64 protein-coding genes and 1 pseudogene (1 of these 65 cut by a window edge) are annotated in these 55,417 nt (G+C 60.0%); 56 read left to right on the top strand and 9 right to left on the bottom strand.

The window, feature by feature from the left end; all coding sequences use genetic code 11:
* From DLM86_RS12320 to speD, 6 genes are all read left to right on the top strand, one after another.
* Positions 1-125, top strand: partial view of a stalk domain-containing protein gene (locus DLM86_RS12320; protein ID WP_110840321.1) — the end only. The gene continues 820 nt to the left of window position 1, outside the view; only the last 125 of its 945 coding nucleotides appear in the window; its start codon lies off the left edge, out of view; the stop codon is at positions 123-125.
* 17 nt (positions 126-142) lie between these two features.
* Positions 143-745, top strand: coding sequence for a hypothetical protein (locus tag DLM86_RS12315; RefSeq protein ID WP_110840320.1), 603 nt, complete (start codon positions 143-145; stop codon positions 743-745).
* 79 nt (positions 746-824) lie between these two features.
* Complete coding sequence (locus DLM86_RS12310) at positions 825-1,448, top strand: stalk domain-containing protein (protein WP_158289448.1); 624 nt, start codon at positions 825-827, stop codon at positions 1,446-1,448.
* 187 nt (positions 1,449-1,635) lie between these two features.
* Entirely contained in the window at positions 1,636-2,343 is a 708-nt protein-coding gene (locus DLM86_RS12305; RefSeq protein WP_110840318.1) for a DNA alkylation repair protein, read from the top strand.
* Positions 2,344-2,378: 35 nt separating this feature from the next.
* Positions 2,379-3,059 (top strand): 3'-5' exonuclease, encoded by a 681-nt coding sequence (locus DLM86_RS12300; protein WP_158289447.1) that lies wholly within the window; start codon positions 2,379-2,381, stop codon positions 3,057-3,059.
* A 191-nt stretch (positions 3,060-3,250) separates the two neighbouring features.
* Positions 3,251-4,117, top strand: a complete 867-nt coding sequence (speD, locus tag DLM86_RS12295) for an adenosylmethionine decarboxylase (protein ID WP_110840316.1) — start codon at positions 3,251-3,253, stop codon at positions 4,115-4,117.
* Here the strand turns inward: speD and DLM86_RS12290 are convergent.
* Positions 4,063-4,971 carry a LysR family transcriptional regulator gene (locus DLM86_RS12290; RefSeq protein ID WP_110840315.1) on the bottom strand — a complete coding sequence of 303 codons (909 nt, stop codon included), beginning with the start codon at positions 4,969-4,971 and terminating at the stop codon, positions 4,063-4,065. The two genes, speD and DLM86_RS12290, sit on opposite strands and share 55 nt — an antisense overlap.
* Positions 4,972-5,162: 191 nt before the next feature.
* On the opposite strand from DLM86_RS12290, the gene DLM86_RS12285 reads away from it, so the two are divergent.
* Positions 5,163-6,071, top strand: coding sequence for an NADP-dependent oxidoreductase (locus tag DLM86_RS12285; protein WP_110840314.1), 909 nt, complete (start codon positions 5,163-5,165; stop codon positions 6,069-6,071).
* Positions 6,072-6,141: 70 nt separating this feature from the next.
* Here DLM86_RS12285 and DLM86_RS12280 read toward each other — a convergent pair whose 3' ends face one another.
* Positions 6,142-6,564, bottom strand: a complete 423-nt coding sequence (locus DLM86_RS12280; protein ID WP_110840313.1) for a DUF6220 domain-containing protein — start codon at positions 6,562-6,564, stop codon at positions 6,142-6,144.
* A 139-nt stretch (positions 6,565-6,703) separates the two neighbouring features.
* Here DLM86_RS12280 and DLM86_RS12275 point away from each other — a divergent pair, with 139 nt between their 5' ends.
* From DLM86_RS12275 to DLM86_RS12250, 6 genes are all read left to right on the top strand, one after another.
* Entirely contained in the window at positions 6,704-7,282 is a 579-nt protein-coding gene (locus tag DLM86_RS12275; RefSeq protein ID WP_110840312.1) for a GNAT family N-acetyltransferase, read from the top strand.
* Between the two features lie 18 nt (positions 7,283-7,300).
* On the top strand, positions 7,301-8,239 hold the full coding sequence (locus DLM86_RS12270; protein ID WP_110840311.1) for a 5'-nucleotidase: 939 nt from the start codon (positions 7,301-7,303) through the stop codon (positions 8,237-8,239).
* Between the two features lie 210 nt (positions 8,240-8,449).
* Positions 8,450-8,992 carry a GNAT family N-acetyltransferase gene (locus DLM86_RS12265; protein WP_342773080.1) on the top strand — a complete coding sequence of 181 codons (543 nt, stop codon included), beginning with the start codon at positions 8,450-8,452 and terminating at the stop codon, positions 8,990-8,992.
* Between the two features lie 104 nt (positions 8,993-9,096).
* Positions 9,097-9,687, top strand: coding sequence for a CDP-diacylglycerol--glycerol-3-phosphate 3-phosphatidyltransferase (pgsA, locus tag DLM86_RS12260; RefSeq protein ID WP_245954561.1), 591 nt, complete (start codon positions 9,097-9,099; stop codon positions 9,685-9,687).
* Positions 9,688-9,732: 45 nt separating this feature from the next.
* Entirely contained in the window at positions 9,733-10,488 is a 756-nt protein-coding gene (locus DLM86_RS12255; RefSeq protein ID WP_110840689.1) for a class I SAM-dependent methyltransferase, read from the top strand.
* Positions 10,489-10,562: 74 nt separating this feature from the next.
* Complete coding sequence (locus DLM86_RS12250) at positions 10,563-10,976, top strand: GNAT family N-acetyltransferase (protein ID WP_245954559.1); 414 nt, start codon at positions 10,563-10,565, stop codon at positions 10,974-10,976.
* A gap of 56 nt (positions 10,977-11,032) precedes the next feature.
* Here the strand turns inward: DLM86_RS12250 and DLM86_RS12245 are convergent, their stop codons facing one another.
* Entirely contained in the window at positions 11,033-11,497 is a 465-nt protein-coding gene (locus DLM86_RS12245) for a GNAT family N-acetyltransferase (RefSeq protein ID WP_110840310.1), read from the bottom strand.
* A gap of 97 nt (positions 11,498-11,594) precedes the next feature.
* On the opposite strand from DLM86_RS12245, the gene DLM86_RS12240 reads away from it, so the two are divergent.
* From DLM86_RS12240 to DLM86_RS12225, 4 genes are all read left to right on the top strand, one after another.
* Complete coding sequence (locus tag DLM86_RS12240; protein WP_110840687.1) at positions 11,595-12,077, top strand: GNAT family N-acetyltransferase; 483 nt, start codon at positions 11,595-11,597, stop codon at positions 12,075-12,077.
* A 95-nt stretch (positions 12,078-12,172) separates the two neighbouring features.
* On the top strand, positions 12,173-12,853 hold the full coding sequence (locus tag DLM86_RS12235) for a DUF4269 domain-containing protein (protein WP_110840309.1): 681 nt from the start codon (positions 12,173-12,175) through the stop codon (positions 12,851-12,853).
* A 14-nt stretch (positions 12,854-12,867) separates the two neighbouring features.
* A complete protein-coding gene (locus DLM86_RS12230; protein ID WP_110840308.1) occupies positions 12,868-13,536 on the top strand; it encodes an HAD family hydrolase in 669 nt (222 codons plus the stop codon).
* A 53-nt stretch (positions 13,537-13,589) separates the two neighbouring features.
* Positions 13,590-14,249 carry an HAD family hydrolase gene (locus tag DLM86_RS12225; RefSeq protein WP_110840686.1) on the top strand — a complete coding sequence of 220 codons (660 nt, stop codon included), beginning with the start codon at positions 13,590-13,592 and terminating at the stop codon, positions 14,247-14,249.
* A gap of 61 nt (positions 14,250-14,310) precedes the next feature.
* Here DLM86_RS12225 and DLM86_RS12220 read toward each other — a convergent pair whose 3' ends face one another.
* Entirely contained in the window at positions 14,311-14,565 is a 255-nt protein-coding gene (locus DLM86_RS12220) for a hypothetical protein (RefSeq protein WP_245954557.1), read from the bottom strand.
* A gap of 270 nt (positions 14,566-14,835) precedes the next feature.
* Here DLM86_RS12220 and DLM86_RS12215 point away from each other — a divergent pair, with 270 nt between their 5' ends.
* From DLM86_RS12215 to coaD, 6 genes are all read left to right on the top strand, one after another.
* Positions 14,836-15,858 (top strand): SGNH/GDSL hydrolase family protein, encoded by a 1,023-nt coding sequence (locus tag DLM86_RS12215; RefSeq protein ID WP_110840307.1) that lies wholly within the window; start codon positions 14,836-14,838, stop codon positions 15,856-15,858.
* Positions 15,859-16,036: 178 nt separating this feature from the next.
* Complete coding sequence (locus DLM86_RS32990; protein ID WP_281272128.1) at positions 16,037-16,162, top strand: hypothetical protein; 126 nt, start codon at positions 16,037-16,039, stop codon at positions 16,160-16,162.
* A gap of 232 nt (positions 16,163-16,394) precedes the next feature.
* Positions 16,395-16,841, top strand: coding sequence for a GNAT family N-acetyltransferase (locus DLM86_RS12205; protein WP_110840306.1), 447 nt, complete (start codon positions 16,395-16,397; stop codon positions 16,839-16,841).
* A 242-nt stretch (positions 16,842-17,083) separates the two neighbouring features.
* A complete protein-coding gene (locus tag DLM86_RS12200) occupies positions 17,084-17,923 on the top strand; it encodes a DUF2935 domain-containing protein (protein ID WP_110840305.1) in 840 nt (279 codons plus the stop codon).
* A 354-nt stretch (positions 17,924-18,277) separates the two neighbouring features.
* Positions 18,278-18,826, top strand: a complete 549-nt coding sequence (gene rsmD, locus DLM86_RS12195; protein WP_110840304.1) for a 16S rRNA (guanine(966)-N(2))-methyltransferase RsmD — start codon at positions 18,278-18,280, stop codon at positions 18,824-18,826.
* Between the two features lie 69 nt (positions 18,827-18,895).
* Entirely contained in the window at positions 18,896-19,408 is a 513-nt protein-coding gene (gene coaD / locus DLM86_RS12190) for a pantetheine-phosphate adenylyltransferase (protein ID WP_110840303.1), read from the top strand.
* A gap of 3 nt (positions 19,409-19,411) precedes the next feature.
* Here coaD and DLM86_RS12185 read toward each other — a convergent pair whose 3' ends face one another.
* Positions 19,412-20,719, bottom strand: coding sequence for a sporulation protein (locus DLM86_RS12185; protein ID WP_110840302.1), 1,308 nt, complete (start codon positions 20,717-20,719; stop codon positions 19,412-19,414).
* 117 nt (positions 20,720-20,836) lie between these two features.
* On the opposite strand from DLM86_RS12185, the gene DLM86_RS12180 reads away from it, so the two are divergent.
* Entirely contained in the window at positions 20,837-21,985 is a 1,149-nt protein-coding gene (locus DLM86_RS12180) for a SepM family pheromone-processing serine protease (RefSeq protein WP_245954555.1), read from the top strand.
* 61 nt (positions 21,986-22,046) lie between these two features.
* Here the strand turns inward: DLM86_RS12180 and DLM86_RS12175 are convergent, their stop codons facing one another.
* A complete protein-coding gene (locus tag DLM86_RS12175) occupies positions 22,047-23,372 on the bottom strand; it encodes a tRNA(Met) cytidine acetate ligase (RefSeq protein ID WP_110840301.1) in 1,326 nt (441 codons plus the stop codon).
* Between the two features lie 335 nt (positions 23,373-23,707).
* Between DLM86_RS12175 and DLM86_RS12170 the strand changes: the two genes are divergently transcribed.
* The 10 genes from DLM86_RS12170 (at position 23,708) to rnc (ending at position 31,469) form a co-directional block, all read left to right on the top strand.
* The gene (locus DLM86_RS12170; RefSeq protein ID WP_146250201.1) at positions 23,708-24,223 is read left to right on the top strand and encodes a YceD family protein; all 516 of its coding nucleotides are present in this window, start codon (positions 23,708-23,710) and stop codon (positions 24,221-24,223) included.
* Between the two features lie 24 nt (positions 24,224-24,247).
* Entirely contained in the window at positions 24,248-24,421 is a 174-nt protein-coding gene (gene rpmF / locus DLM86_RS12165) for a 50S ribosomal protein L32 (protein ID WP_110840299.1), read from the top strand.
* 261 nt (positions 24,422-24,682) lie between these two features.
* Positions 24,683-25,279 (top strand): transcription factor FapR, encoded by a 597-nt coding sequence (gene fapR / locus DLM86_RS12160; protein ID WP_110840684.1) that lies wholly within the window; start codon positions 24,683-24,685, stop codon positions 25,277-25,279.
* Positions 25,263-26,264, top strand: coding sequence for a phosphate acyltransferase PlsX (gene plsX / locus DLM86_RS12155; protein ID WP_110840298.1), 1,002 nt, complete (start codon positions 25,263-25,265; stop codon positions 26,262-26,264). Before fapR ends, plsX begins: the two co-directional genes overlap by 17 nt.
* 1 nt (position 26,265) lies before the next feature.
* A complete protein-coding gene (locus DLM86_RS12150; protein WP_110840297.1) occupies positions 26,266-27,252 on the top strand; it encodes a beta-ketoacyl-ACP synthase III in 987 nt (328 codons plus the stop codon).
* Between the two features lie 30 nt (positions 27,253-27,282).
* The gene (fabD, locus tag DLM86_RS12145; RefSeq protein WP_110840296.1) at positions 27,283-28,239 is read left to right on the top strand and encodes an ACP S-malonyltransferase; all 957 of its coding nucleotides are present in this window, start codon (positions 27,283-27,285) and stop codon (positions 28,237-28,239) included.
* Positions 28,240-28,251: 12 nt separating this feature from the next.
* Positions 28,252-28,995, top strand: coding sequence for a 3-oxoacyl-[acyl-carrier-protein] reductase (gene fabG / locus DLM86_RS12140; RefSeq protein WP_110840295.1), 744 nt, complete (start codon positions 28,252-28,254; stop codon positions 28,993-28,995).
* A 103-nt stretch (positions 28,996-29,098) separates the two neighbouring features.
* The gene (acpP, locus tag DLM86_RS12135; protein WP_110840294.1) at positions 29,099-29,332 is read left to right on the top strand and encodes an acyl carrier protein; all 234 of its coding nucleotides are present in this window, start codon (positions 29,099-29,101) and stop codon (positions 29,330-29,332) included.
* 133 nt (positions 29,333-29,465) lie between these two features.
* Positions 29,466-30,704 (top strand): beta-ketoacyl-ACP synthase II, encoded by a 1,239-nt coding sequence (gene fabF, locus DLM86_RS12130; RefSeq protein WP_110840293.1) that lies wholly within the window; start codon positions 29,466-29,468, stop codon positions 30,702-30,704.
* Between the two features lie 66 nt (positions 30,705-30,770).
* Positions 30,771-31,469: a ribonuclease III gene (gene rnc / locus DLM86_RS12125; RefSeq protein ID WP_110840292.1), complete on the top strand. Its 699-nt coding sequence runs from the start codon at positions 30,771-30,773 to the stop codon at positions 31,467-31,469.
* Positions 31,470-31,655: 186 nt separating this feature from the next.
* Here the strand turns inward: rnc and mscL are convergent, their stop codons facing one another.
* Positions 31,656-32,051 carry a large conductance mechanosensitive channel protein MscL gene (mscL, locus tag DLM86_RS12120; RefSeq protein ID WP_110840291.1) on the bottom strand — a complete coding sequence of 132 codons (396 nt, stop codon included), beginning with the start codon at positions 32,049-32,051 and terminating at the stop codon, positions 31,656-31,658.
* A gap of 263 nt (positions 32,052-32,314) precedes the next feature.
* Here mscL and smc point away from each other — a divergent pair, with 263 nt between their 5' ends.
* On the top strand, positions 32,315-35,887 hold the full coding sequence (gene smc / locus DLM86_RS12115) for a chromosome segregation protein SMC (protein ID WP_110840290.1): 3,573 nt from the start codon (positions 32,315-32,317) through the stop codon (positions 35,885-35,887).
* Positions 35,888-35,922: 35 nt separating this feature from the next.
* A complete protein-coding gene (gene ftsY / locus DLM86_RS12110; RefSeq protein ID WP_110840289.1) occupies positions 35,923-36,921 on the top strand; it encodes a signal recognition particle-docking protein FtsY in 999 nt (332 codons plus the stop codon).
* A 291-nt stretch (positions 36,922-37,212) separates the two neighbouring features.
* Here ftsY and DLM86_RS12105 read toward each other — a convergent pair whose 3' ends face one another.
* Positions 37,213-38,589 carry a DHHW family protein gene (locus tag DLM86_RS12105; protein ID WP_110840288.1) on the bottom strand — a complete coding sequence of 459 codons (1,377 nt, stop codon included), beginning with the start codon at positions 38,587-38,589 and terminating at the stop codon, positions 37,213-37,215.
* Between the two features lie 15 nt (positions 38,590-38,604).
* Positions 38,605-40,017, bottom strand: coding sequence for an MBOAT family O-acyltransferase (locus DLM86_RS12100; protein ID WP_110840683.1), 1,413 nt, complete (start codon positions 40,015-40,017; stop codon positions 38,605-38,607).
* A gap of 184 nt (positions 40,018-40,201) precedes the next feature.
* Here DLM86_RS12100 and DLM86_RS12095 point away from each other — a divergent pair, with 184 nt between their 5' ends.
* The 20 genes and pseudogenes from DLM86_RS12095 to DLM86_RS12000 all read left to right on the top strand — a co-directional run.
* Entirely contained in the window at positions 40,202-40,636 is a 435-nt protein-coding gene (locus tag DLM86_RS12095) for an NfeD family protein (RefSeq protein ID WP_110840287.1), read from the top strand.
* Positions 40,637-41,572: an SPFH domain-containing protein gene (locus DLM86_RS12090; protein WP_110840286.1), complete on the top strand. Its 936-nt coding sequence runs from the start codon at positions 40,637-40,639 to the stop codon at positions 41,570-41,572.
* A 114-nt stretch (positions 41,573-41,686) separates the two neighbouring features.
* On the top strand, positions 41,687-42,553 hold the full coding sequence (locus DLM86_RS12085) for an SDR family oxidoreductase (protein WP_110840682.1): 867 nt from the start codon (positions 41,687-41,689) through the stop codon (positions 42,551-42,553).
* Between the two features lie 78 nt (positions 42,554-42,631).
* Positions 42,632-43,459, top strand: coding sequence for an effector binding domain-containing protein (locus DLM86_RS32710; RefSeq protein ID WP_245954551.1), 828 nt, complete (start codon positions 42,632-42,634; stop codon positions 43,457-43,459).
* A 45-nt stretch (positions 43,460-43,504) separates the two neighbouring features.
* Entirely contained in the window at positions 43,505-44,446 is a 942-nt protein-coding gene (gene rbsK, locus DLM86_RS12075; RefSeq protein WP_110840285.1) for a ribokinase, read from the top strand.
* A 173-nt stretch (positions 44,447-44,619) separates the two neighbouring features.
* Positions 44,620-44,949 (top strand): chaperone CsaA, encoded by a 330-nt coding sequence (gene csaA / locus DLM86_RS12070; protein ID WP_110840284.1) that lies wholly within the window; start codon positions 44,620-44,622, stop codon positions 44,947-44,949.
* 95 nt (positions 44,950-45,044) lie between these two features.
* Positions 45,045-45,236, top strand: a complete 192-nt coding sequence (locus tag DLM86_RS12065; protein ID WP_110840283.1) for a DUF6954 family protein — start codon at positions 45,045-45,047, stop codon at positions 45,234-45,236.
* A 124-nt stretch (positions 45,237-45,360) separates the two neighbouring features.
* Positions 45,361-46,236 carry an NAD-dependent epimerase/dehydratase family protein gene (locus DLM86_RS12060; RefSeq protein ID WP_158289446.1) on the top strand — a complete coding sequence of 292 codons (876 nt, stop codon included), beginning with the start codon at positions 45,361-45,363 and terminating at the stop codon, positions 46,234-46,236.
* A 279-nt stretch (positions 46,237-46,515) separates the two neighbouring features.
* Positions 46,516-46,866, top strand: a complete 351-nt coding sequence (locus tag DLM86_RS12055) for a putative DNA-binding protein (protein WP_110840281.1) — start codon at positions 46,516-46,518, stop codon at positions 46,864-46,866.
* 49 nt (positions 46,867-46,915) lie between these two features.
* Positions 46,916-48,298: a signal recognition particle protein gene (gene ffh, locus DLM86_RS12050; RefSeq protein ID WP_110840680.1), complete on the top strand. Its 1,383-nt coding sequence runs from the start codon at positions 46,916-46,918 to the stop codon at positions 48,296-48,298.
* Positions 48,299-48,410: 112 nt separating this feature from the next.
* Positions 48,411-48,683 carry a 30S ribosomal protein S16 gene (gene rpsP / locus DLM86_RS12045; protein WP_110840280.1) on the top strand — a complete coding sequence of 91 codons (273 nt, stop codon included), beginning with the start codon at positions 48,411-48,413 and terminating at the stop codon, positions 48,681-48,683.
* 21 nt (positions 48,684-48,704) lie between these two features.
* Complete coding sequence (locus DLM86_RS12040; protein WP_110840279.1) at positions 48,705-48,935, top strand: KH domain-containing protein; 231 nt, start codon at positions 48,705-48,707, stop codon at positions 48,933-48,935.
* Between the two features lie 226 nt (positions 48,936-49,161).
* Entirely contained in the window at positions 49,162-49,686 is a 525-nt protein-coding gene (gene rimM / locus DLM86_RS12035) for a ribosome maturation factor RimM (protein WP_110840278.1), read from the top strand.
* Entirely contained in the window at positions 49,686-50,426 is a 741-nt protein-coding gene (trmD, locus tag DLM86_RS12030) for a tRNA (guanosine(37)-N1)-methyltransferase TrmD (RefSeq protein WP_110840277.1), read from the top strand. The genes rimM and trmD overlap by 1 nt, the downstream gene beginning before the upstream one ends.
* A gap of 258 nt (positions 50,427-50,684) precedes the next feature.
* Positions 50,685-51,026 carry a 50S ribosomal protein L19 gene (gene rplS, locus DLM86_RS12025; protein ID WP_110840276.1) on the top strand — a complete coding sequence of 114 codons (342 nt, stop codon included), beginning with the start codon at positions 50,685-50,687 and terminating at the stop codon, positions 51,024-51,026.
* 354 nt (positions 51,027-51,380) lie between these two features.
* On the top strand, positions 51,381-51,923 hold the full coding sequence (gene lepB / locus DLM86_RS12020; RefSeq protein ID WP_245954587.1) for a signal peptidase I: 543 nt from the start codon (positions 51,381-51,383) through the stop codon (positions 51,921-51,923).
* Positions 51,924-51,958: 35 nt separating this feature from the next.
* A complete protein-coding gene (gene ylqF / locus DLM86_RS12015; protein WP_110840274.1) occupies positions 51,959-52,867 on the top strand; it encodes a ribosome biogenesis GTPase YlqF in 909 nt (302 codons plus the stop codon).
* A gap of 111 nt (positions 52,868-52,978) precedes the next feature.
* Positions 52,979-53,743 carry a MerR family transcriptional regulator gene (locus DLM86_RS12010; protein ID WP_110840273.1) on the top strand — a complete coding sequence of 255 codons (765 nt, stop codon included), beginning with the start codon at positions 52,979-52,981 and terminating at the stop codon, positions 53,741-53,743.
* A gap of 166 nt (positions 53,744-53,909) precedes the next feature.
* Entirely contained in the window at positions 53,910-54,524 is a 615-nt protein-coding gene (locus DLM86_RS12005) for a ribonuclease HII (RefSeq protein ID WP_245954550.1), read from the top strand.
* Between the two features lie 95 nt (positions 54,525-54,619).
* Positions 54,620-55,417, top strand: a pseudogene (locus DLM86_RS12000) (hypothetical protein); the annotation flags it as partial.

The raw sequence follows: 55,417 nt of genomic DNA, 5'->3' as shown, positions 1-55,417 counted from the left end.
TGAATGGTAAAGTAAAACTGCCAACGGAAAAAGGAACTTATTACTATAAAATGACCGCTTTTTGGTCCGGTAAGGAAAATACGGGAGGAGATGCCGAATACGGTTTTGTCATTCATGTCGAATAAGTCGGAGAGGTGCACACATGTCTACTACCTACTATTTTGTTTGCAAAAAATGCCGTCGGAAAGGCGGCTTTTACACCCGCCAAGCGTGGGGGTGGGGAAATTTCGACATCATCGATTCGTTCAAGTTTCTCGCTTATCATACGAAACAGTGCGGAGAGGAGCAGATCGGGGTCGTCTCCGAGCATAACGAAGATTACGAGGACGATCTGTATAACGAGCGGGTGGATTTTTACAAGTCGGAAAGCTACGATTTTTTTCCGTTTTCGAACGACTGGCAGTTGATGCACGACAACCGGGACAAAACGATAGATGAGATCAACGCGCTGTGGGTGGAAGAAGCGATCGGCGGCTTGTCGCCCGACAACGGCATCCGGCTGCGGGGCGTCTTGACGGAGCTGGAATTCGAGGAGAGGAGAGGGATGTACCTGTTTAAAGCGTATATCCGTACGGAAGACGGACAGCCGTTTACGCTTCTGCACATGGACCGCCTGCTGCCGGAGAAGGGGCAATTGTATACGATCGTCGGCGAACTGGTTTCCGACGAAGTATCGAACATGGCGCCGATCGGCGAAATCCGAGGAAGGCTGGTTCAGGTAACGGATATGAAGCCGATAGCTTAATTGGCGATTCCACAACAGGGAAAAAAGCTAGACCGGTGAAAGATAGAACTTTCAACGAATGGGGAGAGGTGAGCCTTTCATGAAAAAGTTTGCGGCCGGGCTGCTGTGCGGCGTTGCGTTATGCTTGGGAACGGCAGGGTATGCGGAGGAGGTTCGGGAATGGAGCCGATTTCCGGTGAAGCTGAAGGTGAACGATAAGCCGGCGAGCTTGGACGACAAGCCGATTTTCAACTATGACGGGTCCGCTTATGTTCCGCTGAGGCCTTTCGCCGAGCGATTGGGCGCGTCCGTCAGCTTCGACGCCGCGACCGGAACGATCACCGTCATGCATAACGAATCCAATCGACCGGTGCTGAGAGACGAGGACTATCCCAGCCTCTCCGTCGGCGTGGCCGGCATCGGGAGAAACGGGGAATATAAGATTGTCGACGCTTATCTGCTGCTCGACAGCTCGGATGACCGGATCCAATCGGAACGGCTCATGCAAACCCGGGTGCGGCTCCATTTCTACGACCGGAACGACAAGCGGCTCGGCACGTCGGAGAAGCTGATTACGCTCGGGGGTTGGGCGGATAATCCGTTTCAAGTCGTCCCGTTTCAAGGAGTCGTCGACGGCGACATCGATTCGTACGCTTATGCGAAGCTGGACGTCGTTTACTTCGGAGATCCGATCGAGGATTTCAACGGCGGGATAACGGACTGAGGTCCCCGTACTATCGTTCTTTCGCGGCGCTTTCCGAGAAAGCCTCCGGCTTTCGCCGGCGGTAACGTTTTTGCGGTGCGATATGTTGGACGGCCATCGAGGATTTGTCGTTGCCCGCCAGAAAGAGTATGATCGAAGAAACGCGAATACGTATCGGCATAACGGTTTGAAAACGGGGGCGCAGGCGATGACTTTGGACGAAATCATGAGCAGGCTCGAAGCGATGGGGAACGCGCAGACGAAAAAAACCTTTATGCGGCATGGGGCCAGCGAGCCACTATTCGGGGTCAAGGTCGGCGATTTGAAAAAGCTGGTCAAAGAGGTGAGGAAGGACCAGGAGCTGGCCCGCGCCTTGTACGAGACGGGGAATAGCGACGCGATGTATTTGGCCGGTCTGACCGTCGACCCGAAGACGGCGACGAAAGCGATGCTGCGGCAATGGGTCCGGGCGGCGAATTGGTATATGCCGGCGGAATATACGGTCGCTTGGGTGGCTGCGGAAAGCCCGTACGCCGTCGAGCTCGCCCGGGAATGGATCGAATCGCCCGAAGAAATGATCGCGGTATGCGGGTGGAGCACCTATGCCAACTACATGTCGATCACGCCCGACGAACGACTTGAGCTGGATGAAATCCGCAAGCTGCTCGGGAAGGCGAAGTCGACCCTTCACGAGGAACGGAATCGGGTTCGGTATGCGATGAACGCGTTCGTCATCGCCGCAGGCAGCTACGTTCCGGCGCTGTACGAGGAAGCGATGGAGGCTGCGGCCGCCATCGGACCGGTTCACGTCGACGTCGGGCAGACGGCATGCAAAGTGCCGCTCGCCTCCGACTATATCCGTAAGGTCGAGCAAGCCGGCAAGCTCGGCGTGAAGAAAAAGACGTGCATTTGCTGATGAGGGGCGGAGGAGATCCGAAAATGGGAGTTCCGATGACCATTACTTTTGTGTCCGAAGCCGAGTATGAGCTGCACGGCGTCCGTCTGCCGGACTGGTCGAGCCGATCGTTTTGCGTGTTCGATCTGGAAGGAACGGGCATTCATTTCGAGACGGAATGCATTACGCAAATCGGCGCCGTTTTCGTCGATGAAGGGGAGGACCGTGCGGCCGAATCGTTCGAATCGCTTGTCCGTTCACCGAAGCCGATTCCGCAGGCTATCGAACGATTGACGGGGATTTCGAACGAGGCGATGGCGGGAGCCCCCGAATTTCCGGACGCGTATGAACGGTTTCGCCGATTCGTTGGCAACGCCGTCCTTGTGACCCAGGCCGGTTACGAGTACGATGTCCCGATGTTGGAGAAGCATTGCCACCGGTACGGTCTGCCGATGTTCGACAACGTCGTGCTCGATACGAAAGCGCTGTTCACGAATATTCATCCGGACATACCGGACGTCGTCTCGACCGACTTCCTGATCCGCTATTACGGTATCGACGCAAGCGGCTTTAAGCGGCATGACGCGCTCGGCGACTGCCGGTTGATCGCCGCTATTTTTCGGCATATCGCGAAAGAATACGAAGAGCGGTCCTTTCGCGAACGGGTTATCGATGGGCTGCGTGTGAAACGATTTCGAATACCGGGCATGTACAGGGCAGAGGGTACAGGTGACTGAGAGGCATGGCACCCCGACACCTTTATGCAAGCCAACGCTGTCGAGGGATATCGAACGAAGGAGAGCATAAGCTCCGAGGCTGATCATGAACGGTCGGTTCGGAGCTTACGCTTTTTCTCGCCGTTCTCCGGTTCTTTTTCGCGACGGAGGGAACAATAGGAAAAAAATCCGAGAGCGAGGGGAAAGCGGCGATGAAATTGACGCCGGAACAAGTCGTTCAATTGCACGGCTTCAATAACTTGACGAAATCGTTAAGCTTCAATATGTACGACATCTGCTACACGAAAACGAAAGAGGAACGGGAAGCGTACCTCGAATACATTGACGAGCAGTATAACGCCGAGCGGCTAACCCATATTTTAAAGTCGGTATCCGACATAATCGGCGCGCACGTCTTGAACATCGCGAAGCAGGACTACGTGCCGCAAGGCTCCAGCGTCACCCTGCTCGTATCCGAGGGGCCTGTCGTGGAAGTGCCGACCGAATCGTTCGCCGAATCGCCGGGGCCCCTTCCGGAAGCGGTCGTCATGCAGCTGGACAAAAGCCATATTACGGTTCATACGTACCCCGAGTACCATCCGACCGAAGGGATCAGCACGTTCCGCGCGGATATCGACGTATCGACCTGCGGGGAAATATCGCCGCTCAAGGCGCTCAATTATTTGATCCATTCGTTCGATACAGACATCATGACGATCGATTATCGCGTGAGGGGCTTCACCCGGGATATTAGCGGACAGAAGCTGTTTATCGACCACGACATCAGTTCCATCCAAAACTATATACCGGAAAACGTGCGCCGCTTGTACGACATGATCGACGTGAACGTGTATCAGGAGCATATTTTTCATACGAAATGCAAGCTCCGGCAATTCGATTTGAACAACTACCTGTTCGGCTATACGAAGGACAAATTATCGCCGGAAGAAGCGGAGGCGATTACGGATCAGCTGCAGACGGAAATGCACGAAATCTTTTACGGCAAAAATATGACGCCCGCCGATCAAACCTCTCCCGAAAAGGCCGGAACGTCCGCCCGCTTCATCTCCTCGAAATAGCGGGCCAAATAATCGCGGAACCGCCGCGCCGCAGCGGACATGTAGCGCGACTCGTGCCAGGCGAGCCGGAACGTCCGCCGGCAGGCCGGATCGACGATCCGGAGCAGCCGAAGCGGCGTCTCTCCGTCGCTTCGGCAAGCCCCTACAAGCGCCACGCCCAGCCCCGCACGGACGAGCCTCCCGATCCCGGCCGGCTCGTCGACCTCGCAGACGATGTTGGGCTTGAACCCGGCTTTTCGGCAAAACTCGTCGTTCATGCTCCGAAACGGATACCCTTCTTTATACCCGATAAACGGATCCCCGGCAACGTCGCTGAGGCAGATGGTGCTCCGCTGTGCGAACCGGTGTCCGGGCGGGACGGCCAAAAACACTTCCTCGTCGAGCAAAGGCGTATCGCGTATGCCGGTCCGTTCGATCGGGATCGCCGTAAATCCGAAGTCGATGTCGCCCTGCTCGATGAGCTGCTCCATCCGTTCCATGGACGCATGGCTGATTCGGAAATGAACGCCGGGATGGAGGGCGTGAAACGCGCCGATCGGTTCCGACAATCGGTTCAACGTAGACGTCACGAGCGAAATCGTGCCGTTGTCCAACCCCGCCAAATCGGCCAGCTCCTGCCGGCCTTCCTCCAAAAGCGAAAGCGCCGCCTCCGCTTTTTTCAAAAACGCTTTGCCGAACGCGTTCAGCCGAATGTGTCTCCCCTGTCTGTCGAACAGCGGCACGCCCAAGTCGTCCTCGAGCCGGGCGATCGTCTTGCTGAGCGCAGGCTGCGCGATACGAAGCTCTTGGGCGGCTTTCGTCATATGCTCCAGCTTGGCGACGGTGCGAAAGTAGTGCAGCTGCAGCAGCTCCATTCGGCTCAACTCCATTTCATTCATATACTTTAGTATATTGATATGATGTTTAATATGTATTATCCAATATTTAAAACTCATTATAAAATATTCCCATGCAGGCAGGCAACCCTATTCGCCTTCTATAACAGAGCTTTGCGGTTATTCATGATCAAGGGGAGGTTTCCCCTCCGCAGAAGGAGGATCTATCGATGAAAGCGATCGTGTTCCATACTTTCGGACCGCCGGACGTGCTGCAATGGGAAGAGACGGACGAGCCGCAGGCGGGGCCGGGCCAAGTACGAGTCCGAGTCAAGGCGGCCGGCGTGCAGCCGTTCGATACCGCCGTGCGCAGCGGACCGTGGCCGATGTACCCGGTGAAGTTTCCGCAAAAGCTGGGGAACGAGTTTGCGGGCGTCATCGACCAAGTCGGCGACGGCGCAGCCGGATTCGCCGTCGGAAGCGAGGTGCTCGGCTGGGCGCCGATGTCTTGCTACGCCGAATACGTCGTCGTCGGGAGCGACCAGGTCGTCGCGAAGCCGAAGAGCATGCCGTGGGAAGAGGCCGGCGTCCTGTCGGCGTCCGGGCAAACCGCCCATCGGGCGCTGCAGCTGCTCGGCGTCGGCCGCGGCGATACCGTGCTCGTGCATGCGGCCGCCGGAGGCGTCGGGACGGTGGCGGTACAGCTGGCACGGGCGTGGGGGGCTACGGTCATCGGCACCGCCAGCCCGCGCAACCACGACTATCTTCGCGCGCTCGGCGCCATTCCCGTTGCATACGGGGAAGGCCTCGCGGAACGCGTACGGGCGCTCGCCCCGAACGGCGTCGATGCGGCGCTGGACGCCGTCGGAGGCGATGCGCTTCTCGTCTCCGTCGAGCTTGTAGCCGATAAAAGCCGGGTCGGCACGCTGGTCGATGCCGAGCTGGCGGAACGGCTCGGCGCCCGATGGCTGCAAAGCCAGCGTACGGCGGAACGGCTGGCCGAGCTGGTCGAGCTGTACGAGCAAGGGAAGCTGCGGATCCATATCTGGAAGTCGTTCCCGATGAGCGAAGCGGCCGAGGCGCACCGGGAGGTCGAAACCGGACACGTCCGGGGGAAGGTCGTTCTTTTAACGGAATAAAGAGGACGGGGCGCCGCGAGTCGGCGGCCGGAATGGCAAAAAGGCACAGAACGTATCCTGTGCCTTTTTCTTATGCACCCGCGTTTTCCTCGGGTATCAGGTTGTCCCCAAAGCATTTGGTCGCCCGCACGGCAACGTGAACGGACAGCAGGACGAGCGCCATGGCGATAACGGGGTGCAGCGCGCCCGCCGCGGGCACATTCGCGGTCATGTATTGGGAAAAGACGAGCGCGAACAATGCGAAGCTAAGCCGTCCCGTCCCTTTCGGCAGCCGTCCGGCCCAAGATACGATCAGCATCAGAATCGGAATCCATTCGAACAGATGAACGAAACGCGCGTGGTTGCCCCAGTGCTCCGGGTTGTTGAAAATCGCCATGCCGGCCAAAAACGTTTGCGCCACCAAGCAGCCGACCATCCCCCAAGCCAATGCCGCATAGACGAGTCTCGGCACCTGCCCGCGTCCGCCCGGCTTCTTTTTCCTTATCGTTTCCATCGTTCATTCCTCCCGTCAAGTCTCGGATCGCAGCCATTTGCAATCTATCGTTCACTATAACTCTCAAATGTTGTAAACTTGTGATCAACCGTTACGGCTTCCGTGAAAGGTGTGCCGTAAGCCAAGGAGGAGTGCAGCGATGCGAATCAGGGAGGCGACGATCGACGACGCCGAGGCGCTGGCCCGCGTCCATGTGGAAAGCTGGCGGACGACGTACGCAGGGATCGTTTCGGACGACTACTTGTCCAACCTGTCCGTCGGCCGGAGGAAAGCGATGTGGGAGCGGACGCTCGGGCAGTCGAATCCGGACGCGATCGTGTTTGTTGCGGAGGACCGGGAAGGCCATATAGTCGGCTTCGCCAGTTGCGGCCGATGCCGGACGGAAGACTCGGGCTACGACGGGGAACTGTACGCGATCTACATGTTGAAGGATTATCAAGGAATCGGGCTCGGAACGAGGCTGGTCGGCGAAGCGGCGGCCGCCTTGAAACGGAACGGGTTCCAATCGATGATGGTATGGGTATTGGAGCGGAACCGGGCTGTCGCCTTCTATCGGAAGCTCGGGGGCGAAAGGTTCCTTCGCAAAGAAGAGCGGATCGGCGAGGAGCTTTTGGCCGAAGTCGCATTCGGCTGGAAAAGGCTCGATGACGTCGCGCTTAACGGGTACAATGGAGGAGAGGGAGATTCGGACGAAGGATTCGGCAATCCCGCAACTTAAACCGAAAGGCTGACCAGCATGTCCTACGATATCGAAGAAAAGTTCGTCATCGCGGTCGCATCGAGCGCGCTGTTCGATTTGTCCGAATCCGACCGCATTTTTCGGGAAAAGGGCGAAGAAGAGTACCGCCGCTACCAGCGCGAGCACGAGAACGAGAAGCTGCATACCGGCGTTGCCTTCCCTCTCATCAAACGATTGCTCAGCTTGAACGAGGAGTCGGCCGGCGACCGTCCCGTCGAAGTCGTCTTGCTGTCGCGCAACGATCCGGATACGGGGCTTCGGGTGTTCAAATCGATCGAGACTTACGGCTTGCCGATTACGCGCGCGGTTTTCGTGGCGGGGAAAAATCCGTTCGAATATATGGGCGCCTTGAACGCTTCGCTGTTTCTCTCCGGCAATCCGACGGACGTGCAAGAGGCGATGGAGCACGGCTTCCCGGCCGGCTGCGTCTTTCCGACCGATTTCGTCGACGACGAGAGCGACGAGGAGCTGCGGCTCGCATTCGACTTCGACGGCATTATCGCCGACGATTCCGCGGAGCAAGTGTTTCAGCGGGGAGCGTTGGACTTGTTCCACCGCCACGAGCGGGGCAAGGCGGGAGAGCCGCTTCCGGCCGGTCCGCTGCTGAAGTTTTTCGTGGAGATCGGCAAGCTCCAGAAACGGGAAATCGACAAAGCGAAAACGGACCCCGGCTACAAGCCGAAGGTTCGCATCGCCATCGCCACGGCGCGCAACGCGCCCGCCCACGAACGGGTCATCTCTACGCTCCGGCAGCTGGACATTCGGGTCGACGAAGCGTTTTTCCTCGGCGGCATCGCCAAGAGCCGGGTGCTGCAAATTTTCAAGCCGCACATTTTTTTCGACGATCAGGCCGGGCATATTCAGGGCGTGGCGAGAATCGCGCCGTCCGTACACGTTCCGTTCGGGGTGATGAACCGTACGAGCCTGCGGCGATGAGTCGGCGATGAGAAAGGCGAAAAAACGGACATAACCGTTTTCGGCATAGTAAAGAGAGCCGCCTTGCGTCAAACTGAAGCCGATGCAAGGTTGACGCTGCGGCTGCACCGTCTGCAGGCCCGAGAGGCGCTCCCGGTCAAAAGCGGCCGAGCCTAATGGTCGATGCGAATCGAAAGCCGAACGTACGGCATGCGGAAGGAGCGGGTGGGTTTGATCTTAATTCGAACGGAGACGGCGAACGATCATGACGCCGTATTTCGGCTGAATAGGGAGGCGTTCGGCGGCAGGGAGACGGAGTCCCGGCTTGTCGAGCGGATTCGGGGCTCGGCCGGCTTCATCCCGGAGCTGTCGCTGGTCGCGGTACGGAACGGGCGGGTCGTCGGCCACCTCCTGCTGAGCAAGGCCGAGATCGTCGATGGGGAACGCCGGCACGAAGCCGTCGTGTTGGCTCCGATTGCCGTCTTGCCCGAAGAGCAGAGGAAGGGGATCGGACGAGCGTTGATCGGAGAAGGGTTCGAACGATGCGTCCGGCTCGGTTTCGAGGTCGTATGCTTGATCGGTCATCCGGACTACTACCCGCGTTTCGGCTTCAGGCCGGCCAAGGAAGCCGGCCTCGAACTGAAGCAATTTCGCGTCCCGGACGACGTCTTCATGGTACGCGAATTGCGCGAGGGCGCTTTGCAAGAGATCGGAGGGGAGCTCCGATATCCGGAATCGTTTTGGACCTTGTCGGACAAGGAGGAGACGGAATGAACGCTTGGAAGCGTCGGTTGAAGAAATGGTTGCATTATACAAAGATTATTACGAAATGGTAGCGGAACGAATTTGTACGCAAACGAAAGGGGGGAACGAGGCAGATGATGAACGCCGCCAACCGCATTACGATCGCGCGAATCGCCTTGCTGCCGCTCTTGGTCGTTCTGATGCAGCCTTATCCGGCATGGATGTCGGAGCGATACGAGCTCATCCGGCTAGTGGACGAATACGGAATGATAACGGCATTAATCGTCTTTCTGGTCGCAGCCGCAACGGATAAGCTGGATGGATACGTGGCGAGACGATACGATCAAGTTACAAATCTCGGGAAGCTGCTCGACCCGCTTGCCGACAAGCTATTCGTGTTAACCGTATTGATCCTGCTCGTACAAGGAGGCCATCTCGTCCCGTGGATCGCCGTCGTCCTGATCGGCAGGGAGGCGGTTATCACGTCCGTTCGTCTGCTTGCCGCGGCGAAAGGGATCGTCCTGGCGGCGGACCGGTTCGGCAAATGGAAGATGGTGCTGCAAGTGGCGGCGCTGGCCGTCGTTATGCTCGGGCAGTCCGCTCCCGCCGCGATGGACGGGGTGGAAGCGGCGGGAGGCTGGCTGATGGCCGCAGCGGTTGCGGCAACGGTATTGTCGGGCTTTCATTATATTCGCAGCAATTACGCGACGCTTCGGGCAGGTTGAGGAATTGCGGCGATTCATCGAAACGGCGCGCAAGGAGGTATGAAGGTGAAGGAGCGGGAGTATCGGTCGTTCTACGATCGAGTCGGGCTATTGAACGGCTGGAATTTCAGCCGTCTTCAGGTGAGCGTGACAGGGGAAACGTGGGATTACGCCGAAGAAGTGAAGAACCGCTGCGTCAAGACCGACATCGTGCTCGATCTCGGGACAGGTGGGGGCGAGCGGATACTGCCGCTGGCGGATGAAGTCATGCTGGTGATCGGTATCGACCGGTCGGCGGGCATGATCGCGACGGCCGAGCGAAACGCCGTCGAATCCGGCAAGCGCAACGTCCGGTTTCACCGGATGGAAGCCGAGCGGCTGACGTTTCCGGACGGCTTCTTCGACGTCGTATGCGCGAGGCATGCGCCGTTCGATGCGCGCGAGGCGGCGCGCGTGTTGAAGAAGGGCGGAAGGCTCGTCACCCAGCAAGTCGGCGAGGCGGACAAAGCGAACGTGAAGCGCGCCTTCGGTCGCGGTCAGCATGACGGGGTCGAAGACGGCAGCGGCATGCGGGAATATATCGCACGGCTCGAAGAGGCCGGGTTTACCCGGATCGACGCAAGGGAATACGATGCGGTCGAGACGTATCGCACGGTTGAGGATTTGATCTTTTTGCTGAAGCATACGCCGATCGTGCCGGACTTCGGCCGGACGGACGACGACTTCCGCAGGCTGGACGCGTTCGTCCGCGAGTTCGGCGGACCGGACGGGATTCGTACGAATGCGAAGCGTTATTTCATAGCGGCTGTAAAGGAAGCGTAACGCGCAGATTGCTGCATTCTGCGCTTTCCCGGGAAAGTAGTTTTGGATTCACCGAGACGATAGGAGGCGTGCCCGTGCACATCAGGGAAATGACCATGAACGATTACGAAGCCGCTATCGGGTTGTGGCGGGCCACCGAAGGGCTCGTGCTGAGCGAGGCCGATTCGGAACGGAGCATGGAGCTGTTTTTGCGGCGCAATCCCGGACTGAGCTTCGTGGGCGTCGAGGACGAAGCCGTAATCGGAACGGCGTTATGCGGGCATGACGGGAGACGCGGCTTTCTTTATCATGTGGCGGTTCGGGCGGAGTACCGGGGCCGCGGCGTCGCGAAACGGATGGTGGAGCGCTGCCTGGACGGCTTGCGCGAAGCCGGAATATCCAAATGTCATCTATTTGCGCTCGAGGGAAACGAGATCGGCAACCGCTACTGGGCCGGGAGCGGCTGGGAGCGCAGAAACGGCATTTTGCTTTATTCGAGGGACGTCTGACCGAGGGTTCGAGCGTAAGAGGCCGAGGGAAGCCTCCCGCCGACGGCTGCTCGCGGTTAGAGCAGCCTTTTCATTTTCCGGCCTCCGGCGATGTCGAAGCCGTTCCTTCCGTAAAACGCGAATGTGCGATCAAACGCCGGCAGAGGCGGCGTGCATACTTCAAGCCTCCCCCAGCCTCTGTCGCGCGCGACGGCGACCGCTTCGTCCAACAGGGCCGAGCCGTTGCCGGAAGAGCGGTGCTCGGGGAGCAGATACAGCTCTTGAATGATGCCGAACGGCCCGTCGGCGTACAAGGAATGGCTTTCGCACAGAGACAAGAAGCCGATCGTACGGCCGTCCGCCGTTTTCGCCAACAGGACGGTGTAGATGCCGTTCTCCAAATAACGCCTGCATTTGGATTCCGGCTCCTGCAGCCGAAAAGCGGCGCTGCCGGTTCTTTCCGATATTTCGTCCATCAGCCGGCGGACTAGCGCGGCCACCTCCGCCGAATCGTCCGGAGTCGCTAGCTTGATCGAAACCATTCGTCATCGCCCTCGCTTTTTTGAATTTCTTTACTGCATAAAAATACCACTTAACTTATTATTATTCAACTCTTTTTCAGCAGGGAGTGAACACATGATGATCGCGATTCGACCGATCGAGGCTTCGCTTCGTCCTCAAGTCGCGGAGCTGATCGCCCGGGAATGGGGCTCGCCGGTCATGGTATCGCGCGGGAACGCACATCGGGCCGACGAGCTGCCGGGTTACGTTGCCGTCGATTCGGACGACATCGTCGGCTTGGTCACGTACGCCTACTCGAACGCCGGATGCGAAATCGTTACGCTGGACAGCTGGAGGGAGTGTCAAGGAATCGGCACGCTGCTGGTCCGGGCGGTCGTGGACGAAGCAACAAGGAGCAAGCGGAAGCGAGTATGGCTCGTGACGACGAACGACAATACGCCGGCGATCCGCTTTTACCAAAAGCGTGGCTTCCGGATGTGCGCCCTTCACGTCGATGCGGTCCGCGAGGCGAGAGCGATCAAGCCGCAAATTCCGTTGATCGGGCTGAACGGGATTCCGATCGATCACGAAATCGAATTCGAACGGATCGTTTCCATATAGTCGACTCTTGACGAAAGAAAAAGACTTGTTTTGCGGAAGTTTCCGTCTATAATGGGATCAACCGCCCCACAGTTTCCGATCGAACGGAGGGAGCCATGAACGGCCACGAAAAGAACCGCCCGAAATCGGTACCATTGCCGGACGGCTGCCGCTCGTCAGACAAACGGTCCGTTGCGGACTTGCCGGCGGCGAGCCGGTTCGACGCCGACCGCCTGCGCAGCGGAACCCCGGCTCAACGGGGCGCCTACGAACGGATCGTCCGGTATCGGCTGCTCGAATCGTTGCAGCCGTTTCGCCCGATCGTCGTCGGCACGATTCCGATCGATATCGACATCGAGGGAAGCGACTTGGATATCGCTTGCGAGACGTCCGATTTCGATGCGTTCGCCCGTACGGCGGAACAATGCTTCGGCGGGCTCGACGGATTCGTCTGCAAGCGTAAGCCGGCGAAGTCCGGACGCGGGGAGAACGTCGTCGTACGGTTCGTATGCGACGGCTTGCCGGTCGAATTGTACGCGGAAGCGAAGCCGGTGCTGCAGCAAAACGGCTACGTGCATATGTCGGTGGAGCATCGGCTGCTCGAGCTGCACGGCGAGAGGCTGAAGGGCGAGATCAGGCGGCTGAAGCGGGAAGGCTTGAAAACCGAGCCCGCGTTCGCCCGGTATTTCCGATTGGACGGGGATCCGTACGAGGCGCTGCTGATGCTCTCGGATCGGACGGACGATCAATTGAGAAAGCTGTCATTCGACAATCGCGCCTTCATTCAATACGTTTAGACGGGAGCGTTTTTATGAACGTTACGACCATCTTATTCGATTTCGACGGCACGTTGGCCGATACGCTGCCGATCTGCATCCATGCGATCGGCGATTCGTTTTTGAAGTTTGACGGGAAAACCTTGACCGGCTCCGATGTGGTCGCGTTGTTCGGACCGACGGAGGCCGACATCATTCGGCGACATCTCGCCAACCGGGAGGCGGCGGAAGAGGCGGTTCGGCATTTTTACGACATTTATACAAGGGAGCACGACCGGATGGTGCGTCCCGACTCGAATATCGTTACGATGCTGGACCGGCTGAAGGAACGGGGATACCGGCTCGGGATCGTCACGGGCAAAGGACGGGACGCCCTCGACATTTCACTGGACCGTCTCGGCATGGCGCACTATTTCGACACGACCGTTTCCGGAGACGAAATGAAGCGGCCGAAGCCGGATCCGGAGGGCGTCTTGACCGCCATGAACGCGCTCGGCGCAACCGCGGACGGAACCGTTTTCGTCGGGGACAGCGAGGCGGACATGCGCGCGGGCAAAGGGGCGGGCGTGTTTACGATCGGGGCGCATTGGCTCGCGAACGTGCAGACGCATACGTTCGACACGACCCCGGATCTGTACGTGACGCATACGGAACAGCTGCTCGCCCAGTTGGATCGATGGGCCGGGCGAGGCGGCGCCGAGTGAACTATGCCGCATTCGCTCGGCGGGACGACATCTATACGGGAGGAACGAACGTCATGAAGCGAAAGCTCCGGTTCGATGCGATCATGTTCGACATGGACAACACGCTGCTCCGCTCCGCGATCGATTTTCCGCGGATCAAGCACGACGTGTTCGTCATGCTGACGAACACCGGCTTGCTGCCGGCGGAGTTTCCGGTTCGGGAGCATACGATCGCCACGCTGATCGAAACGGCGCGCCGTACGGACGGCATGTCCGCGGAGCTGGAAGCGGCGGTATGGGACATCGTCGTTCGGGGAGAACGGGAAGGAATGGCCGGAGCCGGTCTGGAGCCTTATGTACCGGAGACGTTGGAGCGGCTGCACGGCACGATGCCGCTGACGGTGTTGACGAACAATGCGCAGGACGCGGCGTTGGACGCGTTGGAGCGAACCGGGATTATCCGGTATTTCGACCATGTGGCGTGCCGCGAGCAGATGGAGGCGTTGAAGCCGTCGCCTTCGGGCGCTCGGCTTCTGTTGGCGCGTTATCCGGCCATTCCGGCCGCGAGCTGGCTCTCGGTCGGCGATTCCTGGATCGACGGCAAGGCGGCCGGAGAGGCGGGCGTTCCTTTTCTCGCTTACCGGGCGGACCCCGGGGAACTGGAACGCCGGGGCGTTGCCCCAATCGGGCATATCCGCTCGATGCGCGAGCTGTTCGGGTATTTGGAAGCTTAGCTCCTTCAGCACCGTTGGAAAGCGCCTCTGTCGTCGACAGGGGCGCTTTCGATTGGAAAGTCTATCGACGGCCTCTGGAACGCGCTCTGCTGACAGCCGCTCTTCCTCTCACGCTAATGTAGGCTTGATTGTCGCAATATTCGTCCTTCACCGTGCACGTGACGAGATGCTGGTAAACCGGCACGCAATGATGGCGATTGACGATTTCGACCGGATGAATGACTTGAACGAGCTGGGGATGGTAAAAGTCGCGGTAGACGACTCTGGGCGGATCGTACACGGTTTGCGCCGGACAATGGTTGTAGCATTTGGACATATGATGCACCTCCTTTCTTGCGGGAGATTCATCACAGTATACGGCAAAAACGTCCACCCAGTTTGTACATTCGCCTTGTAGGCGCGGAAAAAATACGATTGGCGGCCGAGTCGGGGAAAGGGCTTCTGACGATGGACCGCGAAATACTCGGCGACGGCTTCGACACGCGTCTGCGGCCGAAAACGATGCCCAAGCAGGCGAGGGATGTGTTACACTTGGGGTGACATCGTTGGTATATACTTGAAATTCCCAATCGGAGAGTGGAAGCGTATGCAAAGCATGGTGTTGGAGCCGTCGTTGTTTCGGGGTGCCGTGTCGCTGGAACGGAAGGAAGGCGGAGTGAAGCCGTGGCGTATTCCGTACGACCTGTTCGAGCTGTTTCCACCGAACGGAATCGGCGGAACGGCGGAGGTAACGGCAGGCGTCCGGGTAACGTTTGCGAGCGATACGACGAACGTTGCGCTGGAGCTGGCTCCGTCGAGCATTCCGGTCGAGGTGGATCTCGTGATCGAGGATGAGCTTATCGCCACCCGGAGGCTGGAGCCCGGACAGACGGCCGTCTCGTTCGGCGAACTTCCCGGGCGGGACAAGACGATCGAGATCTATTTGCCGCAAAAAGCGCCCACAATCGTCCGTTCGCTCGGGATTGACGACGGAGCGGCCTGGCGCGTGCCCGAAAGCCGGGCTCTCCGATGGATCGCCTACGGCAGCTCCATCACGCAGTGCGGCGGCGCGTTCAGCCCTGCGCGAACGTGGCCGGCGCTCGTCGCGCGCCGGTTCGGCCTCGATTTGACCTGTTTCGGCTTTTCCGGAAACTGTCATCTCGAACCGATGGTCGCTCGCCAGATCCGGGATCGGGACGCCGACTTGATTTCGATGTGCGTGGGCATCAACGTCTACGGCGGCAGCTCGCTCGGCAAACGAACGTTTCGGGCGGCCGTCATCGGCTTCGTCCAAATCGTCCGGGAGAAGCATCCGGATACGCCGATCGCGCTCATGTCCCCGATCTGGTCGCCGCCGCGGGAAACGACGCCGAATGCGGTCGAGTTTACGTTGACCGAAATGCGGAAGGAAATCGAAGAAGCGGTCGCGGCGATGTCCGCATTGGGCGATACCCGTCTTCATTATGTGGACGGAATGACCATTTTCGACGAGTCGTACGCCGAGCATTTGCCCGACGAGCTGCATCCGGACGGGACGGGGTATACGATTATGGGCACCAATTACGGGGACAAGGTGATGCAGCCGCTGTTGGAGCGGTACGGGTTGAGGCAACAGGCAGGCTCGCGCTGAACGGAAACCGGTCCGTTCTTCCAAGTTGGAAGTGCCGGGAGGTTGTTGCGGAAAGCGATAACTCGGGAGCGAAGGAGAATGGGAAAAACAACAAAAAGTCTGCTCCCCCCAACTGAACTCCGCTGCAAAGTGCCGTCGTCGTAGGTTGCTTACAAACGCTCCGAAAGTGGTCTCCGTCTTGATCGACAAAGATCAAGAGATCCAAATCGTATTGGAAGGATCCATTCGAAAGAAGACCAAAGCGAATCTGATCGCCGAACAGCTGGATGATATCCGTGTTGCTGCCTCATCGATGCTTTTATAAGGAAGTATTAGCGGGAAATGTTTATGCTCCGCCGGCCTGGCCGGCGGGGTTTTGTGCTGTCCGGAATGACTTGTGAGGACCGGGTACGCCCCCAACTACTCGTCAGCCGCTTGCGAGGCCGGCGGATGGTTTAAGTATGATTTGAACGTTCCATCCATTTTCAAGTCGAAAATCGGTATAATGAATCCCGTACATGTACTTCAAACGTTTCTTTAGCGGAGTGGGTTATCCAATGATTACGATTCAGGAAGCCAAAGCGGAAGATTTTGCATGGATTAACCGACAGTATGAGAGGATCGGGTTTGTTCCTTCCGCTCCCGCAACGGACTTGGTATTGATCGCCGACTACTTGGGCGAACGAGCAGGGATCGGGAGGCTGGTTAAGATGGATCCGTTTCTTTACGAACTTGGCGGAATTTATACTTTGGAGTGGTACAGGGGACTGAAGGTTGCCGATTCGGTTGTCGCTGCTCTCGTTCACAGGTTCCGGGCAATAAAGGCCGAACATTTGTACTGCATCCCCTTTGAAAAGCTGTGTCCGTTTTACTCCAAACATGGCTTTCAAAAAGTCGACGATACATCCGACGTTCCTTCCAAGATTCTCGAGAAATTGGATTGGTGCTTAAGAGAGTATGCCGACCCCGTATCTTTAATGAGGCTGGAACGAATTGCGCGTTAATTGATGACTCCGGGCTTACCGACGGGTGTGTATGGTTATTTGCATGCCGTCATCGAGACCGTTTGGCGTCGCTGTTCGGCACGCTTCACGTGACATCGGAGGACGATCAGGTACTAACGCGCCCGTTTCGCTGCGACGCATGATCATACTGCCATGCGCTTGAAAATACCGGTGGCAATCATGAACCAATTAGGCGAATGCACATAGACTATCGGGTAGACGATTTCGTGGGAGGGTTCAGAATGTCGGATGGTTTTGTTGCGCGTTCGTTGGACGAAGTGCTGTTTTGGTCAAGGATCATGAAAGAGCACTCCTTTTTCCTCAAACTGGGGTTTCGGTGCGAAGATACTCAATTGATTCAGGAGGCAAATCATTTTTATGCGGTGTTCGAGTCGATCGAACATCGGGCAAATACTTACTCTATTGGAACCGATCCTTATACCATTCGGAGGTTTAACGAAGAAACATTCGTTGCCGTATCTCACATTTGGGCTTTCAAACGGAAAGTGCTAGGTTTGATCTTGGCGTGTCAGCTGCCTGGCGGAACGAATTTTCCGTTATTGGTCGATCATGTGAGCAGGGAGGCAAATTATTTCCGAAATCGCTTAGCCGAGCTTAACAGCGGGAAATTGGAGCCCCTGCCCGACGCTATCATCGATGAAAATGTATTTTTCTTGAGAATTATGGCTGACCATGCGAAGTTTATAAGCCATTTGCTTGACCCATCCGAACGGAAGCTGGTCGAACAAGCGAACGATTTCAGCCATGATTTCGACCAATTGCTATTTCAAGCAAGAGATTTGGAATCAATGCGCCCGCAATCTCAGACTGGCCCTCTCCTTGACCAGTTCCTTGATCAGAATAAAGTTTCTGTCAAATCGCTTCGTGATTTTAAAAGGACTGCCCGTGAATTAATTGAGGCTTGCCGTATAAAGAGCATTATCCATCCCCTCTTGGCCGATCATGTATTCCGCGAGGCGGAACGGTTCTTATTGATTATCGATTTGTTTGAAAAAAGCTTGACCGGACACCCTGTCCCAGCCCCGCACGAAGTCTCCTCATTTGCTCCCAACGCGCCCTGAAAAATGACCGGACAAGCACAAAAAAACCGCTAAGCACAAGGCTTCGCGGTGAATAGTCTTGGGGGCCGCTTGCGCGGACCCCCTCATGGGAGAGGAGAAACCGGACGAAGAGCTTATGGGGAAACGTAAGTCTTCTCCGCGGTTGTCTACGACATTTTGTGGATGTCGATATCTTCAATATGGCCCGTTTTGGAAAAAGATATACATCGCTCCGCAAAATTTTTGTGGTTTATTTGCGGTTTGTGATACGATAGCAACAGCAAAGCCGTGTGGGGACGGGATTTCGCCAGCTCGCCCCCGTCATTCGACGCGGCGCATTACCGCATTCCGGCACGGAGGAAGCGAGGGACAAGCGTGAGGGTCATATCGGGATCGGCCAAAGGCAGACCGCTCAAAGCGGTACCGGGCATGGGGACGAGGCCGACGACGGACAAAGTGAAGGAAGCGATATTCAGTATGATCGGCCCGTATTTCGACGGCGGGACGGTGCTCGATCTATTCGCCGGGACGGGCGGACTGGGGATCGAGGCGCTGAGCCGGGGCATGGACCGCGCCGTGTTCGTCGATGCCGACAAAAAAAGCGTGGAGGTCGTTACGGCCAATCTGGAGGCGACCCGGCTGTCGGACAAGGCGGAGGTGTACCGCAACGACGCCTACCGCGCGCTCAAGGCGCTTAGCAAACGGAATGTGCGGTTCGATCTCGTCTTTCTGGATCCCCCCTATAAAATGACCGCGATCGAGGAGCTGATCGGCTCGATGCGGGAGCTGGACTTGCTCGCGCCGGCCGCCGTCATCGTCGTCGAACACGACGCGGCGAACCGTTTCGCCGAGCAGATCGGCGATGCGACTCGAACGCGGCTCGTCGAATACGGGGAAACCGCCGTATCCGTCTACCGCATGTAATCGCGGGAGCGTCTTCTTTTTACATAGCGATTCCGCATGAAACGACCATACCGACCAGGAGATGAGACGATGAGCGAAATCAAACACGACTACACGGTCGCCGTCTACCCGGGCAGCTTCGACCCGGTTACGTTCGGGCACCTGGACATCATTCACCGCGCGGCGCAAGTGTTCGACAAGGTGATCGTGGCGGTGCTGAACAACAGCAAAAAAAATCCGCTGTTCACCGTCGAGGAGCGAAAGCATTTGCTCCGGGAGGCGACGCGCGGCATCGAAAACGTCGAAGTGGACAGCTTCGGCGATTTGCTGATCAATTACATGTCCCAGAAGCAGGCCAACGTCATCGTGAAAGGGCTGAGAGCCATTTCCGATTTCGAATCGGAAATGCAGATGGCGTCGCTGAACCATAAGCTGAACGACAAGGTGGAGACGTTTTTCATGATGACGAGCCCGCAGTATTCGTACTTGAGCTCGAGCATCGTGAAGGAAATCGCCCGCTTCAACGGCCCGGTGTCCGATCTCGTGCCGGCCGAAGTCGAGACGGCGCTTCGCGTCAAATTTGAGGCGCACGAGCGGGAATAACGGCTACGTTGTCTTGGCCGTCCGGCTTAAACCGGCCCAAATGATCGATAATAGAGCCATGGCCGCCACGACCGATGCGAGGACGAGAATACGGTGCGGGACGTCGCTCCAGATGCCCCAAGCCGATAACGGATCGGCCGGGGGGACGGTCGTCTCGGCCGTAAGCTGCAGGAAGCTCGTTTCCGCGCCGCCGGGAAGCATACCCGATAAGGGCTTCCATACGATCGGCGTGGCGGCGAAGGCGAGAGTCGCATGAACGAGACGGGAGACGAGAAACGTTCGGTAGCGCAAATCGGTCTGGCGGATCGCCGTCTTCACTTGGAAATGGACGGCCGCTCCGCTCCATGCGAGTGCCGCCCCGACCATGGCGGCCATCCATACGTCGGCGCCGTCGAGCCGGCTCAGCCGGTTCGTTCCGATGTGCAGCTCCAGCAAGCCGGAGAAGACGGCTCGGACCGTTTCGGCCGTATCCCGCAAGGACGGGGCAAGCAAGGCCACGATTTCGGATGCGATTCGGACGATCCCGATCGTATCGAGAACGCCTGCCAATACGGAAAAGACGATCATGTAGCCGCCGATCATCATGAGCGTCTGGATGGCGCCCGATACGGAATCGCCCAGCAGCTTGCCGAACGATCGGCCGTCCTCGAGCCGGGCCTCATGCATATTCGCCAAAGCTCTGGCGACTAGCGACCGCTCGCGGGGAGCGGGCGTTTTCCATCGGCCCCGCGGAAGCGAGTGACGATCCGCCGCGCCCGGGACGCTTGCCATGCTCGTCTTGCTTCGGCGGAAACGCAGCAACAGGCCGGTTAACAATGCCGTGCCGTAGTGGATGACGGCCAAGGCCGCTCCAGTGGCGGGGTTATGCAGGAAGCCGGCTCCGATAACGGTGAACAGAAAAAAAGGACTCGCTACGTGCGACACCGCGAGAAGCGTTTCGCCTTCCTCGCGGGAGACGAGATTGTCCCGCCGGAGCTTGCCGACCGTCTCCGCTCCGGCGGGCATGCCCGCCACGGCGCCGATCGCGATCGCCCAGCCGCCGATGCCGGGGAGACGAAACAGCAGCCGCACGAGCGGCTCCAGCAGCGTACCGAGTCCGCGGACGGCGCCGAAGCCGGTCATCAGCTCGCCCAGCATAAGGAAAGGCAGCAGCGAAGGGAAGACGACGTTCCACCATATCGACAGTCCGTTCAAGGAGGACTGAAAGGCACGTTCCGGAAATACAATGATCGAGAGCACCAAGACGGCCGTCAGCGCGGCAAGCGCAACGGTAAATTCGCGGCTTCTCGTGCGGAACGTCGGGAATCGCATCGGTTCATCGCCTCCAAACACGGTGGTGGTACATGTGTACGCGAAGCCGAAACGCTTTATGACCAAGCCCGCTGAGCCCAACGACCGGCCGGCGGCCCGGAAAGGAGAGACAGACGGGTGATCGACCATCGCCGAAGAGAACGCAAAAAACTGATATGGACGCGAAGCTTCCTCTCCACGTTTCTCCTGACGCTGACGATCGTGTACGCGTTCTACTTCATCCCTGTGCCATATTACATCTACAAGCCGGGGACGGCGGAAGAAGTGAAGCCGATGGTCAGCGTCAAAAACGGCGACGCCGAAGAGAAAGGGACGTTCATGCTGACGACGGTCACGATGGGCCGGTCAAGCATATTCGGCTTCATCGCGGCGAAGCTGAGCCCGAACGCCGAAATTCGCAAGAAGGAAGATGTGCTGCGCGGGAGTTCGGAGGAAGAATATTCGACCCGCCAAGAATACGTCATGCTCGATTCGCAGAGCAGCGCCATCCAAGCGGCCTACAAGCGTGCCGCCATTCCGTTCACGATCGACTCGCAGGGCGTTCTCGTCATGCAGACGATCGAGGACTATCCCGCCTTCGGCCTTTTGCATCCGGGCGACCGGATCGTCCGAGTGGGGACGCGGGACATTCACCGGCACGAGGACATATTGAACGAGATCAAGCAGCGCAAAGCGGGGGAGACGGTCGAGATTACGGTCATGCGCGGTCAAACGGAGAAAAAAGTGGCCGTTACGCTGAAAGACTTGAACGCGATCGACAAAGAAAAAGGAAAAGCCGCCTCGGGCGGAGCGGCCGGAACGGCCGCCAATCCGGACGAGAGCCGGATCGGCTTCGGCATCACAACCGCGGAGCTTCTCGAGATCGTTCCCGAGCACGAAGACAAAAAAGTGACGATCGACGCAGGAGCGATTGGCGGTCCTTCGGCCGGTTTGCTGTTTTCGCTGGAAATTTTCAACCAATTGACGCCGGGGGACTTGTCGAAAGGGTACCGGATCGCCGGCACCGGGACGATCGATCCGGAGGGCAACGTCTGCTCGATCGGGGGGATCCGGCAAAAAATCGTGGCGGCGGACCGGGAGAAGGCCGATATCTTTTTCGCACCGGCCGACCGCAAAAAAGGCGAGTGCAACTTGATCGCCGACGTGCCGAATGCGTCGGATGCGGCCGACCAAGCCCGGAAAATCAAAACGCCGATGAAAGTGGTGCCGGTGGCGACGCTGGACGAAGCGGTCCGTTATTTGGAAGGCTTGAAGCCGAAAACGTAAACGTTCGGCTCGAACGGCGGCAAGGCGTTCGCCCCCGTCTGGCCCCGCTGTATTGTGAGCGTCAGTCGGGGCTCGTCTCCGTTAACCGTATCGGGGGCTCGTAGTAATCGCGATACAAGTCGCGCCGGGTCGGCTGGCGAAAAGCGGTCGCATGCACGGTGGCGGCGCGAATATCCAAGTCCAGGAACCGGTGCCGGAACGCCGCCGCTTTGGCGACGACCGGCACCGACGCCGTCTTGCGCATCGTGCGCAGCAGCGTCCGGCCCCGGTCGGAGAAGCCGAGCACGCGCAAATAGGGGACGCCGGCGCGCAGCGCGTCCGGGGTCAGCTCGTCCTTCCGATGGTTCAGCAGGATGCGGGTCAACGCTCTCTGAAGCTTCGTGCGGGTGTACCGCTTCGTTTTCAGCGCTTGGAGCAGCTGTTCGAACGGCTCGCCTTCGTCCGGCCTCACTTCGGTTACGGCTTTGAGAATGCGGTGCTCGAGTCCTTCCGTCACTTCGCCGTATTCGGCCAGCTCCTTCGGGTGGACGACGGCGAGGCGGGCGAACAAGGCAGGGAACAGCGACTCCCACCCGACAGGGGCCCGTCCGGCCCGAAGCTCGCGGTCCAGCACGTCCGCGACGTAGCTCGGCACGTACGGCCGCAGCGCCGCCGGATCGGTCGAGTCGGCGAGCAGCTTGCGCAGCGCCGTGGCGCTCGCGATCCGTTCGTCCGTAATGTCGGTCTGGTTATATTCCGCCTTTTGGCGGCGAATCGTATACGGCCGCATCGTGCCGCCGAGCCGCTCCAGCGCGACCAAGTAATGGAGGCCGAGCGTATTGTTCGGCTGGGCGAGCCAGTCGGCGGGGGCGTCGCCGTCCAATACGGTTCCGGCCGCAGCGGCCGCGTAGGCGGACGGGTAGCTGGCGCCGGCTTTCAGCTGCGCCTGGATCGCTTCGCGGAAGGGCATGGCTCCGTCGGCCGGCGAAGCAAGTGCGGCTTCGTCGCCGGCTGCGCCCGCTTTCGCATACGGAGCGTCGCGATCCGTCGCGTGCAGCCGGCGCGCGGCCGATTGCAGCAGGCCGAGATCGCCGCTCTCGCTGCCGAAGCAGAACGCGTCGACGACCCCCGTAGACTCGAGCGCGGATACGGCGCCGTAGGCGAACCATTCGGCGGGCTGCGTCGAGAACGCGACGGGCAGCTCGAGCACGAGGTCCGCTCCCATTCGGAGCGCCATCTCCGTGCGGGCCCATTTGCTCACGAGTGCGGGCTCGCCCCGCTGCAGGAAGCTGCCGCTCATGACGGCGACGACGGCGTCGGCCCCTGATACGATTTTGCTTTGTTGGCAATGATATACGTGACCGTTGTGTAGCGGATTGTATTCGACGATCATGCCGACGGTTTTCATGGATTCCGCCTTTCTTTCCTCATATGTAGGAGATGCGTCACTTTGTGGGTATAAGTATCCGGGGTCCCCGGAAAGGAATCGGCATACGCTGCGGAGGCCGTCTTCACTTTTTGGGGTAAAGCATCCGGGGTCCCCGCAAAGTAATCGGAATAAGCTTCGTTAGGGATGCGTCACTTTGTGGGGATAAGTATCCGGGGTCCCCGGAAAGTAATCGGCATACGCTGCGGAGGCCGTCTTCACTTTTTGGGGTAACTTTACTATATCATGGACGCAAAATGTTGACAAAAGAGGAATAGAGTCGATATAATAGTCTATGTTTGTTTGGAGTGATTAACGTGCAGCTGAACATTCGGGACTTGCTCTCCAAATCGGGACAGGTCCGACGCATCGAAGACTTGGACATCGGCGGCCTCATGGAAGGCCGGACCGACGTGCTCCGGGTCGAACCGCTTCACGTCGACGTACTGGCGAAGGCGCATTCCGACGTTGTGGACGTGACCGGAACGCTGACGCTGCCGGCCGAATTCGCCTGCTCGCGCTGCTTGTGCCATTACGGCCAGCGGCTGACGATCCCGTTTCGGGAACGATTCAAGCGCGAGAAGAGCCGTTCGGGCGAAGACGACGAAGAGGTGCACGTACTTGACGAGGACGTCGTCGATTTGACGCCGTATATCGAAGAGAGCGTACAACTCGGTTTGCCTTACGTTCCGGTATGCGAACCGGAGTGCAAAGGCTTGAACCCGGAAACGGGGGCAAATCTCAATATCGATCCCGCGGCCCGACCGGAAGCGCGAATCGATCCGCGATTGGCCGTTTTGCAGCAATGGCTGGACCAAGGAAGCGAAACGTAAAGACCTGGTGAAGGAGGTGGGAATATGGCAGTTCCTTTTCGTAAAACATCGAAAACCCGTCGCGACAAACGCCGTACTCACTTTAAATTGTCCGTACCGGGCATGGTCAAATGCGACAACTGCGGCGAACTGAAGCTCGCTCACCGCGTTTGCAAAGTGTGCGGATCGTACAAAGGCAGAGAGATCGTGAAGCAATAACAATCGGCAAGATGCAAAAGGTACTTCATTTCGGTGAGGTGCTTTTTTCTTTTTTCAGGTAGGTCCCGGGAAGAATAACGGCCGGCGACAAGCCGTTTCGGCTCCGTCTCGACGACGGGGCTTTCTTTTTGCCCGGGAATTATATATACTAACGTTTAGTACCTGGTAATAATCGATGCGTCGATTCATCATACAGCGAAATAGACCGGTTTAAGGATACGACCGCGTCACAACGAAAAGGCGGTGCCCGTTATCGAACGTTTGCCGAAGCGCCAAAGACAACAGATGCTGGCGAAGGAGCTCGAACAAAACCCGTTCGTCACCGACGAAGAGCTTACGCGCATATTCAAGGTGAGCATCCAGACGATTCGCCTCGACCGGCTGGAGCTCGGCATACCGGAGCTTCGGGAACGGCTGAAGCTGATGGCGGAACGGACGTACGACCAAGTCCGGTCGCTGCCGCTGCACGAGGTCATCGGGGACATCATCGACCTGCAGCTGGACAAAAGCGGAATTTCGATGTTCGAGATCAAGGAGGAGCACGTCTTCTCCCGGACGAAAATCGCGCGGGGCCATCACATTTTCGCTCAGGCGAATTCGCTGGCGATCGCCGTCGTCAACAACGAGATGGCGCTGACCGCTTCGGCGGACATCCGGTTCATCCGATCGGTGAAGCTGGGAGAGAAATGCATCGCGAAAGCGTACGTCCGGTCCATGACCGGACAAAAAGGTAAAGCGAAGGTCGAAGTGTTTACGTACGTCGGCGAGGAAATGGTATTCCAGGGCAACTTTTTGATCTATCGCTTCGCGAACGAATTGAGCGAAAGAGGGGAAGAGCGGCATGCGAATCGCGATTGACGCCATGGGAGGCGATCACGCGCCGGATGCGACGGTGGAAGGGGCGCTGCTTGCGGCGAAGGAATGGAGCGATGTCGACATCGTGCTCGTCGGCGACGAGGAGCGGATCCGCGCGCTCATGCCGGCCGGGGCGAAGCCGGCGAACGTATCGGTCCGTCACGCGTCCGACGTGATCGCCGCCGACGACGAGCCGGTCAAGGCGGTCCGCCGGAAAAAGGACGCCTCGATGGTCGTCGCCGGCAGGCTCATCCGCGAAGGCGAGGCCGACGCGATGATATCGGCGGGCAATACCGGCGCGCTCATGACGACGGCGCTGCTCGTCGTCGGCCGAATCGACGGCATCGAGCGGCCGGCGCTTGCGCCGATGCTCCCGACGATGGACGGGAGCGGCGTGCTGGCGCTCGACTTGGGGGCCAACATGGACGCCACGCCGGAGCAGCTGCTCCAGTACGCCATTATGGGCTCCATTTACCGCAACAAGGTGCACGGCCTTCCGAAGCCGCGAGTCGGGCTGTTGAACGTCGGCACGGAAGCGATGAAAGGGAATGAATTGACGAAAGCGGCATATCCTTTACTGGAACAAGCCCCGATCCATTTCGTCGGCAACGTGGAGTCGCGCGACGTGCTTCACGGCAATTGCGACGTGCTCGTCTGCGACGGCTTCGTCGGCAACATTATGCTGAAGGCGATGGAAGGAACGGTGGGGGCGATTTTTTCCGCGCTCAAAACCGAGTTCACCCGTTCGTTCATGAGCAAGCTGGCGGCTGCGGTGCTGAAGCCCGGGCTGTCCGCTTTCAAGAAAAAAATGGATTACGGCGAGCATGGGGCGGCGCCGCTGCTCGGCATCGACGGCCTCGTGCTGAAAAGCCACGGCTCCTCCGACGCCAACGCGATCAAAAACGCCGTCCGGCAAGCGCGCATCGCCTTGGCGAATCGACTGGTCGAGGCGATCTCTACGGAAACCAGCAGGAAGCGAGAGGGATAAGATGAACGGGATACCGGTAGGAATACTCGGAACGGGCATGTACGTGCCGGAGCGGGTGTTGACGAATCAAGACTTGGAGCGAATGGTCGAGACGAACGACGAGTGGATCGTCAGCCGCACCGGCATCCGCGAGCGGCGCATCGCCTCGAAGGAGCAGGCGTCCTCGGACTTGGCGTACGAAGCGGCGCTCGAAGCGCTCGGCAACGCCGGCGTCGCGCCCGAGGACGTGGAGCTGATCGTGGTCGCCACGATTACGCCGGATATGTCGTTTCCGTCGACGGCCTGCATTTTGCAGGACAGGCTGGGAGCGAAGAAAGCGGCGGCGTTCGACTTGTCCGCCGCTTGCTCCGGCTTCATCTACGGGCTGGCCAACGCGTCCGCGCTGATCGCAAGCGGCATGTACAAAAACGCGCTCGTCATCGGGGCGGAATGCTTGTCCAAAATTACGGACTACACGGACCGCAACACGTGCATCCTGTTCGGGGACGGGGCGGGCGCCGTCGTCATCGGACAAGTTCCGGAAGGACGCGGCTTCCGGTCGTTCGAGCTTGGCGCCGACGGCTCCGGCGGCCATTTGCTCAAGGCGTGCGGCGGCGGCTCGCGCCATCCGATCAGCCAGCAGGTGCTCGACGAGAAGCAGCAGTACATTTATATGGCCGGCAAGGAAGTGTTCAAGTTCGCGGTCAAAATCATGGGGAGCGCGGCCGAGGAAGCGCTTCGCAAGGCGGGCGTCGAGAAGGGCGACATCGACCTGCTCATCCCGCATCAGGCGAACATCCGCATCATCCAATCGGCGCTCGAGCGGCTCGAGCTGCCCGAGGACAAATGCGTCGTCAACATTAACCGGTACGGCAACATGTCCGCGGCGTCGATTCCGATCGCGCTCGCCGAGGCGGTGCGGGAAAACCGGGTCAAGGAAGGCGACACGCTGCTGTTCGTCGGCTTCGGCGGCGGTTTGACGTGGGGCGCATCCGTCCTGGTGTGGTAGGCCGGTCAGGCGAAAGGAGAGACACGAATCATGAAACGGATCGCATTCGTATTCCCCGGTCAAGGGGCCCAAGCCGTCGGCATGGGCAAAGATATTTACGACAGCCACGCGGGCGCGAAGTCCATCTTTGACAAAGCGGACGAGGCGCTCGGGTTCAAGCTGACCGAGCTCATATTCCAAGGTCCCGAGGACGAATTGAAAAAAACGGCCAATACGCAGCCGGCCTTGCTGACGACAAGCGTCGCGATTTTGCAGGCGGTGCTGGAGCTCGGCATCGAGCCGGACTTTGTCGCGGGTCACAGCCTCGGCGAATATTCCGCGCTGGTGGCGGGCGGCGTCCTCTCGTTCGAGGACGCGGTGCGCACCGTTCGGGCGCGCGGCGAATTCATGGAGCAGGCGGTGCCGAGCGGTCAAGGCGGCATGGCGGCCGTATTGGGCGCCGACCGCGAGCAGTTGGCCGAGCTGTGCCGCAAGGTGACGGAGGAGATCGGCGTCGTCGAGATGGCGAACGTCAACTGCCCGGGCCAAATCGTCGTGTCCGGCAGCGCCGCGGGCGTCCAGGCGATCGTCGAGCGCGGGAAGGAAGCCGGGGCGAAGCGGGTCATTCCGCTCGAGGTGAGCGGCCCGTTCCACTCGTCGCTCATGCAGCCGGCGGCGGATCGGCTGGCCGGCACGCTTGCCGGCGTGCCGATGAACGACGCGCGCGTGCCCGTCGTCGCCAACGTGACGGCGGACTCGGTGCTTCAAGCGGAGGACATCCGGCGTCTGCTCGTCGATCAGGTCGTCTCCCCCGTCCTGTGGGAGGACAGCGTCTCCTGGATGATCGCGCAGGGCGTCGATACGTTCGTGGAGATCGGCTCCGGCACCGTCCTGGCCGGTCTGATCAAAAAGGTGGACAAGCAGGTACAGGTCGTGTCGATCAACGGCCGAGAGGCGCTCGATAAGTTCGCCGCCGATTGGCAGACCGCGCGACAAACGTCCCGATAAGGAGGAACTGCGATGCTGGAAGGGAAAGTGGCGCTCGTAACCGGCGCCTCTAGAGGAATCGGCCGGGCGATCGCCGTCAGTCTCGCCGAGGCGGGCGCCGACGTAGCGGTCAATTATGCGGGCAGCGAGCAGGCGGCCGAGGAAGTGGTCCGCCACATCGAGAGCTTGGGCCGCCGCGCGATCAAGGTGCAGGCCGACGTCGCGTCTTCGGCGCAGGTCGAGGAGATGGTGAAGCTCGTGCTCGAGAAGTTCGGGAAGATCGACATTCTCGTCAACAACGCGGGCATTACGCGGGACAACTTGATCATGCGCATGAAAGAGGAAGAATTTGACCAAGTTATCAATACGAACCTGAAAGGCGTGTTCAACTGCATCAAGGCGGTGACGCGTCCGATGATGAAGCAGCGCTCGGGCAAAATCATCAACATTTCGTCGGTCGTAGGCGCGCTCGGCAACGCCGGTCAGGCGAACTACGTCGCCGCCAAAGCCGGCGTCATCGGCTTGACCAAGTCGGCGGCGCGCGAGCTCGCTTCGCGCAACATCGCCGTCAATGCCGTCGCGCCGGGGTTCATCGAAACCGACATGACCGACAAGCTGACGCCGGAGCTGCGCGAGCAGATGATGCAGCAAATTCCGTTCGCCCGGCTCGGGCAGCCCGACGATATCGCGCGCGTCGTCCGGTTTCTGGCGTCCGACGATTCCGCTTATATGACGGGCCAGACGCTTCATGTCGACGGCGGCATGTACATGGGATAAACGCGTCGAAACGTGCCGCTCCTTGTCCGGTGCGGCCGCTTCGTCGGACAGGTATGGCATTTTGCTTTCGTTTCTCGTATAATACACAGAGGAGGTGAACCGGATGTCCGATATTTATGACCGCGTGAAGCGAATTGTAGTCGATCGCCTAGGGGTTGAAGAATCTGAAGTCACCCTCGAAGCATCGTTCAAAGACGATTTAGGTGCAGATTCCCTCGACGTAGTCGAATTGGTAATGGAGTTGGAAGACGAGTTCGATTTGGAAATTTCCGACGAAGATGCCGAGAAGATTACCAGTGTAGGAGAGGTAGTAGAATACATAAAGTCTCATACCTAAACGCAAGTTTAAAGTCCCGTTTTCGCCTGAGGAACGGGACTTCTCCTCATTAAGGCGTGCAAACGATTCTTCGGCCCCCGGCCGAAGCTTTCGATAGAGTCCCAAAGTCGTTGAAGTCGAAGAGGTGGAACTCATGAAACGGAGAGTCGTCATTACCGGGATGGGCGTCATGTCTTCCCTGGGACACGAATTGGATACGTTTTGGAACAACCTGATGGCCGGCAAATCGGGCGTCTCGCTCATCGAATCGTTCGACGTAAGCGAGTTCACGACCCGCATCGCCGCGGAAATCCACGATTTCAATCCGGAAGATTACATCGACAAAAAGGAAGCTCGACGCATGGACCGCTTCGTGCAGTTCGCCGTAGCGGCCAGCCAGTCCGCCATGAAGGACGCCGGTCTCGACATCGAGCGGGATACGGATCCGGAACGGTGCGGCGTTTACGTCGGATCGGGCATCGGCGGTCTCGGCACATGGGAAGAGCAGCATAAAATATTGCTGGAGAAAGGACCGAAGCGGGTCAGCCCGTTCTTCATCCCGATGATGATCGCGAACATGGCTTCGGGACAAATCTCCATGCTGTTCGGCGCGAAAGGTCCGAACAGTACGGCGGTTACGGCATGCGCCACGGGCACGCACTCGATCGGCGATTCGTACAAGCTGATCCAGCGCGGCGACGCCGACGTCATGATATGCGGCGGCGCGGAAGCGACGATCCGTCCGACCGGCATGGCCGGCTTTTGCGCGCTGCGCGCCATGTCGACGCGCAACGAGGAGCCGGAGAAGGCAAGCCGGCCGTTCGACGTCGACCGCGACGGCTTCGTCATGGGCGAAGGCGCCGGCATCCTCATCCTGGAGGAGCTGGAGCATGCGAAGAAGCGCGGCGCCCGCATCTATGCCGAGGTCATCGGCTACGGCATGAGCGGCGACGCGTACCATATGACCGATCCCGATCCGGAAGGCGCGGCGCGCTGCATGTCGCGGGCGATCCGGGACGCGGGCATCGAGCCGGCCGAGATCGATTACATCAATGCGCACGGCACGTCGACGCCGGTCGGCGACAAGTCGGAGACGATCGCGATCAAGAAGGCGCTCGGCGACCATGCGTACAAGGTGGCGGTCAGCTCGACGAAGTCGATGACGGGCCATTTGCTGGGCGCGGCCGGCGGCGTGGAGGCGGTCATTACCGGACTTACGCTGCAGCGGGGCAAAATCGCGCCGACGATCAATCTCGACAACCAAGATCCGGAATGCGATCTCGACTACGTGCCGAACGTACCTCGCGAAGCCGACGTCAAGATCGCCATGTCGAACTCGTTCGGCTTCGGCGGCCATAACGCGACGATCATTTTGAAGCGCTTCGCCGAATGAGAATAAACGGAGCCGAAGCGGGCGAATCCTACTACGGGATTCGCTAACGATAGGCGGTGGATTTGCGTGAAAACATTGAAGAAGCTGCAGGCCGAGCTGGGCATCGCGTTTCGCGATCCCCGCTTGCTGAAGCAAGCGTTTACCCACTCCTCCTACGTCAACGAGCAGCGGACGCAAGATACGCAGGACAACGAGCGGCTCGAATTTTTGGGCGACGCCGTCCTGCAGCTGACGGTTTCGGAATATTTGTACCGCACGTATCCGGAGCGCCCGGAAGGGGAGCTGACGAAGCAGCGGGCCTCGATCGTCTGCGAGCCGTCGCTCGTCCAGTTTGCGGAACGGCTCGACTTCGGCGCCTGCGTGTTTCTCGGCAAAGGAGAGGAGCTGACGGGCGGCCGTACCCGTCCGGCGCTGCTAGCCGACGTGTTCGAATCGTTCGTCGGCGCGCTCTATCTGGATCAAGGGCTGGAGGCGGTCCGGTCGTTTTTGCAGGCGCACCTGTTTCCGTTTCTGCCGGAGGATACGCTGCTTTTGACGGGCGACCATAAGACGAAGCTGCAGGAATTCGCGCAGCGGCGGGGCATGGGGGCCGTCGAATACCGGATCGTGGAGGAGCGGGGACCGGCGCACGACCGGGAGTTCGTCTCCGAAGTATGGATGGACGAGCGGATGCTCGGCACCGGCTCCGGCCGTTCGAAGAAGGATGCGGAGCAGCGGGCCGCCTCTCAAGCGCTCGCGCGGCTTAACGAGATGCAGAAGGCGTGAGGCGAGGGTAAAAGCGGCAGGCAGCCCGGACGGCACGACTCGAAGCCGGCAGGCGGCGAATGCCGCGTCCGGACGACGAACGAACGTCGCCGCCTTCCCCGTAAACGGCGAATCGCCCTTCAATCGGCCAATCGGTCGAATGAGGGGCGATTTTTCATGCGATTGCTAAACCGGCACGCCGAAGCTTCAATCCGTCTGTCTTTGCTTCAGCAAATCGCGGATTTCGGCGAGCAGCAGCTCTTCCTTGCTGGGAGGAGGCGGGGCATCGGGCTTCGCTTCTTCTTTCGCCTCGCCCTTGCGCTTCAATTTCCCGAGTCCTTTAATAAACAGGAAGATCGAGAAGGAAACGATGAAGAAATCGATCACCGTCTGCAGAAAAGCGCCGTACTTCAGCACGGCGTCCCCGTACTTGAACTGAAGGTCGTTCAGGTCGATGCCGCCGACGAGCAGGCCGATGACGGGCATCAGCAAATCGTTGACCAACGAGGTGACGATTTTCCCGAATGCGGCGCCGATGATCACCCCGATCGCCAAGTCGAGCACATTGCCCTTAAGTGCGAACGCTTTAAATTCTTTCCACATCGATAGGCCACCTTTGTCCAGTAATATTCGTATTCTAGCACAGGATCGGTCCGGAGAAAACGGTGTCCCAGATGAACAACCGTCTCAACTATGCTACAATAAGCTGTGGAAGTTCGGCTTGCATGCGATCGGCCTTGCCGGGCGAGCGCAAGTCCAAGTACGGAAACGCCGGCGGTCCGCATCGGGTAGAGGGCAGTCGCGGGCTTGGCCTCCCATAAAAGAGTCAACGTTGTTTTGCAGAAAGTCTCGTTCGAGGTGAAGCCATGTTTTTGAAACGTTTGGAGCTGGCCGGGTTCAAGTCGTTCGCCGACAAGACGGAGCTCGAGTTCGTTCGCGGCATTACGGCCGTCGTCGGACCGAACGGCAGCGGCAAAAGCAACATATCCGACTCGATCCGCTGGGTGCTCGGCGAGCAGAGCGCGCGATCGCTGCGCGGCGGCAAGATGGAGGACATCATCTTCGCCGGGAGTGACGCCCGCAAGCCGGTCAATTACGGCGAAGTGTCGATTACGCTCGACAATACGGACGAATCGCTGTCGCTCGATTTCAACGAGGTGACGGTGACGCGGCGCATTCATCGGAGCGGGGACAGCGAATATTTTATCAACAAGCAGCCTTGCCGGCTGAAGGACATCACCGAGCTGTTCATGGACACCGGGATCGGGAAGGAAGCGTATTCGATCATCGGGCAGGGCCGGATCGAGGAAATCCTCAGCACGAAATCGGAGGACCGGCGGGGCATCTTCGAGGAAGCGTCGGGAATCGTCAAATACAAGTCGCGCAAAAAGGAAGCGGAGAAGAAGCTTGCGGATACGGAGCAAAACCTGCTGCGCATCCACGATCTCGTCTCCGAGCTCGAGGATCAAATCGAGCCGCTGCGCGACCAGTCGGAGAAGGCGATCCGCTACAAGCAACTGAAGGAGAAGCTGAAGTCCGGCGAAATTTCGATGTACGTCCACCAGATCGAAAACATACACCGTTCGTGGTCGGAGGCGAGCGAGAAGCTGACCGCGCTGCAGAAGGAAGAGCTCGAGCTGTCCGCGATCGTCAGCAAGCACGACGCCCTGCTCGAGAAGGAGCGGATGGAGGCGCGCCGGCTCGAGGAGGAGATAGACCGGCTGCACGAGACGGTGCTGGCGCTTAGCGAGCAGTTCGAGAAGTGCGAGGGCCAAGGCGAGGTGTTGAAGGAGCGCGGCAAAAACTTGCAGGCGAACCGCGTCCAGCTCGAGCAGACGATCGAGGCGCAGCGGCAGCGGATCGAGGAGAAGCAGGCCGAGACGGCCGGCTATCGGGAGAAGCACGCCGCGCTCGAGAAGGAGCTGGCGGAGCTGAAGGCGAAGCTCACCGCGGAGGAGGAGCGGCTGCTCGGCGTCGCCGGGGGCGTCTCCAGCGCCGAGGAGGAGCATTTGAAGGCGGAGCTGCTCGAGACGTTGAACAAGACCGCTCAAGCCCGCAACGAAATCCGCTACGCGGAACAGAGCATGGAGTCGATCGGGCGGCGGCTGGATCGGATGGAAGAGGAGTACGCGAAATGGTCCGGCCAGCGCGACGACATCGTCCGCAGGCGGAGCGAGCTGCAGCGGCAAGCCGAGAAGCTGGCCCGCGAGCTGCAGGAGGGCCGGGACCGGTACGTGGCGCTCGGCCAAGAGATGAAGGCGAAGCAGGAGCTGCTCGGCCAGGTGCAGGATACGGTGCGCAAGTGGGAGCAGAAGCTCGACGCGCTCGTCTCGCGCCGCGATACGATGCGGGAGATGCAAAACGACTACGACGGCTTCGCCCTCGGCGTCAAGGAGGCGCTCAAGGCGAAAAATCGCCCCGACGGCCTCAAGGGCATACACGGTGCGGTAGCCGAGCTCGTCAACGTGCCGGCCGAGGTGGAGACGGCGATCGAAACCGCCCTCGGCGGCGCGCTGCAAAACATCGTCGTCGAGAACGAGGCGTCCGGGCGCGAGGCGATCGCCTACTTGAAGCGCCGGCAGGCGGGCCGCGCGACGTTTTTGCCGCTCGACGTCATTCGCGGACGATCCGTCCCGGAGCACGAGAGAAACGGCGTCTCCGGCATGAACGGCTTCGTCGGCATCGCCGTCCAGCTCGTCCGTTTCGACCCGAAGTACGAGAACATCATGTCGAGCCTGCTCGGCAACGTCATCGTCGCGGAGAAGCTGGAGGATGCGAACCGGATCGCGGCCAAGTGCCAGTACCGGTACCGCGTCGTCACGCTCGAGGGCGACGTCGTCAACCCCGGCGGCTCGATGACGGGGGGCAGCCTGCAAAAGAAAAACACGAGCTTGCTCGGCCGTCAGCGGCAAATCGAAGATTTGGACAAAGAAATTCGCACGTCAGAAAGCCAGCTCGGGGAACTGCGCAAAAAGCTGGAGCAGATCAAGCGCGAGCTGGCGGACGGCAGCCGGACGCTGGACGAGCTGCGCCAGTCGGGCGAGCAGCAGCGGATCGAGGAGCAGCAGCTCCGATCGCTCCTGAGCCAGCTCGACAGCGAAGGGAAAAACGCGGAGGAGCAAACCTCGCTGTACTCGCAGGATCGCGAGGCGCTCGTCTTGGAACGGGAAGAGTTCGAGCGGAAGAAAAACGCCGCGGAGCAGGCGCTCGCCGAGCTGCAGCGGGAAGAGGCGGAGCTGCAGCAGGCGATTCGCGACGCCGAGGTGGCGCGCAAGGCGAAGGAGTCGGCGAAGGAGGAGCTGCAGGGCCAGCTGACGTCGCTCAAGGTGAAAACCGCTTCCGTCGGCCAGGAAAAGCAGTCGCTCGAGGAGCAGCTGAGCCGGTTCGACGACGACTTGTCGGCTTCGCAGCGCGAATGGGCCGGCAACAAGCGGCTGATGCAGCAAGTGCTGGACGACATCGCGGCGAACGACGCGGAATCGGTGAAGCAGATCGAGCAGCTCAACCATTTGCGGCTGAAAAAGCAGGAAGGCTCGGAGCAGATGGACTTCAAGCGCGCCGAGCGGGCGAAATGGGTGCAGAAGCTCGAGGAGGGCGAAAGCTTGACCAAGGAGCAGCGGATGCAGCTCAAGCAGGTCGAGGAGCAGCTTCGCCAAACCGAGGTGCGCGTCAACCGGCTCGACGTCGAGCTGGACAATCTGCTCAAGAAGCTGGCCGAGGAATACGAAATGAGCTATGAGCTGGCCAAGGAGCGGTACCCGGTGCCCGACGACGTGCCCGCCATGCAGGCCGAGGTGAAGGAGCTGAAGCGGCAAATTTCCGCGCTCGGCGACGTCAACCTGGGCGCGATCGAGGAATACCAGCGGGTGAACGAACGGTACCAGTTTTTATCCGAGCAAAAAAACGACCTCGTCGAAGCGAAGACGGCGCTCTACCACGTCATCCGCGAGATGGACGAGGAGATGTCGAAGCGGTTCAAGTCGACGTTCGACGCGATCCGCTCGCAGTTCGTCGTCGTGTTCGTGAAGCTGTTCGGCGGCGGGCGGGCCGACCTCATCTTGTCCGAGCCGGACCGGCTGCTCGATACGGGCATCGAAATCGTGGCGCAGCCGCCGGGCAAAAAGCTGCAAAACCTGCAGCTGCTGAGCGGCGGCGAGCGCGCCTTGACGGCGATGGCGCTTCTGTTCGCCATCCTGCACGTGAAGCCGGTCCCGTTCTGCGTCCTCGACGAGGTCGAGGCGGCGCTCGACGAGGCGAACGTCAGCCGGTTCGCCGACTACCTGCGCGAGTTTTCCGAGCAGACGCAGTTCATCGTCGTCACCCACCGCAAAGGGACGATGGAGTCGGCCGACGTGCTGTATGGCGTCACGATGGAGGAAGGCGGCGTCTCGAAGCTCGTCTCGGTACGGCTGGACGATGAAGACGCGATGACGGCGTAAGGCGTTTTTAAACCAAGAACGGACGGAGCGAATGTATGAGTTTTTTCAAAAAGCTGCGCGAAAGCATTTCCGCCAAAGCGGAGACGGTGACGAACAAATTTAAAGAGGGCTTGAGCAAAACCCGCTCCGCCTTCGTCGAACGGGTGGAGGAGCTGATTCTCCGCCGCAAAAAAATCGACGAGGAGTTTTACGAGGAGCTCGAGGAAATTTTGATCGGCGCCGACGTCGGCGTCAATACGGTGCTCGAGCTGATCGACGAGCTGCGCGCCGAGGTGCGCAAGCGGAAGCTGGAAAATCCGGCCGACCTGCAGCCGATTTTGTCCGAGAAGCTGGTCGGGATGCTGCAGGGTGCCGAGGATAACCGGCTGCGCATGTCCGAGAACGGCATGACGGTCTACCTGTTCGTCGGCGTCAACGGCGTCGGCAAGACGACGACGATCGGCAAGCTGGCCCACCGGTTCAAGTCGCAAGGGAAAAAAGTGCTGCTCGCGGCGGGCGACACGTTCCGCGCGGCGGCGATCGACCAGCTCGAAGTATGGGGCCAGCGCGCGGGCGTCGACGTCATCAAGCATTCGGAGGGCTCCGATCCGGCGGCCGTCATGTTCGACGCGATCCAGGCGGCCAAGACGCGCGGCGTCGACGTGCTGTTGTGCGATACGGCGGGCCGTCTGCAAAACAAGGCGAACCTGATGGAGGAGCTGAACAAAATTTATCGCGTCATCCGTCGGGAAATTCCGGATGCGCCGCACGAGACGCTGCTCGTCATCGACGCCACGACCGGCCAAAACGCGCTCAACCAGGCGAAGCTGTTCGGCGAGAAGACGGGGGTGACCGGTCTCGTCCTGTCCAAGCTGGACAGCACGGCGAAGGGCGGCATCGTTATCGCGATCCGGCACGAGCTGAACATCCCCGTGAAGCTCGTCGGACTCGGCGAGAAGATGGACGATCTCGAAGATTTCGACTCCGAGCAGTTCGTCCACGCGCTGTTCGCCGGGCTGATCCAGAAAGAAGCGGCCGAGGAAGCCGAAGCGTAATCGGCAGGGGAAGCTTGTCGGGCGGCGCAGCCGTGTACGGATACAGGCAAGCGCATGAGCCGGGAGCAAGGGGCAATGACCTCTTCTCCCGGCTTTTTTATTGGGTCCACGGCGGATGGGCGGAGGAATAGAGATATTCATTCAAGAGGCAATCCAACGATGAATCGGACGTCGTTTCTGAAAAGCGGGCGCTTCCCGTCGCCGTTCCCCACCGCGGTCCGCTTGGAGCGGATGGACAGGGAATGTGCGGGAAGAGCGCCGGAGGTTCTTCTTTCTTGTCGTTCCGGCCTATCATTTTCGCAGCAGCTTGTCGATCTGGTCGGTGAAGCCGCGGTACATCGAGACTTCCGCATCGTTCAGAAACAGCACCTCCGCAATGCGCCGCTCCGCGAGAAAATCCGTTAGCGGGATATGGAATTGGCGGGGATCGATTACGTAAATTTCTTTGTAATGCGGCAGCAAAAACGGCACGAAGGCGTTGCCGTACGAATCCTTCACGACGGCGATCCGCCTGTCGTGGGCGGAGTCGGTTTTAATAAGCCCCCAAGGACGGTCGCCGCTTAAAAAAATGCGGTATTTGTTCGTCTTGGACGCATGGCTCATATCGAGCACGTTCATCCGCAGCGGGCCGCTGTAATGAACAGTGTATTCGTGGCTCACGAACGGCTTGTACAGCTTGACCGAATCCGGGTTTTGCCGGAGCCGGGGGCTCAGCGTCGCCGAGTACAGCGAGCCCAAAAATCCGGGAACGGATTCGGTCTCGTACCGCTCGAGCGCAACGGGCGTCATGCCGGCCGCGCCGGCGAAAGCGGCATAGGCGTAGTAGGCGCCGGTAGCGGTCCAATGATGGTCGGTGCGGAAGTACAGCTCTTGGCCGCCGTGATCGCGCAGAGCGGTCCAAGCGTCTACGGTTCTCACACGAGGGCGCAGCCGGTTATAAATGTCCTCGATCGCCTGTCGCTGGGAGTCGGAGAGCGGGCGCTTCGCGGAAGCTTGCGCCCACTCCGCGGCGGTCGGCGCGAGCAGCACGGTTACGCTCGTATCCGGCCCGAGCCGCCGGGCGGCTTCGTCGGCAAACCGGTTTACGACGTCGGCATACGCCGTGCCGGCGTTCGGGTCGTGCGCGAACAAATTCATCGCCCGATCGCCGACGATCAACACTTTGCCGACGATACGCTCTTTTTCACCCGAAACGGGCGTCGGCGCCGGAGCCGGAACGGGAGCCGGAGCCGGCGTCCCAACCGGGGGCGGCGTAGCGCCCGCCCCCATGCTCGCGGGTGCCGTTCCGCTTTCGGCCGTCGGACCGGTTGCCGCCGGCGAGACGGTTTCGTCCGTTTGGGCGGCGATGGCTCCCGAGCCCGTATTGTTGGCGTCCGAAGCGATCAGGATGACGTCGTCTTTGCCGGCTACGCCGTACCAGGACGTCAGTCTTTTGCCCGCACTCACCAAGGCGCCGCGAAAGGCCACATGGTCGGCCCAATAATTTTCGAGATCCCGGAAATATTCGCCGGACCGCAGCTTGCCGATCGACCAGAGGGGGAGCGGCGCAAGCGCGCGGTTTTCCGTGTCCGAGACGGCGTCGGACCCGCCGAATGCGAGCATGACCCCGAGACCGGCGTAAAGAAACGTTAGAAACAATCCGACCTGAAGCAACGGTCCGTATCGCATGTCCACGTCCTCCGTTCAAAAGCGAAAGTAGAAAAAAGGCGAGTACGTTTTCCCGACCAAGAGCAGAACGGAAACCGCCAATATCGCCAAGCAGACGACCGGCACAAGCGCGTTCGTATACAAGCCTCGGACGGCGCCCGGCCGCAGACGCTCCGCCAGCGCACGGTGAATGGCGGCGGGCAGCGGCGTGGCGGCGACGATGGCGGCAAGCAGCAAAAAGACGTTGTTTTGCAAACGAATCGCAAGCTCGGCATCCGTCAAAGGCGCGGCCCCGAAGCCGTACATCGTCCGCAAGTACAGGAGTCCGCGGCCGATCGCTTCGAAGTAGAACAGCACCCATCCCGTCAAGACGGCGATCGCGAAATACAGATGCGAAAACAGGGATGGAGCGGCTTCCAGCAGCCGGGAGAAGAAGCTTTTCTCGATCGCGATCAGGAGGCCGAAATAGAGCCCCCATGCGACGTAATTCCAGCTGGCCCCGTGCCATAGCCCGGTGAGCGCCCATACCGCGAACAGATTGAACCAAGGCCGCCGCCGGTTGCCTCCGAGCGGGATATAGACGTAATCCCGGAAAAAGCGGCCGACCGATATGTTCCACCGTCGCCAAAATTCCGTCGCGCTGCGGGAGACGTACGGGTAATCGAAATTTTCCTTGAACGCGAACCCGAACATCCGCCCGAGCCCGATGGCCATATCCGAGTAGCCGGAAAAGTCGAAATAAATTTGCAGCGCGAACAGGACGATGCCGAACCAAGCGCCCGCGACCGACAGCTTGCCGGGATCGCCTTCCAAATAAACGGCGGCCAGCCCCGCCAGCGAATCGGCGAATACGACCTTCTTCCCCAAGCCGATGACGAACCGCGATATGCCCCGTGCGAAGTCTTCCAATGTGACGCGGCGTCTTTCCAGCTGCCGATGCACGTCGGCGAAGCGGACGATCGGACCCGCGACGAGCTGGGGGAACAGCGAGAGGTACAGCAGCAGCTGCGAGTACGACTTCAGCGCCCGCGCTTCCCCTCTGTATACGTCGGTCAAGTAGGAGATCAGATGAAAGGTGAAAAAGGAGATGCCGATCGGCAGGCCGGGCTCGCGGAACGGAAGCGCGACCCCGATCGCGGCTTGGAGCGTGTGCAGCAAAAGGCCGGTGTACTTGAAATAGACGAGCAGCGCGATCTGAAAAGCGGCCGAGCCGAACAGGACGGCGGCCGCCTTCTTCCGGCCGCGGCATCGTTCGATCCACAGCCCGCAGCCCCATCCGACGGCCGCGTTCAGCAGCAGAACGACGATCCAAACCGGCTCCCCCCAAGCGTAAAACAGCAAGGAGAAGATGAGCAGGACGGCGTTTTTCGCGCGATCCGGCGTAACGAAATACAGAAGAAGCACGACCGGCAAAAACGCGAACAAAAATACGAAGCTGGAAAATACCATGCGCGGGCCCACCCTTTTTTTGGCGATGTCGATCGGAACAACCCTATTCTTTTCCATTGGCCCGTTTCTCATGCTTGCGGATCGCGCTCCTCCTCCATCGATTCATTCGACAAAAACCGAGCAAAAAAAGAGGAAAAAAGCGGAAAGCCGCCGAATACACTTAGGCAAGAAAGGACGTGACAAGATGGAGCTATGGGCGCTGTGGCTGATCGCCGCCGGCGTGCTCGTCGTCGTCGAGATGCTGACGCTGACGTTTTACTTGCTCTGGTTCGGGCTCGGCGCGCTTGCGGCGGCTATCGTCGCTTGGCTTATGCCGGACGCGTTCGCGCTGCAAGCGTTGGTCGGCTGCGCCGTCGTCGCGCTGCTGACCGTGTTCACGAAACCGATTACGCGCCGGTTCCGGCCGTCTAGGGGGTATCGCGACGCGGTGGACGATCTGGTCGGCAAGCAGGGCATCGTCGTCGAAGAGGTGGCGGACGGAAAGCCCGGCATCGTCAAGGTCGGCAGCGAAACGTGGAGCGCGACGTCGAACGAGCGGCTCGTCAAAGGCGAAGCCGTCATCGTCGTCCGGCGCGGAAGCGCGGTATTGGAAGTGCAAAAATGGGGAGGTCGTCCGTAAATGGGAATTGTTGTAACGCTGATCGTCTTGGCGATCGTCGTCGTATTCGCCGCTTTGTCGATCAAAATCGTCCCGCAGCAGCGGGTGGGCGTCGTGGAGCGGCTCGGCAAGTTCAACCGGCTGCTGACGCCGGGCGTCAACGTGCTCGTGCCGATTATCGACCATGTCCGCACGTATCACGACCTGCGCATCCAGCAGGCGAACGTGCCGCCGCAGACGGTCATCACGAAGGATAACGTGCAGGTGCAAATCGACACGATCATTTTCTACCAGGTGACCGGGCCGGAGCAGGCAACCTACGGCATATCCGACTACGTGTACGGCGTCCGCAACATCACGACGGCGACGATGCGCCAAATCATCGGCAAGATGGAGCTCGACGAGACGCTGTCCGGCCGGGAAAAAATATCGACCGACATCCGCGTTGCGCTGGACGAGGCGACGGAGAAATGGGGCGTCCGCATCGAGCGCGTCGAAGTGATCGACATTCAGCCGCCCGCCGACATCCAGGAAGCGATGGATAAGCAGATGAAGGCCGAGCGCAGCAAGCGCGCCATCGTGCTCGAGGCCGAAGCGGCCAAGCAGGATATGATTTTGCGGGCGGAAGGCGACAAGCAGAGCAAAATTTTGAAAGCCGAGGGCGACAAGGAAGCGCGCATTCGCGAGGCGGAAGGGCTCCGGCAGGCGCAGGAGCTCGAAGCGCTCGGTCAGGCGAAGGCGATCCAGGCCGTCGCCGAGGCGGAAAAGCAGCGGATCGAGCTGCTGCGCGCCGCCGGTCTCGACGAGCATGTGCTCACGTACCGGTCGCTCGAGACGTTGACCGACATCGCGAACGGGGCGGCGAACAAAGTGTTCTTGCCGACGAAGGCGCTGGAGACGCTCGGCAGCATCGGGGCGATCGGGGAAATGCTCGGGGCCGGCAAAAAGAAGGAATGACCGCGGCCGGGCGGATCTCCGGAGGCGACGGACCGTTCGTTTCGGACGGTCCGTCGTTATGCGGCTCGTGCTTTACCGGGAATTTGAGCTCATGAAGGAGGGGCGGGAGTCATGATGGAAACGGGCGTCAGCCGCAGCCGCGAGGCGAGCGAACGAGTCGCCGTCATTACCGGATGCTCGAGCGGGTTCGGGCTGTCGACGGCGATCGTATTGGCGCAAAAAGGGTTCCGCGTCGTAGCGACGATGCGCGATACGGGCAAGAAGGCGGCGCTCGAAGCCGAAGCCGGACGAGCCGGCGTCGCGCGGCGGCTCGATATCCGAAGGCTGGACGTGACGGACGAAGCGGCGATCGAGGAGACCGTGTCCGCCGTCCTGGCCGAGTACGGACGAATCGACCTGCTGGTCAACAACGCGGGGTTCGCCATGGGCGGCTTCGTCGAGGACGTGCCGCTTGCCGACTGGCGGAAGCAGCTGGAGACGAATTTTTTCGGGCTGGTCGCGATGACCCGAGCGGTTATTCCCGCGATGCGCGAACGGAGAAGCGGGACGATCGTCCACGTGAGCAGCGTCAGCGGCCGGATCGCCTTCCCGGGGTACGGCCCGTACGCCGCGTCCAAGTTCGCGGTCGAAGGGTTCGGCGAAACGCTTCGCCACGAGCTGGCTCCGTTCGGCGTCCGCGTCGTCCTCGTGGAGCCCGGCGCCTACAAGACGCCGATATGGGAAAAGGGGCTGGGCGCCATCCGCGGCCGGCCGGGATCTCCTTACGAGGAACGGCTGCTGGCGGTGCTCGCCTATTCGCGCAAAGCGGCGGAGACCGCTCCGGACCCCCGCGAGGTGGCCGAGCGGATCGGCCGGATCGCCGACGACCCCGCTCCGCGCCTTCGCTACGCGCTTGGCAAAGGCTCGCGGGTGCTTCTTGCGGCGAAGGCACTGCTCCCCTGGCGCCTGCTCGAGCGAATCGTCGCGCGGGCGTTGAAATAATCGTTTGTTTCGCGTATGGTTTGGCCGGTTTGGAACGTTAGTTGGGACGCAGGTCACGTCGTTCAAAGGAGTGGGAGTATGGGGGAAGCAATCAAAGGGATCGCCCGGGCGATTTCGGTGCACGTGAAGGACGTAGGCGAATCGATGCGATGGTATGCGGAGACGCTCGGCTTGGAGGCGGGTCCGAACGATGGGGTCCAGTATGCGGAAATGGGCCGCGACGGCCGCTATTGGCTTCATCTGATCCGGGGCGGGGAACGCCTCGTGCCGATCGATCGGGCCGTCTTCCTGTTCGATTCGGACGATATTGAGCTAAGCCGGGCTTCGCTTGTTGCGAAAGGCGTCGCCTGCGATGCGATACGGTGGGAAGCGGACCATGCGTCGTTCCGGTTCCGCGATCCGGACGGGAACGCTCTCGCTGCGCTTCAGTCGTTCGACATGCGGGTCGTCGAACTGGACGAGCTGAAGCTGGTCGGGTTTCGGGTTCGCTGCGAAGGCGATCAATACGCCGCGGAAATTCCGAAGGCCGCGGTCCGGCTCAAAGCGAGATTGGCGGAAATCGAGCACGCGGTCGAACCGAAATGGATGGTCGGCGCCTTCAAGCCGGTCGAAGACGGCGAGGAGGACGACGGGTATTGGCTGGGCGTCCGGGTCGAACAGTTCGGCGAAGTGCCCGCGGGCATGACGACGATCACCGTTCCGCCGCAGCGGTATGCGCTGAAATGGCATTACGGACCGAATACGGAGGTCGGCAAGACGTACGAGCGGCTGCATCGTTTGATCCGGGAAGCCGGGTTGGAGCGGGAGCCGGACGCCTGGAACGTGGAAATCGGCAAGCGTTGGGGCGAGCCGATGGAAGCGGGAGGAACGGTCGAGTTGGAGCTGTACGAGACGATCAAACCATGAGGAGACGGCGGACGACCCGTCGCGGAAAGGGGAATGGCGGAACAGATGGGAGCAGGCAGTAGAGCCAAAATCGTCGTAGCGGGCAGCATCAATATGGATTTGGTCGTCACGTCGGCGAAGTCGCCGGTTCCCGGAGAAACGATCATGGGCGAAGGCTTCGCCATGATCCCGGGCGGCAAAGGGGCGAATCAGGCGGTGGCGGCCGCCCGGCTCGGCGCGGACGTAACGATGATCGGCCGCGTCGGAGACGATCTGTTCGGCGTCAGGATGATCGAGCAGCTGCGGGCGGAGGGCGTCGACACGTCTTGCGTGCTGATCGAGGCCGGCGTCTCGACGGGGGTGGCGCTCATCCAAGTGCTGGCGGACGGGGACAACAGCATCGTCGTCGTGCCGGGCGCGAATGCGCTCGTCGCGCCGGAGCAGGTGGAGGCGGCCGAAGAACGGATCCGCGAAGCCGACGTGCTGCTCGTGCAGCTCGAAATTCCGCTGCCCGCGGTCGAAGCGGCGCTTCGGCTCGCCCGCAAGCACGGCGTGCGGACGATACTGAACCCGGCGCCTGCCCGCAAGCTGCCCGAAGAGCTGCTGCGGACGATCGACGCGCTCACGCCGAACGAGACCGAGGCGGCCATACTTGCGACCGGCACGGTCGAAGGGGCCGGTACGTTGGACGAGCGGCTGGATGCGCTTCGGGCGATCGCCGGCGACGCGGCGCTGCTCGTCACGGTCGGCGGGAAGGGCGTCCGCACCGATATCGGCGGCAAGCGCAACGCGTTTCCCGCTTACGACGTCGACGTCGTCGATACGACCGCCGCCGGCGACTCGTTCAACGCCGCGATCGCGGTCCGCTTGGGCGAGGGCGCCGGTTTCGACGAGGCGATTCGTTTCGCATCGAAGACGGGGGCGCTGACCGTCACCCGATTCGGCGCGCAATCGTCGCTGCCGACGCGGGCCGAGGTCGAGCGCTTCGAGGCGAGGGAGCGGGAGTAGCGCCTGCGGAACGCTCCGCCCGTCGCCGGGGGTTCGGATTCCTTCCGCCTGGGCCGCACGCGCGGAGGCTCGCCCGGACAACTTCGTTTAACCCGAACGTTCCGTTGACATCGCGCCATATTTACCGGAAGATAGCCGTATGATCGAAATGCGGAAGGAAGGCGCTGAGACGGATGGTTACGTTTGAACATTTTGTTCAATTGGATATGCGGATCGGTACGGTGGTGGCCGCGGAGCCGTTCCCGGAGGCGAGGAAGCCGGCGATCAAGCTGACGGTCGATTTCGGCCCGCTCGGGTTGAAGCGGACGAGCGCCCAAATTACGGCCCGCTACGAGCCAGAGTCGCTGATCGGCCGGCAAGTCGTCGCGGTCGTCAACTTTCCGCTGAAGCGGATCGCCGGCTTCGTCTCCGAGGTGCTCGTGCTCGGCGGCGTGCCGGGCGAAGGCGACGTCGTGCTGCTGCGCCCGGACGAGCCGGTCGCGAACGGGACGCCGATCGCCTGAGGGATTGCGAAGGCGAAGACGACCGGCATCGCGGCGCATGCGAATGGCGGCGTTCCCGTATACTGGAGAGGAATAAGATTCGGGAGGCGGGTCGGATGCGGAAAACGGCGCTCGTTTTGTTGTTTGTCGTGTTGTACGCGCTTGTCACTTTTTTCGGGCTCGGGCCCGTTCTGCTTGCCGACGGTTCGGCGACGGAGCGGGTATGGACGCTGGCCGTCGTGATCGCCATTTACGCCGTCTTGACGGCACTGCTTCTGCTGCTGCTCCGCAGACGGAAAGGGCGCTGACGACTTGAATGGAACGCTTCCGGTTGGGGCGTTTTTCTTTTTTCGATGCTAACCGGTTTGGGGCGGAGACGAAGATGAGCCGCCGGATTCGTACCCAATGAAGGGCGGGGGGAGAGGTGTTTTTATGAAAGTTCTTATACTCGGCGGAACGAGCTTTTTTGGAAAAAAGCTCGTTCAACAATTAATCCGTCAAAATCAATTCGATATTACGATCGCCACCAGAGGACGGACCCCAATCGAGGATGACATTTCCTCCCGAGTCAGGCGGCTGGTTATCGATCGAACCGACCTCGATTCGTTGGAAAGAGCTTTGGGTAACGACACGTATGACGTCGTTTACGATCAAATTTGTTTCAATCCCGTGGACGCCCGAATAGCGGTGGACGTTTTTTCGGGACGGGTAAAACGATTTGTCTTTACCTCATCGATGGCCGTTTACGACGGGTCGCCGGGATTGCTGAAAGAATCCGATTTCAATCCGTTGCTGTATGCCGCGGACCCCACTCTCGATACCTACAGCTACAAAGAGGGGAAACGGCAAGGGGAAGCTTACTTTCATCAAAATGCGCCTTTTCCGGTCGTTTCGGTGCGCCCTCCCGTGGTGATCGGCAGCGACGATAAACGATTTGCTTTTTATGTGGACAAGATAAGAAAAGGCGAGCCCATAGGTACATCGGGGTCTTCGACAATCAGTTTTGTATGCGCCGACGAGCTGGCCGACTTTCTTCTTCACATCGGCACGAAGACGGACTTCGCCGGTCCGATCAATGCCAATAATGACGGTTATTACGACACGGAGCAATTAGCGAAAGAGATAGGGAAGATTCTGCGGATCCCGCCCCTGTTCGATCCAAACGAAACATCCCCGTACTGCGTCGAAGAGACGCTGAAAACGTCCAATGAGCTGGCCGTCTCAACCGGCTTTACGTTCCGGTCGACGCAATCGGTGATCCGCGATTTGGTAAACGAAGCCGTCGGCATCAAGGAACGATTGCGCTGAACGGGTAGGAACGCTCGAGAAACGCCCATCGCGGAGGGCGTTTTTTAACGTTTAAGCACGGAAGCGAATGCGGCTTTCTGTACCAAGAATAAGCTACCGCCGGAACACGAATGTAGCTCATCGAAAGGGTTCGATCAGAAGCTTTTCTTAGGGTCCGATGTTCGGATTCCGGCGTTTTGGCGGTGACAAGGAAAAAAACTTGACAACGGTCAGGCGACTCGGTAAGATAAGGTTTGTTGTCATGTAAAGTGTTTTTCCTTTACAGGAGGAGTGACACGGATGACGAGCGAGGAAATGTTGGGCAAGACGAACCGAGTCAACATGCTGTTCGATTTTTATGGGTCGCTGTTGACCGACAAGCAGCGGACGTTTCTCGGGTTTTACTTCCACGACGATTACTCGTTGGGAGAAATCGCCGCCGAATTCGACATTAGCCGCCAAGCGGTTTACGAACATATCAAGCGGGCGGAGCAGACGCTCGAAGATTACGAGACGAAGCTTCAGCTCGTGGCGAAGCACGAGCAGCGGAAGGCCGTCGCGGATCGCGTAGAGGCGATTTTCGCGGGGGACGTCGCCGCCCGGCAGGACGAATTGAAAGAGCTTGTAAGAAAGCTGTACAATATAGATTGAACGGAAGTTTGGTTCGCATTCGACTCCACCGAGGAAGCGGGGGATGACCATGGCATTCGAAGGATTGACCGGCCGACTGCAAAACGTGCTGAGCAAGCTGCGCGGCAAAGGCAAGCTGACCGAGGACGACGTGAACGAAGCGCTGCGCGAGGTGCGCCTCGCACTGCTCGAAGCCGACGTCAACTTCAAAGTCGTCAAAGATTTCGTCGCGAAAGTGAAAGAGAAGGCGATCGGCCAGGAAGTGATGAAAAGCTTCACGCCGGGCATGGTCGTCATCGATATCGTCAACAAAGAGCTGACCGCCCTCATGGGCGGTACGCAGAGCAAGCTGGCGAAGTCGAATCGGCCGCCTACGGTCGTACTGATGGTCGGCTTGCAGGGCGCGGGCAAGACGACCGCTTCGAGCAAGCTCGCCAAGCTGCTGCAGAAGCAAAACCACCGCCCGCTGCTCGTTGCGGCGGACATTTACCGGCCTGCGGCCATCAAGCAGCTGCAGGTGCTCGGCGAGCAGATCAAGGTGCCGGTCTTCACGCTCGGCGACAAGACGAGCCCGGTCGACATCGCCAAGGGCGGCTTGCAGCACGCGAAGGACAACGGCAACGATTACGTCATCGTCGATACCGCCGGCCGGCTGCACATCGACGAGCAGCTGATGGAAGAGCTGAAGCAAATTACGGCGGCCGTACAGCCGGACGAGACGCTGCTCGTCGTCGACGCGATGACGGGGCAGGACGCGGTCAACGTCGCCGAAAGCTTCCACAGCCAGCTCGAGCTGACCGGCGTCATCCTGTCCAAGCTGGACGGCGATACGCGGGGCGGCGCGGCGCTTTCGGTCAAGGCCGTCACCGGCTGTCCGATCAAGTTCGCTTCGATGGGCGAGAAGATGGATTCGCTCGAGCCGTTCCATCCGGAGCGGATGGCTTCGCGCATACTGGGCATGGGCGACATGCTGTCGCTGATCGAGAAGGCGCAGTCGTCCATCGACGCCGAGAAAGCGGCCGAGATGGAGCGCAAAATGCGTAACGCCGAGTTCACGTTCGAGGATTTCCTCGAGCAGATGGAGCAGGTGAAGAAGCTCGGCCCGCTCGACCAGCTGCTGGACATGCTGCCCGGAGCCAACAAGATGAAGGGCATGAAAGATTTGAAGGTCGACGACAAGCAGATGGGCCGCGTCGTCGCGATCGTCAAGTCGATGACGACCGAGGAGAAGCGCAAGCCGGAGCTGCTCAACGCGAGCCGCCGCAAGCGGATCGCGGCCGGAAGCGGCACGTCGATCCAGGACGTGAACCGGCTCATCAAGCAGTTCGACGACATGCGCAAAATGATGAAGCAGTTCTCGTCCATGATGGGCCCGGGCGGCCCGAAGGGCATGAAAAACTTGAAAAACAAGCTCGGCAAAGGCGGGGGCGGCTTCAAGTTCCCGTTCGGCTAAGTCAAACTCCGGTCACACTGCGGGGAAAGTATGGGGCTCCCCGTAAGGAATCGGAATAAGCTGCGAAGCGATACGTCCCTTTTTGGGGGCCTTTAAGGGAGGTGAAAACATAATGGCAGTTCGCATTCGTTTGAAACGTATGGGCGCTCACAAAGCACCGTTCTACCGCGTGGTCGTATCGGATTCCCGTTCCCCGCGCGACGGCCGTTTCATTGAAGAAATCGGCACGTACAACCCGCTGACGACGCCCGCTTCCGTCGCGATCGACGAGGAGAAAGCGTTGAAATGGCTTCAAGACGGCGCGCAAGCGTCCGACACGGTCCGCAACCTGTTCAGCAAAGCCGGCATCCTGAAAAAGTTTCACGAAATCAGACAACAGAAATAATCCGTTGATCTGGAGGTTGCTATGAGAGATTTGATCACCGTAATCGCGAAGGCGTTGGTTGATCATCCGGAAGACGTCGCGGTGAGCGAAGCCGAGGAGAAAGACGAGATCGTGTACCGGCTCTCCGTTCACCCGTCCGATATGGGCAAGGTGATCGGGAAGCAGGGACGGATCGCCAAAGCTCTGCGCACCGTCGTGACGTCGGCGGCCGTGAAACATAACAAGCGCGTATCCGTAGAAATCGTCTCCTGACGGTTTGGCGCGGAACGCCGTTCGTCCAGTTGCCGGACGAGCCGGCATGCGCTGCATAACGGCTCGAAACGCGGGCAAACTGCGGGTAGGAGGGTTAGGTCGAGCGCCTAGCCCTTTTTCTCGATAGACGGGAATTGCCGCACGGCGCCCGTCCGATCGCTGCACCCCGCCCGTCCGGTGCCGGTTAGGCACGGTACCCGCGACGGCCGGACCATGGAGGGAATCGATGAGCGGAAAACTGTTCAACGTCGGAAAAGTAGTCAATACGCACGGCATTCGGGGAGAATTGAAAGTCGTCTCGCAAACCGATTTCCCCGAGGAGCGCTTCGGCAAAGGAAGCCGGCTCGTCCTGACCGAGCCGAACGACGAATCGCGTCAGCTCCGGGTCGAGGTGGAAAACGCCAGGCTGCACAAAAACGTCTACATCGTCAAGTTCAAAGGGTACGACAACATCAACGAGGTGCTCCCTTACAAAGGCTGGATGCTGAAAGTGTCCGAAGAGGACCGCAAGCCGCTTGACGAAGGCGAGTATTATTACCACGAAATCATCGGCTGCCGGGTCGTCACCGATGAGGGGCAGGAGCTCGGCACCATATCCGACATACTGGCGCCGGGGGCGAATCACGTCTGGGTCGTCGATCGGCCGAAGCAAAAACCGGTGCTGCTGCCCGTCATCGATGACGTCATCCTGGACGTGAACGTCGAGGCGAAGCAGGTGCGCGTCCATCTGATGGAAGGTTTGGTCGACTGATGCGGATCGACGTGCTGACTTTGTTTCCGGACATGTTCGACGGGGTGTTCGGCTCGAGCATCTTGGGAAAAGCGCGGGAGAAAGGCATCGTCTCGCTGCGGACGGTCAACTTCCGCGATTACGCCAACAACAAGCACAACACGGTGGACGATTACCCGTTCGGCGGCGGCGGCGGCATGGTGCTGAAGCCGGAGCCGATCTTCGCCGCCGTGGAGGAGCTGACGGCAGGGGAGGACGCCCGGCCGAGAGTCGTCCTCATGTGTCCCCAAGGAGAGCCGTTCACGCAGCGCAAGGCGGAGGAGCTGTCGAAGGAATCCCATCTCGTCTTCGTCTGCGGCCATTACGAAGGATACGACGAACGGATTCGCGAGCATCTGATCACCGACGAAATCTCGATCGGCGACTACGTCCTGACCGGCGGGGAGCTTCCGGCGATGGTCGTCATCGACAGCGTCGTCCGCCTGCTGCCGGGGGTGCTCGGCAACGAGCAGTCCGCGGTCACGGACTCGTTCAGCACCGGTCTGCTGGAATACCCGCACTATACCCGCCCCGCGACGTTCCGCGATTGGACCGTGCCGGACGTGCTGCTGTCGGGCCATCACGAGAAGATCGCTTCCTGGAGACGCGAGCAGTCGCTGCTGCGCACGCTCGAGAGGCGGCCCGAGCTGCTCGAGACGGCGGACTTGACGCCGAAGGAACGGGAATGGCTGGAACGGCGGCGAGCGTGTGAAGAAGGGTGAATGGCCGTGAAAAAGGGGCGGAAACTTGCAAATATCGGCCGAAATGGCGGCGCGATACGGGGTGTTCGGGGGGAAGCAGCTCTTTTTCTCGCGAAAGCTTGAAATCTACGAAAGAGTCGCTTGCAATGGGTCGGATGTCTATGGTAAAATATCACCTGTTGCATGTTTTAGTTCGGTGGTCCTCTGCGCGCGATGACGGAAGCCGATGGGCTTTGCGGAGCGAGTACGAACATCTGAGTGGAAGGAGGAAGTCAACCTATGAATCTCGTTCGTGAAATTACGCAAGAGCAAATCAAGAAAGATTTGCCGAACTTTCGTCCGGGCGACACCCTGAAGGTACACGTTAAAGTTATCGAGGGATCGCGCGAACGGATCCAGCTGTTCGAAGGCGTCGTAATCAAGCGCCGCGGCGGCGGCATCAGCGAAACGTTTACGGTTCGTAAAGTTTCGTACGGTGTAGGCGTGGAAAGAACGTTCCCGCTGCATTCGCCGAAGCTGGAAAAGATCGAGGTGGCTCGCCGGGGTAAAGTTCGCCGCGCGAAGCTGTACTACTTGCGCGCGCTGCGCGGCAAGGCGGCAAGAATTCAAGAAATTCGCTAATGGGACGGGGGCTTGTCACAAACAAGTCCCTTTTCATTTATCCGCAAACGAGGATAGGCATAGCCTTTTTCGATATAGGCAATGAATAGGTTAATCCGGAGAAATGAGGGAGAAGCTATGAGCGAGAACGATCGGACGGACCGTCCCGAACGCTCGGACGCCGACGGAACGGCGGAGGAACGAAGCCGTCCGGAAACCGGTTCGGACCGTCCGGCGGAAGCGGACGTACCGGCAGCGGCACAGCCGGCGGAGCGCGACGATGCCGCGGATCGAAGCGACGAGCGGACCGATCTCGCCCCTCCGACAACGAACGAAGCGCAGCCAGAACGGGACGGGCAGACGGCGCCGGGTGCGGTGTCCAAGGTGAAAAACGAAGCATGGGAATGGATCAAGGCGTTGGTCATCGCCTTCGGCCTCGCTTTTTTGATCCGCTACTTCCTGTTCGGCTCCTACATCGTCGACGGCCCCTCGATGAAGCCCAATTTTCATACGGGCGAGCGCTTGATCGTGAACAAAATTTTGTACGACATCCGCGAGCCGAAACGCGGCGAAGTCATCGTCTTCCATGCGCCGACGGACAAAGATTTCATCAAGCGCGTCATCGCGCTTCCGGGGGAAACGATCAAGGTGCAGGGCGACACCGTCTACATCAACGGCCAGCCGCTGCCGGAGCCGTATTTGCAGGAAGTCGTGGAGCAGGCGAAGAAGACCGGCAAGCCGTACAACGATTTGAACTGGCCGGAGACGAAGGTGCCGGAAGGGACCGTCTTCGTCTTGGGCGACAACCGCTCGGACAGCACCGACAGCCGGATGATCGGCCCCGTGTCGTTCGACAAAATCGTCGGCCGCGCCGAAATCGTCTTTTGGCCTGTTGCGGATTGGCAATACATTCATTAACGCGAAGCTAGGCTATCGCGTCGGGAGGTGACGGCATGGCGACGATCCAATGGTTTCCCGGTCATATGACGAGGGCGAAACGGCAAATCCAAGAAAAGCTCAAGCTGATCGATATCGCCATCGAGCTGCTGGACGCCCGCGTTCCGATGTCGAGCCGCAATCCGATGATCGACGACGTATTGATGAACAAGCCGCGTCTCGTCCTGCTCAACAAGGCGGATTTGGCCGATCCGGACGTGACCCGCGAATGGGTCGCCCATTTCGCGGAGGCGGGGATCGAAGCGGTTCAAATCGACTCGGTCTCGGGTGAAGGGGTTCGCTCCATTCCGGAGCGGGCGAAGCATGCGCTGCGCGCCAAAATCGAAGCCCAGCTGCGCAAAGGGATGAACCCGAGGGCGGTACGGGCGCTCATCGTCGGCATTCCGAACGTCGGCAAATCGACGCTGATCAACCGGCTTGCCGGAAGACACGTAGCCGCTACCGGCGACAAGCCCGGGGTGACGAAGGGGCAGCAGTGGATCAAGACGGGCGGCGATCTCGAGCTGCTCGATACGCCGGGCATTTTGTGGCCCAAGTTCGACGACGAGCAGGTCGGGTACCGGCTCGCGGCGATCGGCTCGATCAACGATCAAATTTTGCAGGTCGAGGATGTGGCGTTTCACGCGATACGCTACCTGAGCGCGGCTTATCCGGACCGGCTGATGGAACGGTACGAGCTCGACGCCGTACCGGCGAACGAAGCCGAGCCGCACGACATCGTCGACGTGATGGAGCGGATCGGACGCAAGCGCGGCTGCCTGCAGAGCGGCGGCTCCGTCAACCTGGAGAAAGCGTCGATGGTCGTCCTGCGCGACTTGCGAGGCGGCAAGCTGGGGCGGATCAGTCTGGAGCGGCCCGAGCCGCAGACTCAACCTCAACCGTTAGAAAGCACCCGCGAAGGCTGAATGGAAAGCGGCCGGTTCGCCGGGCGCTTTTTTTTGTACAAAAAATCGAAAAAAGGGATTGACCTTTACGTAACGTAAAGGTGTAACGTATAGATGTCGGGAGGTGAACAGATGGAATACACCGTACAGAAGCTGGGACGGCTGGCCGGTGTCAGCACGAGGACGCTGCGGTATTACGACGAGATCGGCATTCTCAAGCCGGCGAGAATGAACTCGTCCGGGTACCGGATTTACGGTCAAGCGGAAGTGAACCGGCTCCAGCAAATATTGTTTTACCGGGAGCTCGGGGTCAATCTGGATCGGATCAAAGAACTCGTGACCGACCCGTCCTTCGACGGTATCGAGGCGCTGAAGGAACACCGCGAGCAGCTCCTCGCCCGACGCAAACAATTGGATGCGCTAATCGCGAACGTGGATAAAACGCTAGCGTGGAGCGAAGGGAGAATGACGATGACCGATAAAGAGAAGTTCGAAGGCTTCAAGCAGAAGCTGATCGATGACAACGAGGCCAAATACGGCAAAGAAGTACGCGAGAAATACGGCGACGAGAAGGTCGACAAGTCGAACGCTAAGGTGAAAAACATGACGAAGGAACAATATGAGGAAGTGACGCGGCTTGCGGCCGAAGTGACCGATACGTTGGCCGAGGCGTTCAAGACGGGAGACCCCGGAAGCGAAGTCGCGCAAAAGGCGGCGGAGCTGCACAAGCGGTGGCTGACTTATTACTGGGGCGAATACACGAAGGAGGCGCACGCCGGCGTCGCGCAAATGTACGTCGACGACGAGCGGTTCCGGGCGTATTACGACGAGAAGCAGCCGGGTACGGCCGAATTTTTGCGGGATGCGATTCTCATTTATACCGGAATGAAGGCATAAGGAAAGGCGCGGAGCAACATTCTCCGCGTCTTTTTGGTTTGCGTCGGGACCCGATGGGAAAAAGAGGCAGCGGATTTTGCGGCGGCGGTTGCGTCGCGCGGTCTTCCTTCTTGTCCGCATTCCCGGTACAATGGAAGCAAGACGAGGATCATGGGGGAAACGTATCTTGTTGGATTACGAATGGGATTTATGGAAATCGGGCAAGCGGCTCGTCGCCGGCATCGACGAGGTCGGGCGGGGCTGCCTGTTCGGGGACGTCGTGGCGGCCGCCGTCGTGCTGCCGGAAGGGCTCGAGATCGAAGGCGTCAACGATTCGAAAAAGCTGAGCGAGAAAAAACGCGACGAGCTGTACGACATCATCCGCGACAAGGCGATCGCCATCGGCATCGGCCGGGCGGATGCGGCGACGGTCGACGCGATCAACATCAAGCAGGCGGCGCGGCTCGCGATGAAGCGGGCGCTCGAGGAGCTGTCGGCGACGGTGGAGCCCGACTATCTGCTCGTCGACGCGGAGAAGGTGGACAGCCCGATCCGGCAGCTGGCGGTCATTCACGGGGATGCGCTCAGCCAGTCCATCGCGGCGGCGTCGATTATCGCCAAAGTGACGAGAGACCGGCTCTGCCTGCAATGGGACATGGATTATCCGGAATACGGCATCGCCGTTCATAAAGGCTATGCGACGAAGGCGCACCGGGAGGCGATCGTGCAGTACGGCGCGAGCCCGATGCATCGCCGGTCGTTCCTGGGCGGCATTTTGAACGAGCAGCTGGAGCTGTTCTGAAGCGCCGAATCGAGGGCGGCGATAATCGTTAATCCGAACGGCCTTTCGTACCGATATACATAAGAGAACGTCTAACGGAAAAAGGGGAGAGCGGCATGAGCATGCAAATCGGTTCCTTGATGCGAAGTTTGCTCGGCGAGCTGCAGCCGGCGGACGCGAAGACGCTCGACCTGAAAGTCGGCCAAATCGTCAAAGGGATGGTGCTGCAGCTGCTCGGCGAGCAGGACGCGCTCGTCAATATCGGCGGCGTCCATGTGCGGGCGAGGCTGGAGGCGCCGCTGCAGCAAGGCCAGGTGACGTTTTTGCAAGTCCAGCCCGAGTCGAACGGCGGCCAAATGGTGCTGAAGCCGGTGAACGGAACGGACGTTCCGCTGACGGACGATACGCTGGCGGACATGTTGAAAGGATTCGGAATGAAAGACCAGCCGGCCGTCCGGGAGCTGGCGAGGCAGCTGCAGCAGGCCGACGTCGCGCTGACGAAGGGCAGCCTGCAGTCGTTTCAGCGCGTCATGGAGCAGGCGCCGCCGGATGCGGCGCCGGACCAATGGCTCGAGGCGGCGCTCGTCGCGCACAAGCGCCAGCTGCCGCTGACCCGCGAGACGGTGCGAAGCTTGCGCGAGGCGATGTTCGGGCCGCCGCTCCACGCGCAGCTGGACCGCCTGGAGGCGGAGGCGGCCGCGGCCGCACGGGCGCCGATGCCGCAGGCGGCGTCCGGCGAGCTGCGCGAGCTGCTCGGCAAGCTCGCGCAGGCGATGCGCGCCGTGCGCGACGCCGCCGGCGCGATGCCGGCGCCCGGCGCCACGGCGCCTGCCGCGCCCGGCTCCGCCGCCGGCGCCGCCGCGGCCGCGAGCCCGGCGGCGTCCGCGCCGGCCGAGCCGCCCGCGCCCGCGTCG

Source organism: Paenibacillus flagellatus, assembly GCF_003217775.1.
Lineage (GTDB): Bacteria > Bacillota > Bacilli > Paenibacillales > NBRC-103111 > Paenibacillus_AB > Paenibacillus_AB flagellatus.
This window is presented reverse-complemented; position numbering and strand designations above follow the sequence as displayed.

Excerpts from the sequence above, each read along its gene's own strand:
- DLM86_RS12235 (WP_110840309.1), top strand. The coding sequence starts at position 12,173 with ATGAACGGCCACGAAAAGAACCGCCCGAAATCGGTACCATTGCCGGAC.
- DLM86_RS12175 (WP_110840301.1), bottom strand. The coding sequence starts at position 23,372 with ATGAAAACCGTCGGCATGATCGTCGAATACAATCCGCTACACAACGGT.
- DLM86_RS12240 (WP_110840687.1), top strand. The coding sequence starts at position 11,595 with ATGATCGCGATTCGACCGATCGAGGCTTCGCTTCGTCCTCAAGTCGCG.
- csaA (WP_110840284.1), top strand. The coding sequence starts at position 44,620 with ATGGTTACGTTTGAACATTTTGTTCAATTGGATATGCGGATCGGTACG.
- acpP (WP_110840294.1), top strand. The coding sequence starts at position 29,099 with ATGTCCGATATTTATGACCGCGTGAAGCGAATTGTAGTCGATCGCCTA.
- DLM86_RS12220 (WP_245954557.1), bottom strand. The coding sequence starts at position 14,565 with ATGTCCAAATGCTACAACCATTGTCCGGCGCAAACCGTGTACGATCCG.
- DLM86_RS12010 (WP_110840273.1), top strand. The coding sequence starts at position 52,979 with ATGGAATACACCGTACAGAAGCTGGGACGGCTGGCCGGTGTCAGCACG.
- DLM86_RS12100 (WP_110840683.1), bottom strand. The coding sequence starts at position 40,017 with ATGGTATTTTCCAGCTTCGTATTTTTGTTCGCGTTTTTGCCGGTCGTG.
- rpmF (WP_110840299.1), top strand. The coding sequence starts at position 24,248 with ATGGCAGTTCCTTTTCGTAAAACATCGAAAACCCGTCGCGACAAACGC.
- DLM86_RS12315 (WP_110840320.1), top strand. The coding sequence starts at position 143 with ATGTCTACTACCTACTATTTTGTTTGCAAAAAATGCCGTCGGAAAGGC.
- DLM86_RS12060 (WP_158289446.1), top strand. The coding sequence starts at position 45,361 with ATGAAAGTTCTTATACTCGGCGGAACGAGCTTTTTTGGAAAAAAGCTC.
- DLM86_RS12270 (WP_110840311.1), top strand. The coding sequence starts at position 7,301 with ATGTCCTACGATATCGAAGAAAAGTTCGTCATCGCGGTCGCATCGAGC.
- fabG (WP_110840295.1), top strand. The coding sequence starts at position 28,252 with ATGCTGGAAGGGAAAGTGGCGCTCGTAACCGGCGCCTCTAGAGGAATC.
- ylqF (WP_110840274.1), top strand. The coding sequence starts at position 51,959 with ATGGCGACGATCCAATGGTTTCCCGGTCATATGACGAGGGCGAAACGG.
- DLM86_RS12245 (WP_110840310.1), bottom strand. The coding sequence starts at position 11,497 with ATGGTTTCGATCAAGCTAGCGACTCCGGACGATTCGGCGGAGGTGGCC.
- DLM86_RS12205 (WP_110840306.1), top strand. The coding sequence starts at position 16,395 with ATGATTACGATTCAGGAAGCCAAAGCGGAAGATTTTGCATGGATTAAC.
- DLM86_RS12230 (WP_110840308.1), top strand. The coding sequence starts at position 12,868 with ATGAACGTTACGACCATCTTATTCGATTTCGACGGCACGTTGGCCGAT.
- DLM86_RS12215 (WP_110840307.1), top strand. The coding sequence starts at position 14,836 with ATGCAAAGCATGGTGTTGGAGCCGTCGTTGTTTCGGGGTGCCGTGTCG.
- DLM86_RS12275 (WP_110840312.1), top strand. The coding sequence starts at position 6,704 with ATGCGAATCAGGGAGGCGACGATCGACGACGCCGAGGCGCTGGCCCGC.
- DLM86_RS12285 (WP_110840314.1), top strand. The coding sequence starts at position 5,163 with ATGAAAGCGATCGTGTTCCATACTTTCGGACCGCCGGACGTGCTGCAA.
- fabD (WP_110840296.1), top strand. The coding sequence starts at position 27,283 with ATGAAACGGATCGCATTCGTATTCCCCGGTCAAGGGGCCCAAGCCGTC.
- rpsP (WP_110840280.1), top strand. The coding sequence starts at position 48,411 with ATGGCAGTTCGCATTCGTTTGAAACGTATGGGCGCTCACAAAGCACCG.
- DLM86_RS12300 (WP_158289447.1), top strand. The coding sequence starts at position 2,379 with ATGACCATTACTTTTGTGTCCGAAGCCGAGTATGAGCTGCACGGCGTC.
- DLM86_RS12280 (WP_110840313.1), bottom strand. The coding sequence starts at position 6,564 with ATGGAAACGATAAGGAAAAAGAAGCCGGGCGGACGCGGGCAGGTGCCG.
- DLM86_RS12185 (WP_110840302.1), bottom strand. The coding sequence starts at position 20,719 with ATGCGATTCCCGACGTTCCGCACGAGAAGCCGCGAATTTACCGTTGCG.
- coaD (WP_110840303.1), top strand. The coding sequence starts at position 18,896 with ATGAGCGAAATCAAACACGACTACACGGTCGCCGTCTACCCGGGCAGC.
- speD (WP_110840316.1), top strand. The coding sequence starts at position 3,251 with ATGAAATTGACGCCGGAACAAGTCGTTCAATTGCACGGCTTCAATAAC.
- fabF (WP_110840293.1), top strand. The coding sequence starts at position 29,466 with ATGAAACGGAGAGTCGTCATTACCGGGATGGGCGTCATGTCTTCCCTG.
- mscL (WP_110840291.1), bottom strand. The coding sequence starts at position 32,051 with ATGTGGAAAGAATTTAAAGCGTTCGCACTTAAGGGCAATGTGCTCGAC.
- DLM86_RS12085 (WP_110840682.1), top strand. The coding sequence starts at position 41,687 with ATGGAAACGGGCGTCAGCCGCAGCCGCGAGGCGAGCGAACGAGTCGCC.
- DLM86_RS12225 (WP_110840686.1), top strand. The coding sequence starts at position 13,590 with ATGAAGCGAAAGCTCCGGTTCGATGCGATCATGTTCGACATGGACAAC.
- rbsK (WP_110840285.1), top strand. The coding sequence starts at position 43,505 with ATGGGAGCAGGCAGTAGAGCCAAAATCGTCGTAGCGGGCAGCATCAAT.
- DLM86_RS12090 (WP_110840286.1), top strand. The coding sequence starts at position 40,637 with ATGGGAATTGTTGTAACGCTGATCGTCTTGGCGATCGTCGTCGTATTC.
- ftsY (WP_110840289.1), top strand. The coding sequence starts at position 35,923 with ATGAGTTTTTTCAAAAAGCTGCGCGAAAGCATTTCCGCCAAAGCGGAG.
- plsX (WP_110840298.1), top strand. The coding sequence starts at position 25,263 with ATGCGAATCGCGATTGACGCCATGGGAGGCGATCACGCGCCGGATGCG.
- DLM86_RS12200 (WP_110840305.1), top strand. The coding sequence starts at position 17,084 with ATGTCGGATGGTTTTGTTGCGCGTTCGTTGGACGAAGTGCTGTTTTGG.
- DLM86_RS12305 (WP_110840318.1), top strand. The coding sequence starts at position 1,636 with ATGACTTTGGACGAAATCATGAGCAGGCTCGAAGCGATGGGGAACGCG.
- rimM (WP_110840278.1), top strand. The coding sequence starts at position 49,162 with ATGAGCGGAAAACTGTTCAACGTCGGAAAAGTAGTCAATACGCACGGC.
- ffh (WP_110840680.1), top strand. The coding sequence starts at position 46,916 with ATGGCATTCGAAGGATTGACCGGCCGACTGCAAAACGTGCTGAGCAAG.
- DLM86_RS12105 (WP_110840288.1), bottom strand. The coding sequence starts at position 38,589 with ATGCGATACGGACCGTTGCTTCAGGTCGGATTGTTTCTAACGTTTCTT.
- DLM86_RS12310 (WP_158289448.1), top strand. The coding sequence starts at position 825 with ATGAAAAAGTTTGCGGCCGGGCTGCTGTGCGGCGTTGCGTTATGCTTG.
- DLM86_RS12150 (WP_110840297.1), top strand. The coding sequence starts at position 26,266 with ATGAACGGGATACCGGTAGGAATACTCGGAACGGGCATGTACGTGCCG.
- rplS (WP_110840276.1), top strand. The coding sequence starts at position 50,685 with ATGAATCTCGTTCGTGAAATTACGCAAGAGCAAATCAAGAAAGATTTG.
- DLM86_RS12055 (WP_110840281.1), top strand. The coding sequence starts at position 46,516 with ATGACGAGCGAGGAAATGTTGGGCAAGACGAACCGAGTCAACATGCTG.
- trmD (WP_110840277.1), top strand. The coding sequence starts at position 49,686 with ATGCGGATCGACGTGCTGACTTTGTTTCCGGACATGTTCGACGGGGTG.
- pgsA (WP_245954561.1), top strand. The coding sequence starts at position 9,097 with ATGATGAACGCCGCCAACCGCATTACGATCGCGCGAATCGCCTTGCTG.
- DLM86_RS12040 (WP_110840279.1), top strand. The coding sequence starts at position 48,705 with ATGAGAGATTTGATCACCGTAATCGCGAAGGCGTTGGTTGATCATCCG.
- DLM86_RS12095 (WP_110840287.1), top strand. The coding sequence starts at position 40,202 with ATGGAGCTATGGGCGCTGTGGCTGATCGCCGCCGGCGTGCTCGTCGTC.
- smc (WP_110840290.1), top strand. The coding sequence starts at position 32,315 with ATGTTTTTGAAACGTTTGGAGCTGGCCGGGTTCAAGTCGTTCGCCGAC.
- DLM86_RS12290 (WP_110840315.1), bottom strand. The coding sequence starts at position 4,971 with ATGGAGCTGCTGCAGCTGCACTACTTTCGCACCGTCGCCAAGCTGGAG.
- DLM86_RS32710 (WP_245954551.1), top strand. The coding sequence starts at position 42,632 with ATGGGGGAAGCAATCAAAGGGATCGCCCGGGCGATTTCGGTGCACGTG.
- DLM86_RS12065 (WP_110840283.1), top strand. The coding sequence starts at position 45,045 with ATGCGGAAAACGGCGCTCGTTTTGTTGTTTGTCGTGTTGTACGCGCTT.